At 73.8% G+C, this 55,455-nt stretch carries 52 protein-coding genes, 2 pseudogenes and 1 riboswitch (1 of these 55 only partly in view); of the genes and pseudogenes, 26 read left to right on the top strand and 28 right to left on the bottom strand.

The window, feature by feature from the left end:
• Positions 1-111, top strand: a pseudogene (locus tag D7318_RS21210) (IS5/IS1182 family transposase); the annotation flags it as partial.
• A 65-nt stretch (positions 112-176) separates the two neighbouring features.
• Complete coding sequence (locus D7318_RS21215; protein ID WP_120698722.1) at positions 177-386, top strand: DUF397 domain-containing protein; 210 nt, start codon at positions 177-179, stop codon at positions 384-386.
• 70 nt (positions 387-456) lie between these two features.
• Here D7318_RS21215 and D7318_RS21220 read toward each other — a convergent pair whose 3' ends face one another.
• Complete coding sequence (locus D7318_RS21220) at positions 457-762, bottom strand: NAD(P)-dependent oxidoreductase (RefSeq protein WP_220729730.1); 306 nt, start codon at positions 760-762, stop codon at positions 457-459.
• Between D7318_RS21220 and D7318_RS21225 the strand changes: the two are divergent.
• Positions 725-877 (top strand): annotated as a pseudogene (locus D7318_RS21225) (winged helix-turn-helix transcriptional regulator); the annotation flags it as partial. The gene D7318_RS21220 and the pseudogene D7318_RS21225 overlap by 38 nt on opposite strands.
• Positions 878-973: 96 nt before the next feature.
• On the opposite strand, the gene D7318_RS21230 reads toward D7318_RS21225, so the two are convergent.
• On the bottom strand, positions 974-1,270 hold the full coding sequence (locus tag D7318_RS21230) for a hypothetical protein (protein ID WP_120698723.1): 297 nt from the start codon (positions 1,268-1,270) through the stop codon (positions 974-976).
• Between the two features lie 501 nt (positions 1,271-1,771).
• Between D7318_RS21230 and D7318_RS21240 the strand changes: the two genes are divergently transcribed.
• Positions 1,772-3,439, top strand: a complete 1,668-nt coding sequence (locus tag D7318_RS21240) for a serine/threonine-protein kinase (protein WP_183091552.1) — start codon at positions 1,772-1,774, stop codon at positions 3,437-3,439.
• Positions 3,440-3,591: 152 nt separating this feature from the next.
• On the opposite strand, the gene D7318_RS21245 is transcribed toward D7318_RS21240, so the two are convergent.
• On the bottom strand, positions 3,592-4,044 hold the full coding sequence (locus D7318_RS21245; RefSeq protein WP_147437769.1) for a hypothetical protein: 453 nt from the start codon (positions 4,042-4,044) through the stop codon (positions 3,592-3,594).
• Positions 4,045-4,076: 32 nt separating this feature from the next.
• Positions 4,077-4,205 carry a substrate-binding domain-containing protein gene (locus D7318_RS34100; RefSeq protein ID WP_408055519.1) on the bottom strand — a complete coding sequence of 43 codons (129 nt, stop codon included), beginning with the start codon at positions 4,203-4,205 and terminating at the stop codon, positions 4,077-4,079.
• A gap of 348 nt (positions 4,206-4,553) precedes the next feature.
• Between D7318_RS34100 and D7318_RS21255 the strand changes: the two genes are divergently transcribed.
• From D7318_RS21255 to rocD, 3 genes are all read left to right on the top strand, one after another.
• The gene (locus D7318_RS21255) at positions 4,554-5,075 is read left to right on the top strand and encodes an Lrp/AsnC family transcriptional regulator (RefSeq protein WP_120698727.1); all 522 of its coding nucleotides are present in this window, start codon (positions 4,554-4,556) and stop codon (positions 5,073-5,075) included.
• Positions 5,076-5,159: 84 nt separating this feature from the next.
• Positions 5,160-5,990, top strand: coding sequence for a dimethylargininase (gene ddaH / locus D7318_RS21260; protein WP_120698728.1), 831 nt, complete (start codon positions 5,160-5,162; stop codon positions 5,988-5,990).
• Positions 5,987-7,237 carry an ornithine--oxo-acid transaminase gene (gene rocD / locus D7318_RS21265; protein WP_120698729.1) on the top strand — a complete coding sequence of 417 codons (1,251 nt, stop codon included), beginning with the start codon at positions 5,987-5,989 and terminating at the stop codon, positions 7,235-7,237. The genes ddaH and rocD overlap by 4 nt, the downstream gene beginning before the upstream one ends.
• Positions 7,238-7,320: 83 nt before the next feature.
• On the opposite strand, the gene D7318_RS21270 is transcribed toward rocD, so the two are convergent.
• Positions 7,321-8,277, bottom strand: coding sequence for a LysR family transcriptional regulator (locus D7318_RS21270; RefSeq protein ID WP_120698730.1), 957 nt, complete (start codon positions 8,275-8,277; stop codon positions 7,321-7,323).
• Between the two features lie 81 nt (positions 8,278-8,358).
• Between D7318_RS21270 and D7318_RS21275 the strand changes: the two genes are divergently transcribed.
• Positions 8,359-9,669 (top strand): aspartate aminotransferase family protein, encoded by a 1,311-nt coding sequence (locus D7318_RS21275; RefSeq protein ID WP_120698731.1) that lies wholly within the window; start codon positions 8,359-8,361, stop codon positions 9,667-9,669.
• 785 nt (positions 9,670-10,454) lie between these two features.
• Here D7318_RS21275 and D7318_RS21280 read toward each other — a convergent pair.
• Both D7318_RS21280 and D7318_RS21285 read right to left on the bottom strand, forming a co-directional pair.
• A complete protein-coding gene (locus D7318_RS21280) occupies positions 10,455-10,868 on the bottom strand; it encodes a MarR family winged helix-turn-helix transcriptional regulator (protein WP_120698828.1) in 414 nt (137 codons plus the stop codon).
• Positions 10,869-10,965: 97 nt separating this feature from the next.
• On the bottom strand, positions 10,966-12,258 hold the full coding sequence (locus D7318_RS21285) for an aminotransferase class V-fold PLP-dependent enzyme (RefSeq protein ID WP_120698732.1): 1,293 nt from the start codon (positions 12,256-12,258) through the stop codon (positions 10,966-10,968).
• A gap of 16 nt (positions 12,259-12,274) precedes the next feature.
• A riboswitch (SAM riboswitch) is annotated at positions 12,275-12,391 on the bottom strand.
• Between the two features lie 145 nt (positions 12,392-12,536).
• Here D7318_RS21285 and D7318_RS21290 point away from each other — a divergent pair.
• Complete coding sequence (locus tag D7318_RS21290) at positions 12,537-12,917, top strand: hypothetical protein (RefSeq protein ID WP_120698733.1); 381 nt, start codon at positions 12,537-12,539, stop codon at positions 12,915-12,917.
• Between the two features lie 60 nt (positions 12,918-12,977).
• Here the strand turns inward: D7318_RS21290 and D7318_RS21295 are convergent, their stop codons facing one another.
• The 3 genes from D7318_RS21295 to D7318_RS21305 form a co-directional block, all read right to left on the bottom strand.
• A complete protein-coding gene (locus D7318_RS21295) occupies positions 12,978-15,752 on the bottom strand; it encodes an AfsR/SARP family transcriptional regulator (protein ID WP_120698734.1) in 2,775 nt (924 codons plus the stop codon).
• Between the two features lie 293 nt (positions 15,753-16,045).
• A complete protein-coding gene (locus D7318_RS21300; RefSeq protein ID WP_120698830.1) occupies positions 16,046-17,218 on the bottom strand; it encodes a TerD family protein in 1,173 nt (390 codons plus the stop codon).
• Between the two features lie 49 nt (positions 17,219-17,267).
• Positions 17,268-18,071, bottom strand: coding sequence for an IclR family transcriptional regulator (locus tag D7318_RS21305; RefSeq protein ID WP_120698735.1), 804 nt, complete (start codon positions 18,069-18,071; stop codon positions 17,268-17,270).
• An 85-nt stretch (positions 18,072-18,156) separates the two neighbouring features.
• Between D7318_RS21305 and D7318_RS21310 the strand changes: the two genes are divergently transcribed.
• The 3 genes from D7318_RS21310 to D7318_RS21320 are packed head-to-tail and all read left to right on the top strand — an operon-like array spanning position 18,157 to position 20,764.
• Positions 18,157-19,305 carry a cupin domain-containing protein gene (locus D7318_RS21310; RefSeq protein ID WP_120698736.1) on the top strand — a complete coding sequence of 383 codons (1,149 nt, stop codon included), beginning with the start codon at positions 18,157-18,159 and terminating at the stop codon, positions 19,303-19,305.
• Positions 19,302-20,132, top strand: coding sequence for a fumarylacetoacetate hydrolase family protein (locus D7318_RS21315; RefSeq protein ID WP_120698737.1), 831 nt, complete (start codon positions 19,302-19,304; stop codon positions 20,130-20,132). The genes D7318_RS21310 and D7318_RS21315 overlap by 4 nt, the downstream gene beginning before the upstream one ends.
• A complete protein-coding gene (locus tag D7318_RS21320) occupies positions 20,129-20,764 on the top strand; it encodes a maleylpyruvate isomerase family mycothiol-dependent enzyme (RefSeq protein ID WP_120698738.1) in 636 nt (211 codons plus the stop codon). The genes D7318_RS21315 and D7318_RS21320 overlap by 4 nt, the downstream gene beginning before the upstream one ends.
• 75 nt (positions 20,765-20,839) lie before the next feature.
• Here the strand turns inward: D7318_RS21320 and D7318_RS21325 are convergent, their stop codons facing one another.
• The 10 genes from D7318_RS21325 to D7318_RS21370 all read right to left on the bottom strand — a co-directional run bounded on the left by D7318_RS21325 (position 20,840) and on the right by D7318_RS21370 (position 32,073).
• A complete protein-coding gene (locus D7318_RS21325; RefSeq protein ID WP_120698739.1) occupies positions 20,840-22,969 on the bottom strand; it encodes a PQQ-dependent sugar dehydrogenase in 2,130 nt (709 codons plus the stop codon).
• A 102-nt stretch (positions 22,970-23,071) separates the two neighbouring features.
• Positions 23,072-24,037: a sugar phosphate isomerase/epimerase family protein gene (locus D7318_RS21330; RefSeq protein WP_120698740.1), complete on the bottom strand. Its 966-nt coding sequence runs from the start codon at positions 24,035-24,037 to the stop codon at positions 23,072-23,074.
• Positions 24,038-24,371: 334 nt separating this feature from the next.
• A complete protein-coding gene (locus D7318_RS21335) occupies positions 24,372-24,959 on the bottom strand; it encodes a TMEM165/GDT1 family protein (RefSeq protein ID WP_120698741.1) in 588 nt (195 codons plus the stop codon).
• Positions 24,960-25,324: 365 nt separating this feature from the next.
• Positions 25,325-26,170 carry an MIP/aquaporin family protein gene (locus D7318_RS21340; protein ID WP_120698832.1) on the bottom strand — a complete coding sequence of 282 codons (846 nt, stop codon included), beginning with the start codon at positions 26,168-26,170 and terminating at the stop codon, positions 25,325-25,327.
• 316 nt (positions 26,171-26,486) lie between these two features.
• Positions 26,487-27,953 (bottom strand): FAD-dependent oxidoreductase, encoded by a 1,467-nt coding sequence (locus D7318_RS21345; protein ID WP_120698742.1) that lies wholly within the window; start codon positions 27,951-27,953, stop codon positions 26,487-26,489.
• On the bottom strand, positions 27,950-28,255 hold the full coding sequence (locus tag D7318_RS21350) for a (2Fe-2S)-binding protein (protein WP_120698743.1): 306 nt from the start codon (positions 28,253-28,255) through the stop codon (positions 27,950-27,952). The genes D7318_RS21345 and D7318_RS21350 overlap by 4 nt, the downstream gene beginning before the upstream one ends.
• On the bottom strand, positions 28,252-29,412 hold the full coding sequence (locus D7318_RS21355) for an NAD(P)/FAD-dependent oxidoreductase (protein ID WP_120698744.1): 1,161 nt from the start codon (positions 29,410-29,412) through the stop codon (positions 28,252-28,254). The genes D7318_RS21350 and D7318_RS21355 overlap by 4 nt, the downstream gene beginning before the upstream one ends.
• Positions 29,409-30,119 (bottom strand): GntR family transcriptional regulator, encoded by a 711-nt coding sequence (locus D7318_RS21360; RefSeq protein WP_120698745.1) that lies wholly within the window; start codon positions 30,117-30,119, stop codon positions 29,409-29,411. The genes D7318_RS21355 and D7318_RS21360 overlap by 4 nt, the downstream gene beginning before the upstream one ends.
• Positions 30,120-30,163: 44 nt before the next feature.
• Positions 30,164-31,165 (bottom strand): proline racemase family protein, encoded by a 1,002-nt coding sequence (locus D7318_RS21365; RefSeq protein WP_120698833.1) that lies wholly within the window; start codon positions 31,163-31,165, stop codon positions 30,164-30,166.
• Entirely contained in the window at positions 31,165-32,073 is a 909-nt protein-coding gene (locus tag D7318_RS21370) for a dihydrodipicolinate synthase family protein (protein ID WP_120698746.1), read from the bottom strand. Before D7318_RS21370 ends, D7318_RS21365 begins: the two co-directional genes overlap by 1 nt.
• 169 nt (positions 32,074-32,242) lie before the next feature.
• Here D7318_RS21370 and D7318_RS21375 point away from each other — a divergent pair, with 169 nt between their 5' ends.
• Genes D7318_RS21375 through D7318_RS21400 form a run of 6 tightly spaced genes read left to right on the top strand, consistent with a single transcriptional unit; the run spans position 32,243 to position 40,912 of the window.
• Positions 32,243-33,274 (top strand): sugar ABC transporter substrate-binding protein, encoded by a 1,032-nt coding sequence (locus D7318_RS21375; protein WP_183091553.1) that lies wholly within the window; start codon positions 32,243-32,245, stop codon positions 33,272-33,274.
• Positions 33,262-34,824: a sugar ABC transporter ATP-binding protein gene (locus tag D7318_RS21380; protein WP_120698748.1), complete on the top strand. Its 1,563-nt coding sequence runs from the start codon at positions 33,262-33,264 to the stop codon at positions 34,822-34,824. The genes D7318_RS21375 and D7318_RS21380 overlap by 13 nt, the downstream gene beginning before the upstream one ends.
• Positions 34,821-35,810, top strand: a complete 990-nt coding sequence (locus D7318_RS21385; RefSeq protein WP_220729733.1) for an ABC transporter permease — start codon at positions 34,821-34,823, stop codon at positions 35,808-35,810. Before D7318_RS21380 ends, D7318_RS21385 begins: the two co-directional genes overlap by 4 nt.
• A gap of 40 nt (positions 35,811-35,850) precedes the next feature.
• On the top strand, positions 35,851-37,953 hold the full coding sequence (locus D7318_RS21390; RefSeq protein WP_120698749.1) for a hydantoinase/oxoprolinase family protein: 2,103 nt from the start codon (positions 35,851-35,853) through the stop codon (positions 37,951-37,953).
• Complete coding sequence (locus D7318_RS21395; protein WP_120698750.1) at positions 37,950-39,683, top strand: hydantoinase B/oxoprolinase family protein; 1,734 nt, start codon at positions 37,950-37,952, stop codon at positions 39,681-39,683. Before D7318_RS21390 ends, D7318_RS21395 begins: the two co-directional genes overlap by 4 nt.
• Positions 39,680-40,912 (top strand): metal-dependent hydrolase family protein, encoded by a 1,233-nt coding sequence (locus D7318_RS21400; protein ID WP_120698751.1) that lies wholly within the window; start codon positions 39,680-39,682, stop codon positions 40,910-40,912. The genes D7318_RS21395 and D7318_RS21400 overlap by 4 nt, the downstream gene beginning before the upstream one ends.
• A 115-nt stretch (positions 40,913-41,027) precedes the next feature.
• On the opposite strand, the gene D7318_RS21405 is transcribed toward D7318_RS21400, so the two are convergent.
• Complete coding sequence (locus tag D7318_RS21405) at positions 41,028-42,221, bottom strand: macrolide family glycosyltransferase (RefSeq protein WP_230423944.1); 1,194 nt, start codon at positions 42,219-42,221, stop codon at positions 41,028-41,030.
• 200 nt (positions 42,222-42,421) lie between these two features.
• On the opposite strand from D7318_RS21405, the gene D7318_RS21410 reads away from it, so the two are divergent.
• From D7318_RS21410 to D7318_RS21420, 3 genes are all read left to right on the top strand, one after another.
• Complete coding sequence (locus tag D7318_RS21410; RefSeq protein WP_183091554.1) at positions 42,422-43,786, top strand: cytochrome P450; 1,365 nt, start codon at positions 42,422-42,424, stop codon at positions 43,784-43,786.
• A 194-nt stretch (positions 43,787-43,980) separates the two neighbouring features.
• Complete coding sequence (locus D7318_RS21415) at positions 43,981-44,898, top strand: aminoglycoside phosphotransferase family protein (protein ID WP_120698754.1); 918 nt, start codon at positions 43,981-43,983, stop codon at positions 44,896-44,898.
• Positions 44,899-45,110: 212 nt separating this feature from the next.
• A complete protein-coding gene (locus D7318_RS21420) occupies positions 45,111-46,103 on the top strand; it encodes a helix-turn-helix transcriptional regulator (protein WP_230423946.1) in 993 nt (330 codons plus the stop codon).
• A 37-nt stretch (positions 46,104-46,140) separates the two neighbouring features.
• Here the strand turns inward: D7318_RS21420 and D7318_RS21425 are convergent, their stop codons facing one another.
• On the bottom strand, positions 46,141-46,731 hold the full coding sequence (locus D7318_RS21425) for a hypothetical protein (RefSeq protein ID WP_120698756.1): 591 nt from the start codon (positions 46,729-46,731) through the stop codon (positions 46,141-46,143).
• Positions 46,732-46,759: 28 nt separating this feature from the next.
• The gene (locus D7318_RS21430; RefSeq protein WP_120698757.1) at positions 46,760-48,028 is read right to left on the bottom strand and encodes an amidohydrolase; all 1,269 of its coding nucleotides are present in this window, start codon (positions 48,026-48,028) and stop codon (positions 46,760-46,762) included.
• A gap of 166 nt (positions 48,029-48,194) precedes the next feature.
• Between D7318_RS21430 and D7318_RS21435 the strand changes: the two genes are divergently transcribed.
• From D7318_RS21435 to D7318_RS21445, 3 genes are all read left to right on the top strand, one after another.
• The gene (locus D7318_RS21435) at positions 48,195-48,371 is read left to right on the top strand and encodes a thiazolylpeptide-type bacteriocin (protein ID WP_113688119.1); all 177 of its coding nucleotides are present in this window, start codon (positions 48,195-48,197) and stop codon (positions 48,369-48,371) included.
• A gap of 137 nt (positions 48,372-48,508) precedes the next feature.
• On the top strand, positions 48,509-48,745 hold the full coding sequence (locus tag D7318_RS21440; RefSeq protein ID WP_120698758.1) for a type II toxin-antitoxin system VapB family antitoxin: 237 nt from the start codon (positions 48,509-48,511) through the stop codon (positions 48,743-48,745).
• Positions 48,742-49,158 (top strand): PIN domain nuclease, encoded by a 417-nt coding sequence (locus tag D7318_RS21445; RefSeq protein WP_120698759.1) that lies wholly within the window; start codon positions 48,742-48,744, stop codon positions 49,156-49,158. Before D7318_RS21440 ends, D7318_RS21445 begins: the two co-directional genes overlap by 4 nt.
• Positions 49,159-49,204: 46 nt before the next feature.
• Here D7318_RS21445 and D7318_RS21450 read toward each other — a convergent pair whose 3' ends face one another.
• Positions 49,205-50,200: an aldo/keto reductase gene (locus D7318_RS21450; protein WP_120698760.1), complete on the bottom strand. Its 996-nt coding sequence runs from the start codon at positions 50,198-50,200 to the stop codon at positions 49,205-49,207.
• A gap of 135 nt (positions 50,201-50,335) precedes the next feature.
• Between D7318_RS21450 and D7318_RS21455 the strand changes: the two genes are divergently transcribed.
• Positions 50,336-51,208: a helix-turn-helix transcriptional regulator gene (locus D7318_RS21455; protein ID WP_120698761.1), complete on the top strand. Its 873-nt coding sequence runs from the start codon at positions 50,336-50,338 to the stop codon at positions 51,206-51,208.
• A gap of 42 nt (positions 51,209-51,250) precedes the next feature.
• Positions 51,251-51,553 carry a hypothetical protein gene (locus tag D7318_RS21460; protein WP_120698762.1) on the top strand — a complete coding sequence of 101 codons (303 nt, stop codon included), beginning with the start codon at positions 51,251-51,253 and terminating at the stop codon, positions 51,551-51,553.
• Between the two features lie 78 nt (positions 51,554-51,631).
• Here the strand turns inward: D7318_RS21460 and D7318_RS21465 are convergent, their stop codons facing one another.
• The 4 genes from D7318_RS21465 to D7318_RS21480 all read right to left on the bottom strand — a co-directional run.
• The gene (locus D7318_RS21465) at positions 51,632-53,530 is read right to left on the bottom strand and encodes a TOMM precursor leader peptide-binding protein (RefSeq protein WP_120698763.1); all 1,899 of its coding nucleotides are present in this window, start codon (positions 53,528-53,530) and stop codon (positions 51,632-51,634) included.
• A complete protein-coding gene (locus D7318_RS21470; RefSeq protein ID WP_120698764.1) occupies positions 53,527-54,282 on the bottom strand; it encodes an ABC transporter permease in 756 nt (251 codons plus the stop codon). The genes D7318_RS21465 and D7318_RS21470 overlap by 4 nt, the downstream gene beginning before the upstream one ends.
• Complete coding sequence (locus D7318_RS21475) at positions 54,279-55,247, bottom strand: ABC transporter ATP-binding protein (RefSeq protein WP_120698765.1); 969 nt, start codon at positions 55,245-55,247, stop codon at positions 54,279-54,281. Before D7318_RS21475 ends, D7318_RS21470 begins: the two co-directional genes overlap by 4 nt.
• Before the next feature lie 63 nt (positions 55,248-55,310).
• On the bottom strand, positions 55,311-55,455 hold the 3' portion of the coding sequence (locus tag D7318_RS21480; RefSeq protein ID WP_230423951.1) for a metalloprotease. 980 nt of this gene lie beyond the right edge of the window; the window shows 145 of its 1,125 coding nt (coding positions 981-1,125); its start codon lies beyond the right edge, outside the window — the gene reads right to left on this strand; its stop codon occupies positions 55,311-55,313.

Consider the following 55,455-nt stretch of genomic DNA (forward strand, 5'->3'; position numbering starts at 1 on the left):
GTCGCAACCCTCAAGTCCTGGCGACTCCTGCGCAGGCTGCGATGCTCCACCACCCGCATCACCAACCTCGTTCAGGCCGTCCTCACCCTGCACCTGACCTGCTCAAACTGAGGTTGAAAAACGCTCACTGGATGAGAAGGCGTCCATGCGCCTCATCGCTGAACAGGCAGGGAACTATGAGCACAGTTGAGCTTCCGCACGACACCACCCAGTGGTTCAAGTCGAGCTACAGCAACGGGAACATCGACTGCGTCGAGGTCGCGGACCTCGGTGGCGCGGTCGGCACGCGGGACAGCAAGCGGCAGAACAGCCCGGTCCTCGCGAACTCGCGCGAGGGCTGGCGAGCGTTTGTCGCGGCCGTGGCCGACGGCGAGTTCGGCGCGTAGGCGAGCAACCCCCGCCCGCCGCCCTGGGGATGTGCGGGCGGGGCCCCTCGCGGGCCGCGCTTCAAGGGCGTCAGTGGCCGACGTTGACCTGTGCCCTGTGGTGGTCGCCCTTCTCGATCAGATCGACGAACCCGAGGGCGTAGTCCTCGGCGGAGATCGCGCCGCCGTCCTCGGGCTGAACCGCGACGTCGTCGCCGAGCCGATACCGGTCGAGTCGTTCGCCGGGCATGCCTGCGCCGAACCTGAGCGCCGGACTCACAAAGACCCAGTCGAGCGTCGCGGGCGTGGCCGGGAGGTCCTCGATGATGAGCGCCGTGGGTGCCCTCTGGGACGGCAGCGCCCGCTTCTCGGAGTTGCGCCGACGCGTCGAGGGCATCTCGCAGAAGATGCTCACCCAGACGCTTCGCGGGCTCGAACGGGACGGGATCGTGAGCCGCACCGTTTACCCCGAAGTCCCGGTCCGCGTCGAGTACACGCTCACCGAGGCGGGTGGGCGAACAATCCCCGCCCGCCGCCCTGGGGACGTGTGGACGGGAATTGTTTGCCGCAGGCGTCATTCTCCGCTTCAAGCTGAGAGACGTGAGCCCTTACCAGGTAATCAGGGCGTAGTGGCCCCCGCCGATCGGGACGCATTCGTAGCCGATCAGCTTCCCCTGCTGCGCCAGGGTGTTGCCCGCGGTCATACAGGCACGCAACGACGGATAGTTCCTCGGCCACGACGGCGCAGCCGCACGGGCGGTCGAGTCGCTGTTGAGGACCACCGACGTGGGACCGCCGTTCCCCGTGGTCGCCGCCGTGGCGGAGCCAGCCGTGGCGACCGAGACGCCGGTGAGCACGGCCAGGCCGACCACGGTCGCGGCGGCCCTCGACATGAACTTACTCATCTGCGTTCCTTTTCGTAGGCGTTCACTGAGATTCGACAATGGCGTAGCCGGAATTGCGCGTGATTCGGCACGACGCGAGTGAGACCGGAAACCCCGGTGAAGAACCCTTCCACTGCCTCTACGCACCGGGCGAGCGAAAGGTTCAGTGTTTTTTGGAACCCGATCTGATCTGACCGGCCCACGACCACGTTCGCGGGCGCTTTCCGGTATTTCCTCGGCGTTTCTGCGTTATTCGGGCGGAACGCGCATCGGATGCGATGTCGCGCCAGGGCTCAGCCCTCCGCGTCGGAGAACTTCCGCGCGAAGTCGCGATGCCGGTCCGCGGCGAGCTTGCCCTGGGCGGGCGTGACGGTGGATCCGGGCATGCGGCTCAGGCGTTCGACCTGCTCGGCGAAGCGCGGGTGCTCGCGCCGCGGTTGTCGACGTGGCGGAACCACCGGCCGGACGTCGGCGTGATCCGTGATGCCGAGCCTCGGCATGGACGGATCACGGAGGTGGCGGGTGGAACGGGGCGCGCTGATCGCGGGCAGGTACGAGCTGACCGAACCGCTCGGCCGGGGAGGCATGGGCGAGGTCTGGGCCGCCCGGGACCGCCGCCTCCACCGCGACGTCGCTGTCAAGCTCCTGCTCCGCGGCGACGACGCCGCACCCGAGCTGATCCAGCGTTTCGAACGCGAGGCGGTGGCCGCGGCCCAGGTCAATCACCCCAACATCGTCGCCCTGTACGACAGCGGCACCCACGGGCACCTGCGATTCCTGGTCATGGAGCACGTCGAGGGCATCAGCCTCGCCCGGTACCTCCAACGCCAGGGCCCCCCGAGCCTGGACCGGGCCCTGGAGATCGCCCAGGGGATCTGCGCCGCCCTCGTCGCCGCGCACGAGGCGCACGTCATCCACTACGACATCAAGCCCTCCAACGTCATGCTCACCGCCGACGGCTCCGTCAAGGTCGTGGACTTCGGCATCGCGGGCTTCACCCACACGCACACGTTCACCGTCGCGCCGACCACCGCGCTCTCTCCCGGCGGAACCGCCCAGTTCGGGGCGCCTGAACAGTTCCTGGACCAACGCGGCGACGAACGCTCCGACCTCTATGCCCTGGGCAGTGTCCTCTTCGCCCTGCTCACCGGTGAACCCCCCTTCGGGGACGGCAGCCCTTTGGCGGTGATCCGCCGCAAACTCGACGAAGAGCCCCCGCGGGTGACCGGACTCCGTCCCGAAGTCCCCGCGCCCGTGGCCCGGTTGCTGGCGGACCTCCTGCGGCGCGACCCCGAGGACCGCCCCGGAACGGCGACAGTGGTTCAACGGCGCCTCGGCCAGCTGCTCATCGACACGGTGGCCAGGGACATCCGCGACGATGCGACCGAGCCCCTCCCGCCTTCCGCCGCGACGCGTGCTCTCACCACCGACCGCCCGGAAACCGTGGGCGCGGCGGGCGGCGCGGACGGCGCGGACGCCGGGTCGGGCGAGGCTCCGGCGTCCGCGCGTCGACGTCCCGCGAGCCGACTCGTCGGGCTTCTGGCGGCTCTGTCGATTCCCCTTGTCCTGGTGCCCGCCATCGCCTACTACGTCGCGACGGAACGCCGTGATGGAGCGGACCACAGCGCGAGCGAGAGCGCCACCTCGGCGCCCCGGTACCAGAGGATGCCGGACTTCTGCGGGCACCTACAGCGCAATGAGCTGCGGGGGAGGCAGGAACTCGCGGCCTATGAGCTGTCGGAGACCGCCAATGACAGCACGCATGCGAACTGCGGGTGGGAAGGTTCGGGCAATCCACGGTTCGAGCTGATCATCAGCGCGGAACTGCATGCCAGCGAGGAGCTCGCGGTCGAGGAGATCGCCGCGCTCACGCCTGGCCGCGGTTCCTTGGGCGACGCCACTCTGAGTGAGGTGGAGGACACCGCCGCGCCCGGGGATGAGGCGATGCAGTCGGTCCGAGACGAGTCGCGCGGAGAGACGGCCGACGGGGAGCCCTACATATCCAACTCCACCACGGTCTATTTCCGCCAGGACAACCTCTTCGTCACGGTGCGGTACCGCGAGTTCATGGTCACGTCGGACGAGTCGGGAGACCCGGACAGAATCACGGAGTTGGCACGCCAGACCGCCAGGTCCCTCGACCGCTTCCTGGATGAGCCGGAGAACCAGGAGGCACCGATCCGGGGCTGAGCCGCCTCGTCCGGGCCGGTCTCGGCACGTGACCGGGGCGACCGGGCCGATGTGCCAGAACGGCGTGACCCGGCCGACGCCGCGCGCCCCGTCGCCGCGGGCCTCCGGTGCGCCGCCGCGGGAGAACGTGAGTGGGCCAGCCTTGGGCAGCCTCATGATTCCCACGGCTCCAGGGCACTCCACCCGCCGTCGGTCGCGGCGAAGACCAGGTCGGATCCCTCGAAGACCTCCCGCGCGTTCCCCGGGCGAAGCCCGCCGAACCGCTCCGCGCACAGGTCCACCTGCAACAGCCCGTCGAAGCGGGTGAACCGCGGGGGAACGTCGAGCACCCACGCGAAGCCGCGGCTCTCGTCGACGCGGAATCGCTCGACCCCGTACAGGTCGAGACACACCGGCTCCCACCGAAGACCCTCGTTCACCACCCGGGCGTCGATCACCAGCCTGACGACACGCCCCCGCGTCCGCGGCCCGAACTCCTGGTCGAGCAGGACCCGGCGGACGCAGGCGTCCCCGAACTCGTAGCGGGCCAGCAACGCCGCGATCCCGTCGTCGGTCAACGCGTACGGTCCGAGCTTCCGCGCCGGTACCCGCGGTCTCTGATCCACTCCAGCTCCTCCCCGTCGGCCCGGCCGGAAGACTACGTCGACGCCCGCACGATGAGGGACGTCGGCAGGACCACATGGTGGCGGGCCGTGCCCCGGTGGGCGATCTCCTGGAGCAGCAACTCCGTGATCGTGCGGCCGATCTCCTCCACCGGCTGGCGCACGCTGGCACGCCGGCGAGCCCGGGCCGCCGTGGCCGATCGGTGGCGCGCCAGCGCCGTCGGCCGGGCCGCGGGCAGCCGTCGGCGGCCCCCGGTCGCCCGCTGACGCGGACGGGGGCCGGTGCGGGTGCGCCTTGGCGGGGCGTCGCCCCGCGCGGGCGGGCACCGTGGGAGGCGCACCGCCGCTCGCGCCCCGGAGGTGGCGGCCGGGACCGCCGCCGCGGCTCGTCGATCCGACGCCCGGCGCGGCCGTGGCCGGGGCCCGCTCCCGGTGGCGGGCCCGTGGCGGCATCATCGGTGGTGGGCAGACCAGCCGATCGGGCCAGCCGATCACAGTGCGAAGGGCTCACCATGACCAGTCATCCGCCGGCGCTCGACGAGCTGGATCGGAAGATCATCGCCGCGTTGATCGCCAACGCGCGGACCAGCTTCGCCGAGATCGGGGCCGAGATCGGGCTCTCCGCGCCCGCCGTGAAGCGGCGCGTGGACCGCCTGAAGGAGGCGGAGGTGATCACCGGCTTCACGACGATGGTCAGCCCCGGCGCCCTCGGCTGGGGCACCGAGGCGTATGTCGAGGTCTACTGCGACGGCGCCGCCCCGCCCCGGCGCCTGGCCGACGTCGTGCGGGACTACCCCGAGATCACCGCCGCCATGACCGTCACCGGCGGCGCCGATGCGTTGCTCCACATCAGGGCGACCGGAATCCAGCATTTCGAGGAGGTTCTCGAACGGATCCGGGCCGAACCGTTCATCCGGAAGACCATCAGCGTGATCGTTCTGTCACACCTCCTCGCGGGCAGCCCCGAGGCCGCCGCCAGCCCCACCTCGCCCACCGCCCCGAGCCGCCCGTATGGCGAAACGAATCGCCGCTGAGGGCCCTCACGACGCAACATCGCTGCGCGTTCACGCAAGCCAGATTTCTTGTCTGCCGGTCGGGTGGCTTTCTACCGTTGAGGTATGCCTGCCACGCGCGCGAGGCGCCTTAGGCGCTACCTCACCTGTGAGCCTCGGTATTTCGACGTTCGCTACTCCATCAACCCCTGGATGGACGAGCACGCCCCCGTCGATCCCGAGCTGGCCCGCGACCAGTGGGCCACCCTCGTGCGGACCTACCGTGACCACGGCCACACCGTGGAGACGATCACCCCGGTGCCGGGCCTGCCCGACATGGTCTTCGCCGCCAACTCCGCCCTCGTCCTCGGCGGCCGCGTCTTCGGCTCCCGCTTCCGCGCCCCGCAGCGCCAGCCGGAGTCGGCGGCCTACGAGCTGTGGTTCAAGGACGCGGGCTTCGACGTCCACGAGCCCGAGGGCGTGTGCGAGGGCGAGGGCGACCTCGTCCCCGTCGGCCCCCACCTGCTCGCGGGCACCGGATTCCGCACCCAGGTGGGCGCCCACCACGAGGTGCAGGAGTTCTTCGGCGTCCCCACGGTCACCCTGCGCCTGACCGACCCGCTGTTCTACCACCTCGACACCGCGCTGTTCGCGCTCGACGACGGCCTCGACGGGGGCCCGGCCAACGTCGCCTACTACCCCGACGCGTTCTCGCCGGGCAGCCGCGCGGTGCTTGAACAGCTGTTCCCCGACGCGGTCCTCGCGACCAGGGCCGACGCGCTGGCGTTCGGCCTCAACTCGGTGTCCGACGGCCGCCATGTCTTCATCGCCGCCCAGGCCGACGACCTGGCGGGCCAGCTCGCCCGCCGCGGCTACGTCCCCGTGCCCGTCGACCTGTCCGAGCTGCGCAAGGCGGGCGGCGGCATCAAGTGCTGCACCCAGGAGATCCGGCCATGACCTCTTCGACCACCCACGCCGAGACCCGTTCGTCGGCCGAGACCCGTTCGTCCGCCGAGCTGATCAAGGCCGAGTCCGGCGTCCTCGCGCACAACTACCACCCGCTTCCCGTCGTCGTCGCGGGCGCGCGGGGCGTGTGGATGGAGGACGTCGAGGGCCGCCGTTACCTGGACATGCTCGCGGGCTACTCCGCGCTCAACTTCGGTCACCGCCACCCGGCGCTCGTCGAGGCCGCGCACCGGCAGCTCGACGAGCTGACGCTCACCAGCCGCGCGTTCCACAACGCCCGCCTCGCGAGCTTCGCCGAGGGCCTGGCCGAGCTGACCGGGCTCGACATGACCCTGCCGATGAACACCGGCGCCGAGGCGGTCGAGAGCGGCATCAAGGTGGCGAGGAAGTGGGCCTACGACGTCAAGGGCGTGGCGCCCGACCAGGCGACGATCGTGGTCGCCGCCGACAACTTCCACGGCCGCACCACCACCGTCGTCGGCTTCTCCACCGACCCCGTGGCCCGCGAGGGCTTCGGCCCCTACGCGCCGGGGTTCCGCGTCGTGCCGTTCAACGATCTGGCCGCCATCGAGGCCGCGGTCGACGAGACGACGGCGGCCGTGCTGATCGAGCCCATCCAGGGCGAGGCGGGCGTCATCATCCCCGACGACGGCTACCTCACCGGCGTCCGCGAGCTGACCCGGCGGGCGAACGCGCTGTTCATCGCCGACGAGATCCAGTCAGGCCTCGGCCGCACCGGAACGACCCTGGCCGTCGACCACGAGGGCGTGCGGCCCGACGTCCTGCTGCTCGGCAAGGCGCTGGGCGGCGGCATCGTCCCCGTCTCCGCCGTGGTCGCGAGGCGCGACGTGCTCGGCGTGCTGCACCCGGGCCAGCACGGCTCGACGTTCGGCGGCAACCCCCTTGCCGCGGCGGTCGGTTCGGCCGTGATCGACCTGCTGCGCACCGGTGAGTTCCAGCGCAGGGCCACCGAGCTCGGGGTGGTCCTCAGGGAGGGCCTCGCGGCGCTGACCGGGCGCGGCGTGGTGTCGTTCCGCAGCCGTGGCCTGTGGGCGGGCGTCGACGTGGACCCGGCGATCGGCACGGGGCGCGAGATCAGCGAGCGGCTGATGGAGGAGGGCGTCCTGGTGAAGGACACCCATGGCTCCACCCTCCGCCTCGCCCCGCCGCTGACGATCACGCGCGAGGAGCTCGAGTGGGCGCTCTCCCGCCTCGGGGCGGTGCTCGGCGCGGGCTGAGAGGGGGACACGGGGGCGCGGGGGCCGGGAGCGGGGGGCAACGGGGGCGTCGAGGGCGACGGGAGAACGCTCCCCCGTCGCCCTCACGTCACCTCGGCGCCACGTTCCGCCCCAGGCGGCGCTCCGTCCAACGTTCCGCCGCCGCGCCAACGTTCCGCCGCCGCGCCCACGAGCTCGGCGGCGGCCGTGATCAGGGCGTCGCGGTGCGGGTGGCGGCGCGCGTGCAGGACGACGCGCCTCCTGACCGTGGGGTGGATCAGCGGCCTGGCGACGACGGCGCCGGGGAGGTCGGCCGCCGCGAGGCGCGGCAGTACGGTGATGCCGATGCCCGCGCCCACCAGGGCGAGCGCCGCGCGGTGGTCGTCGAGCCTGGCGACATGGCGCGGGGCGAACCCGGCGGCGGCGCAGGCGCCCCTGATGATCTGCCCGATCGGGCTGTCGTAGAGGTCGTGGTCGATCCACGGCTGGGTCCGCAGCTCCCCGAGGGCGATCTCGCGCGCGCCCGCGAGGGGATGCGCCGCCGGAACGACCGCGAGCAGCTCCTCGGTGAGCAGCGCGTGGCGCCGGTAGCCGTCCAGGCGGATCTCCGCGCCGTCCACGGGCTCGGTGCGGATGTCGAGGTCGGGCTGCCGACGGCCCCGCCCGTCGACCGGCTCGTTGAGGCTGACCTCCACCGTGATGTTCGGCCGGATCTCGCGCACGCCACGGACCACCTCGGGGATCAACTCCTCGGCCGCGGACGCGAAGCACGCGATCGCGAGCCGCTCGGCCTGGCCCGCGCGCAGATCCGCGACCGTGCGCTCGAGGCGCGCGAAGTCGGCGAGCAGCGGGCGCGCCTGCTCGGCGAGGTGGAGCGCCGCGTCGGTCGGCGCGATCCCGCGCCCGTCCCTCTCGAACAGCACAAGCCCCGTCTCCTTCGCCAGGGCAGCCATGTGCTGGCTGATCGTCGCGGGGGAGTAGGTGAGATTGCGGGCGGCGGCGTTGATCGAGCCCGCCGCGAGCACGGCCTGGAGGATCGCGAGACGGTGTGAGTTCAGCATGTTCCGCTCAGGCTACAACCATCAGCCGACACCGAACGTTCCAACGCTTTCTTCCGCTTGTCCCTGACGATCGGGGGCGCGATGGTGGTGCGTGTGGACACGAGCTTCTGGGAAGACGCCGACCGCCTGCTGGTCCGCTACGGCGCGCCGTTCAGCCCGCGCGTCATCGAGCGCGCCGCCGGGTCGTATGTGTACGACGAGGCGGGCGAGCCGATCCTCGACTTCACGTCGGGGCAGATGAGCGCGGTCCTCGGGCATGCGCACCCGGATGTCGTCGCGGCGGTCTCGACGGCGGTCGGAACGCTGGACCACCTGTACAGCGGCATGCTCAGCCGCCCCGTCGTCGACCTGGCCGCCGCGCTCGCCGAGACCCTGCCTCCCGAGCTCGGCAAGATGCTGCTGCTGAGCACCGGCGCCGAGTCGAACGAGGCGGCGATCAAGCTCGCCAAGCTCTACACAGGGCGCTACGAGATCGTGTCGTTCGACCGGTCCTGGCACGGCATGAGCCAGGGCGCGGCCTCGGCGACGTTCTCGGCGGGGCGCCGGGGCTACGGACCGCCCACCCCGGGGAACTTCACGCTGCCGACGCCCAACGCCTACCGCTCGCCGTTCCGCGCGCCCGACGGCTCGCACGACTGGGAGGCGGAGCTGCGGTACGGCTTCGAGCTGATCGACCGGCAGTCGACGGGGAGCCTCGCCGCGTGCCTCGTGGAGCCCATCCTGTCATCGGGCGGCATCATCGAGCTGCCGCACGGCTATCTGGCCCGGCTGCGCGAACTGTGCGACGAGCGCGGCATGTTGCTCATCCTCGACGAGGCGCAGACCGGCCTTGGCCGCACCGGGACGATGTACGCCTTCGAGCGCGACGGCGTCGTCCCCGACCTGCTGACGCTCTCCAAGACGCTCGGCGCGGGGCTGCCCGTGGCGGCGGTGCTCACCGGCGAGCGCATCGAGCGGGTGTGCCACGAGCGGGGCTTCCTGTTCTTCACGACCCATGTGTCCGACCCGCTCGCGGCGACGGTCGGATCGACGGTGCTGCGGGTGATCCGGCGCGACGGGCTCGTCGCCCGCGCGGCGTCGCTCGGGCGACAGCTGGGCGCGAGGCTCGCAGAGCTGCGCGACCGCTACGACATCGTCGGCGACGTGCGGGGGCGCGGCCTGCTCCAGGGGCTCGAGCTGGTCACCGACCGGCGGAGCAAGGCACCGGCCGACGAGATCGGCCAGGCCGTCACCCGCGCCTGCCTCGAACGCGGCCTGCACGTCAACATCGTCCAACTCCCCGGCATGGGCGGCATCTTCCGCATCGCGCCACCACTCACGGTGAGCGAGGACGAGCTGCACACGGGGATCGACATCCTGGCCACGGCGATCGAATCGGCGACGACCGGCTAAGGGCGGCCAAGGGCGGCTACTGGCTGGACGTCCTCCCGTTCGCCGTCTGCCGGGTGTCGGGTGTGGGGCGGTGCGGGTCAGAGCTTGGCACCTACGGGGGAGGGGGCGTCGGGTGACCGGCCGTCCCGGTAAACGGTCGGTCTCGTCGCTGGCCGGGACCGTTCGCCAGCCGGGCGCGGCGGATACCGCTTTGCGAGTGGCCGACTTCTGGGCGGGTGGCTGGGGTGGCGCGCACCCTTCGGGCCTGCCCTGGCCGCCGCTCTCGTCGTTCACCGCGCGCACGTTGAGCTCAGGTAGCGGGCCGGTGCTCATCCGCCGCTTACACGAGGTCGGGGTCTCTTCTGAAACGCGGCACGTTCTGTTCAACACAAAGTGTGCGCCGTTGTGAAAGAGCACCCGCCCCGGCATAAGCGCTACATAAACGCCGCACCGCCGAGACGGCGCGCTACATAAGCTCGTCGGACATCAAGAATGAAAACGCTTCGGGCGGCCAGGGCAGGCCCGAAGGGTGCGCGCCACCGTAAGCGACCACCGGGAAAACGGCCGCCAACTACCGTCGCGGCCGCGCCCGTTCGGCGAACGGTCCCCGCCGACAACGAGACCGACCGTGTACCGGGACGGCCGGTCACCCGACGCCCCCTCCCCCGTAGGTGCCATCAGTAACCCGCACCCACCGCGAAAGAAGAAGTCGGCCGACGGCGAACGGGAGGACGTCCAGCCATGAGCCGCCCATGGCCGGAGCCGCGGCCCCGTAGCCGAGGTGGCCACCCGGCAGGGGCACCCCCTCAACCGCCGGAGGCCCCCTCGTAGCGCCGCATCGTCGCCACGAACATGGCCCGCTCCGCGGCGGAAAGCGTCGCGAACGCCGTGCGCCACGCCTCCGCGCCGTTGGCCAGCCAGCCCTCGATCGCGGCCCTCGTCTCCGGGTCGCCGCTGAGCGTCACGATCGTGCGGCGCCCGTCCTGGGGGTCGGGGTGCCGTTCGAGCACCCCCTGCTTGCTGAGGTCGCTCACCATCAGGCTCACCGTGGTCGGCGCGACCTCGAGCCGCGCGGCGAGCTGGCTGACCTGCTGGGGGCCGTCGAAGAGGAGGTAGGCGAGCAGCGACAGATGGCGCGGCGCGAGGTGGAACGACTTCAGCCGCTCGGGCAGCGCCACCCGCTTGAGCCGCGCCGCGACCCTCGGCATCAGCAGCAGCATGGCCCGCACCGCGTCGTCGCTGCTCAGCTCGTCCGGCTCACCGCCCAACGCGACCACCCTCCGCACACCCGGGACGGGCCCACGCTACCTCACGCGCTCACGCGGCCAGCTCGCGCACGGCCAGGACCAGGCGCTCCGCGTGCGCGAGCGGCGTTCCGGCGCCGAAGCTCACCCGCACCGCCGCCTCGGGGCCCTCGCAGCCCGCGTCCGCCTCGGCGTCCAGCAGCTCCCGCACCAGCGGCTGCGCGCAGAACATCCCCGCCCGCACCCCGATGCCGTACCGCTCGGACAACTCCCGTGCCGCGTCGGCCGCTTCGCGCCCGGCCACGGTGAACGACACCACCGCGACCCGGTCCGCGCCGGACCCGAACAGCGACAGCTCCCGCACCCCCGGCACCGACGCGAGACCCTCGCGCACCACGCCGAGCAGCCGCCGCTCGTGCGCCTCGATCGCCTCGAAGCCCACCGCCGCGAGCGCCCGGCACGCCGCCGCGACGGCCAGCGCGCCGATGACGTTGGGGGAGCCCGCCTCGTGCCGCGCCTCGTCCCGCGCCCACTCGACCGCGAGGCGCCCGTCGGACCCCCGCGTCACCACGCGGGTCGCGCCGCCGCCCGCCAGATACGGCTCGGCCTCGCTCAGCCAGTCGCCGCGCCCCGCGAGCACGCCCGAGCCGAACGGCGCGTACAGCTTGTGGCCCGAGAACGCCACCCAGTCCACGTCCAACTCGCCCAGATCCACGGCCCGATGGGGCGCGAGCTGCGCCGCGTCGAGCACCACGCGGGCGCCGTGCCGCCGCGCGACGGCGACCAGCTCGCGCACCGGCCACAGCTCGCCCGTCACGTTCGAGGCGCCCGTCACGCACAGCAGCGCGGGCGTCCCCGCGGGGCGCGCGGCCAGCGCCTCGTCCACGGCCCGCACCGCCTCGGCGGCGGAGCGGGGCACGGGCAGGCACGTCAACGGGTGGCGGCGCCACGGCAGCAGCAGCGCGTGGTGCTCGCTGGCGAACGCGAACACCCGCGTCCCCTCGGGCAGCGCGCCCGCGAGCAGGTTGAGCGAGTCGGTCGTCGAGCGCGTGAACACCACCTGGTCGCCGGGGCGGCAGCCGAGGAACGCCGCGACCTCGGCCCGGCTGCGTTCGAACAACTCCGTGGCGCGCAGCGACAGCTGGCCCGCCCCCCGGTGCACGCCCGCGTAGTGCGGGGCGAACGCGGCGACCTCGTCCCACACCGCCCGCGCCGCCGGGGCGCTGGCGGCACAGTCGAGCGCCGCGTAGTCGATCTGCCCGCCGCTCGCGAGCGGCACCAGGACATCCGCGCCGAGCACCGGCAACGGGACGTCGAGGGACGCCGAAAGGGGGGTGGACACAGTGATACAAGGGGCCTGGGTCATGGCGGGGCTACTCCCTGATCCGCGCTTGCCACGGACCCTGCGCCCGCGGCCCGGTCATCACCCGGGGCACCCCACCGCGGAGGAGGGTTGCCGGACAGCGGGCCGGGGCCCTCAACTGCTGTCACTCGTGACCTTGGCAGCCATTCTGTCACATCCTGTCCGCCGCGCCACCCCCCGGGAGGAAGACGGTCACGCGATGGAAGTACGTTGTGTGTTCGGATGGTTGCGGTGGGTAGTGGGGCTGGCGATCATCAACGCCTCGACCGAGAGGACAACCCATGCGCGTGCGACACCTCGCGGGGGCGGTGGCAGCCGCCACCCTCGTGGCCATCGCGGGACCGGCCGCCACCGCCCAGGCGGAGACCGGCATCTTCCGCTACAGCCTCCCCGGGGGCAACGAGGGGTCCATCGAGGACCCCATGACCTACCAGTGCTACGAGCTGGAGAGCCCCGACAAGCCCGTGAGCCTGGGCTTCAACAACACCGTGTTCGTCGCCGAGTTGTACGCCGACGGCGGCTGCCAGCACCCCGTCGGCACCGAGGTGCGGCCCAACTCCGGCTTCCGCAGCGACCCTTCGCTCGGCGTGCAGTTCCGCCCCGCGGGCACCGCGGCCGAGCCCGCCGCCACGCCCCAGGCGTCCACCACCACCCTTCTGTAGCCCCGCCGAGGGACCGCCCTTCCGCGCCCACCACCCCCGGGCGCGGGAGGGCCCCGCGGCTCACCCGGGCCCGAGCAGCGCCCGCACCCGCTCCGCCTCGCGCGGCCTCCGCTGGACCGAGAACAGCTCCAACGCCCGCCGCCTCGCCTCCCCGGCCCGCGCGGCCTGGCCCAACTCCTCGTAGGCGTCGGCGAGATCGACCAGCGTGTCGGCGGCGAGCCGCGGACGGCCGAGCGGGCCGAGGTTCAGCTCCACCGACTCCCGGTAGTGCTCGACGGCCCCCACGGGGTCGCCCATGCGCTGGGCCACCTGGCCGAGACCGCTCAACACCGCGGCCAGGCCCGCGACATCGCCCTCGGGCCGCAGCAGCGCCGCCGCCTCGCCGCAGTGCGCCCTGGCCCGCTCGGGCAGCCCGAGCCGCGCCTCGTACCAGCCGACCGCGTTGAGCGCGTAGGCGAGTCGCCGCGGCTCCGCGCCCTCCTCACGGGCGAGTTCGAGGGCGCGCGACGCGTGGGCCAGCGCCTCGCGGTCGTCCCCGCGCAGCTCGTGCGCGTACGAGATCGCCCGGTGCGCGTCGCCCCTGTGCCGCGGGTCGCCGATGCCGTCGAAGATCGCCAGCGCCCTGTGCTGGAGCCGCAGCGCCTCCTCCACCTCGCCCGCGATCAGCCGCGCCCCGCCGAGCCGCCCGTACGCCTGGCCCCGCGCGACCGGGTCGCCGAGGCGTTCGCCGCCCGTGAGCCCCGCCGTCCAGGCGGCGATGTGCTCGCGCGTGCTGGCCCGCCGCAGGTGGTAGGTGTCGAGCACCCACGCGAGCCGCCACGCCGCCTCGTGCCAGCCCCGCCGCAGCGCCTCGGCCTGCACGGCGAGCAGCGCCTCGTGCTCCGCGTCGAACCACGCGAGCGCCGCCCCCGCGTTCTCGGGCAGCGACGGCACCGCCACGCCGTCGGGCGGGTCGACGGCGAACGGCACCCGCGAGGGGAACAGCACCTGATCCACCCGGTACGCCGCGTGCAGATACGCTGCCACCAGCCGTCGCACCGCCGACTCCCGTACGCCCGGCGGGAGTTGGGCGGCGCGCTCGGCCGCGTAACGCCTTGTCAGGTCGTGCATGCGGTAACGGCCGCCCGCCTGCGGGGAGATGAGGTGCGCGGCCCCCAGGCGCCGCAGCGCCGCCCGCGCCGCCGCGGGCTCCTCGCCGAGCAGCGCCACCGCCGCGGTCGGCCCCACATCGGGCCCGGGGGCCAGGCCGAGCAGCGCGAACGCCCGTGCGAGGCCCGGGGCGAGGGCCCGGTGGGATGTGGCCAGAACCGACCGCAGATCGGCGTTCAACTCCCCGCCGTCCAGCGCGTCGAGATCCGCCCCCGCCTCCCTCAGCTGCTCCGCGAGCGCCGAGAGCGGCGCGTCCGGCTGGCCCGCCGCGCGGGCGGCCAGCAGCCCGATCGCCAACGGCAGCCCCGCGCACCGCTCGAGCAGCTCGGCCGCCGTCTCGGGCTCGGCGGCGACGCGGCCCGCGCCCAGGTGGCGCCCGAGCAACTGCCGTGCCTCGGGCGGCGGAAGCACGTCCAGGGTCACCAACCTGGCGCCGTGCGCGGTGGCCAGGCCCGTCAGCCGGTGGCGGCCCGTGACCAGGGCGGCGCAGCCGGGTCCGCCGGGCAGCAGCGGCGCGACCTGCTCGCTGTCGCGCACGTTGTCCAGCACGACGAGCATCCGCCGCCCCGCGGTGAGGCTGCGGAACAGCCCGATGCGCGCCTCCCGTTCGGGTGGCACGGCCGACGCGTCGACGCCGAGCGCGGCGAGGAATCCCCGCACCGCCGTCTCCGGGTCGACGGGCTCGCTCGTGGGGTGGAAGCCGCGCAGGTCGGCGTAGAGCTGGCCGTCGGGGAAACGGGCCTGGCGCGTATGGGCCCACCGCAGCGCGAGCCATGTCTTGCCGACGCCGCCCGCCCCGCCGATCGCCGCCACCCCGCCCTGCGCGAGCGCGTCGTCGAGCTGGTCGAGCTCGCGCTCGCGCCCGGTGAACAGGGCGGTGGACGCCGGGAGTTGGCGGGGCACCAGCGGGCGGAGCGGAATGCCGCGCATCCGGAAGGTCGGCGTGGCCAGGCCCGGGTCGTCGGCCAGGATCCGCCGGTGCAGCCGCCGCAGCGCGTCGCCGGGGTCGGCGCCCAGCTCATCGGCCAGGCGCCGCCGCAGCCGCTCGTAGCGCTCCAGCGCCTCGGCGCCACGCCCGACGCGGTGCAGGGCCAGCATCAGCTGCCCGGCCAGCCGCTCGTCCAGCGGGTGCCGCTCGCCGTGCGGGACCAGCCGGGCCAGCGTCTCCTCGTCCCGGCCAAGGCCCAACAGGGCGTCCCCCAGGTCGAGCTCGGCGGCGAGCCGCTCCCGTTCCAGTGTGCCGCGCAGCGCGCCGAACCACGGCGTGTCAGGTAACGCCTGCGCCTCGCCCCGCCACAGGCCCAGCGCCTCCTGGAGCGGCGCGGCCCGCTCCGCCACGCCATCGGCCGCCCGGGCCCGCCCGGTCAGCGCCCTGAAGCGGTGCAGATCCACCGCCGTCGGCTCCGCGTCGAGCACATAGCCGCCGGGGCCCCGGCCGATCGCGACGTCGCCGCCAGGCGCCAACACCCGCCGCAGCCGCGACAGATAGCTGTACAGCGTGCCCTCGGCGCGCTGCGGCGCACGGCCGCCCCACAGCCGTGCGACCAGCTCGTCCAGGGGGACGGGCCGCCCCACGTCCACGAGCAGCGCCGCCAGCGTCCAGCGCTGCCTGGCGTGCCCGAGATCCACGGGCCGCCCGTCGACGGTCGCCTCGACGGCTCCCAGCAGGGCGAACTCGGTCCTCATGGTGCCCCCTCGCGAACACGACCCGGACCCGACGCCCCTTGATAGCCCTCCCACGCCCCCACGGACAAGCACTGACCAGCGGATTCAAGACTCTCCCAAGGTTCGCCCACGAGTCGGGGCGCACCGTGGTGGTCGAGCGGCGAAGACGCCGGGAAGTGGGGGGTTCGAGATGGTGATCCGCAGTACCGCATGGGAGTTCGCGCCACCGGTCTCGCCGGGGCACTGAGAGGGGGGCCGGACGGCGCCCAGCCGTCCGGCGCACCCGCGCGCCCGCCCGTCCGCGCCCCTGAGGATCAGAGGATCGCCGCCGACGGCTTGGCCATCGCCCGCACCGTCTTGCCGTCCGCGAACTCGCCGACGGCCGTCATGTGCCACTCGCCGGAGAACTGGCGGACCAGCTTGCACAGGATGACGCCCGTGCGCGGCTCGGAGTGGGTCAGGTCGTAGCGCACCAGCTCGTTCTCGCCCGAACGGCCTTCGAGCAGGCGGCAGTACGCCTTGGCCACCTCGTTGAACTTCTGGCCCGTGAACGAGTTCACCACGAAGACCAGACCCGTCACCTCGGCGGGCAGGCGGCCGAGGTCCACATTGATCACCTCGTCGTCGCCCGCGCCCTGGCCCGTGAGGTTGTCGCCCGAGTGCTCGATCGCGCCGCCGAAGATGCTCTTCTTCATGAACCAGCACGTCGCGAGCTTGCCCCGGCGCGCGTCGAACGCGATCACCGAGGCGTCGAGGTCGATGCTGCGGCCCCGGTACGCGGGCTCCCAGCCCAGGCCCATCCGCACCGAGGTCAACGGCGGGCGGCCCGACTTGACCAGGGACACCGACTGGTTCTTGGCGAGGGTGACACGCCCCTTGTCCAGGTTGATCACCCCGCCGCCCTGCGGTGCCGCGGGAGGTGCCACGGGGGGAGCGACGGGGGGCGCGGGCGGCGCGAGGGGAGCCGCCACCGGAGGCGCCGCGGGCGTGGGCTCCTCGTCCACCGCCACGCCGAAGTCGGTGGCGATGCCCGCGAGCCCTTCGGCGTAGCCCTGCCCCACCGCGCGCACCTTCCACGCGCCCTGCCGCCGGTAGACCTCGACGACCACGAGCGCCGTCTCGACGCTCAACGACGGCGGGGTGAACGTCGCGAGCACCGCGCCGCTGTCCGCGTCCCGCACCACGGCGGTCGGCTCGGTCCCGGCGAACGTGGCGCCAGGCTCGCCCAGGCTCGCGGTCACCACGACCTTGTCGATGTCGGGCGGGACCGCCGCGGTCTGCACCGTGATGCTGTCGGGCGTGGTGGGGGAGGCGGGCCTGTGGGCGACGCCGGGGGCCTGGGGCTGGTTGTAGAAGACGAAGTCGTCGTCCGAGCGCACCTTTCCCGCCGCCGTCACCAGCAGCCCCGACACGTCGAGCGGCTTGGCGGCGGACACCTCGACGGCGACCCGGGCGGCGGGCAGGGGCAGATTGGAGCCTGGCGTCATGGTCGTCATGGGCACCACCGTACGTCGGCTCCGGCGTTCCGCCACGGGCTCAGCCGGGCGGCTCGGCCGTCACCTCGGCCGTGACCTCGGCTGTCACCTGAGCTGTCATCTCGGCCGACAGGGCCCGTTCGACGCCGGTGGTCGCCGCCTTCAGGGCCTCCACCCACGCGGGCAGGCGCGAGCGGCGCCTGAAGCGGACGGTCGGGATCGCCAGCGCGACGGCCGCCGCCGCGGCCCCGTCGGGGCCGCGCACCGCGCGCCCGAGCGCGCTCACCCCGGTCTCGGTGGCCTGGTCGTTGAGCGCGTACCCCTGCCTGCGGACCTGGCGCAGCGTCCGCAGCAGCCTGGCCCCGTCCACCTCGGGGGCGTCGGGCTCGGCGTACCGCGCGGCCACCTCGTCGTCGGGGCGCAGCGCCAGCATCGCGAGCCCGCCCGAGGCCAGGTGCGTGGGCAGCATCCGGCCCTCGCGGTCCCCGATCCGCAGCACCTGGTCGCACTCCACGGTGAGCACGAAACGCACCTGGTCGCCCGAGAGCACCTGGAGGCTGGCCGTCTCGTCCACCCGCCGCACCAGCGCCCGCAGATGGGGCAGCGCGAGCGACCGCAGCCTGGCCACCGGCTCCACCGCCGGGGGCCGCCGCAGCACGGGGCCCGCGACATAGCGGCGCTCGCCGTCCCGCTCGGCGAAGTCCCGGTACACCAGCATCGCCAGCAGCCGGTGCGCCGTCGAACGCGCCACCCCGAGGCGTTCGGCGGCGTCCGTCACGCGCAGCGGGCCCTCCTGCTGGAGCAGCAGCGCAAGGCGCAGGGCGTGGTCGACTGAGTCGATGCCATAGGCCGGTCTGTTCTTCACAGCAGAATCCTACGTCCCTCGGTGCGGAACGGGCATAGCGTCGTCGCCGTCACCACCGAGGAGCGACCGCACCGAGGAGGCCCCCATGACCACCGTCTCGCCCGTGACCCTGCGCGCCCTTGACGCGCCGGGCCAGCCGACGCCGAGCGCCGACCTCGACGCGCTCTACCGCGGCTTCGAACGCGAGCTGCTCGTGCCGCTGTGGACCGAGATCGGCGACCTGATGCCCACCACGCCGACGCCCAGGGCCACCGCCCACCGCTGGCGCTGGTCCGAGCTGCTGCGCCTGGCGCGCCGCTCGGGCGACCTGGTGCCGGTCGGCCGCGGCGGCGAGCGCCGCGCCATCGCGCTGGCCAACCCGGGGCTCGGCGGGCGGCCCTTCGCGACGCCGACGCTGTGGGCCGCGATCCAGTACCTCAACCCCCGCGAGGACGCGCCGGTCCACCGGCACACACAGCACGCGTTCCGCTTCGTCGTCGAGGGCGAGGGCGTGTGGACCGTCGTGGACGGCGACCCGGTGGCGATGCGCCGCGGCGACTTCCTGCTGACGCCCGGGTGGCGCTTCCACGGCCACCACAACAGGAGCGACGCCCCCATGGCGTGGCTCGACGGCCTGGACATCCCGTTCGCGCACGCCATGGACGCGACGTTCTTCGAGTTCGGCCCTGACGAGGTCGACGACCGGTCCACGCCCGCCAGGTCGCGCTCCGAACAGCTGTGGGCGCACCCGGGGTTGCGGCCCGTCTCCTCGCCGGGCCCCAGCGTCTCCTCGCCCATCGCCGCCTACCGCTGGGAGCACACCGACGCCGCGCTCGCCGACCAGCTCGCGCTGGAGAGCGCGGGCCACCCCGGCGTGGTCGAGCCGGGCCACGCGGCCGTCCGCTTCACCAACCCCACCGACGGCGGCGACGTCCTGCCCACCCTCCGCGCCGAGATGCACCGGCTGCGCCCCGGCGCGGTGACCGCGGCCCGCCGCGAGGTGGGCTCGTCCGTGTGGCAGGTCTTCGATGGCGAGGGCCGGGTCACCGTCGGCGACCGCGCGTGGGACGTCACCGCGGGCGACCTGGTCGCGGTGCCGTCGTGGGCAGCGTCGACGCTGGCCGCGGGCGACCGCGCGCTCGACCTGTTCCGGTTCAGCGACACCCCCATCTACGAGCGCCTGCACGCCCACCGCGTCGCGGTGGCGGGCCAGGGCCAAGGAAAGGCCCCAGGACAGGAAGGAACGGCCACGTGAGGCTCACCACCCTGCGGACCCCCGACGGCACGCGGGCGGCCCGCGTCGAGGGCGGCACCGCCGTCGAGTTGAACGCCCCCGACGTGGGCGCGCTGCTCGCCCACCCCGGCTGGCGCGTCCTGGCCGCGGCGCGGGGCGGCGCCGAACACGACCTGGCCACCGCAGCGTCGGCGCCCGTCGTGCCCCGGCCAGGGAAGATCGTGTGCGTCGGGCTCAACTACCGCAACCACATCGCCGAGATGGGCCGCGAGCTGCCCGAACACCCCACGCTGTTCGCCAAGTTCCCCGAGGCGCTGATCGGCCCCGCCGACCCCATCGCCCTCGACCCGGCATCGCACGCGGTGGACTGGGAGGCCGAGTTGGCCGTGGTCATCGGCGCACGCGTCAGGCGCGCGGGGGAGTCGGAGGCGGCCGCGGCCATCGCCGGGTTCGCCGCGCTCAACGACGTCACCATGCGCGACTGGCAGTACCGCACCCCGCAGTGGCTCCAGGGCAAGACGTTCGAGGGCACCACACCGTTCGGGCCCGCCCTGGTCACCCCCGACGAACTCCCGGGCGGCGTCCGCCCCTCGCTCACCCTGAGCGCCACGGTCGACGGTGAGAAGGTGCAGGAGTCCACCACGGCCGACCTCGTCTTCGACCCGGTCACCCTGGTCCGCTACCTGTCGACGATCCTCACCCTGAACCCCGGCGACGTCATCGCCACCGGCACCCCGGGCGGCGTCGGGCACGCCCGCACCCCGAGGCGCTATCTGACCGAGGGATCCGTGCTGGTCACCGAGGTCGAGGGCATCGGCCGCCTCACCAACACGGCCCGCGCCGCATGAGCGCGAACGCCAGGGCCGCGGCGTGGTCGGCCGAGGGCACCGCTCTCCTCCTCGCGACGGTGGAGGGCCTCACCGACGACGAGCTGAGCGGGCCGAGCGCGCTCCCCGGCTGGACCCGCCGCCATGTGCTGGCCCATGTGGCCTCCAACGCCGAGGCGTTGGGCCGTCTGCTGCACTGGGCGCGCACCGGGGAGCGCACCCCCATGTATGCCTCGCCCGAGCGGCGCGCCGCCGACATCGAGGAGGGCGCCCGCCGCCCCGCGCCCCAACTCAGGTCCTGGGCACGGGAGTCGGCCGAGGCGCTGGCCGCCGCCTCCGCGGAGCTGCCCCAACGCGCCTGGTCCGCCGAGGTGGTCACCGCCCAGGGCCGCACCGTCACGGCTGCCGAGGTGCCCTGGATGCGGGCGCGCGAGGTGTGCGTGCACGCCGTCGATCTGGCCGCGGGCGTCACGTTCGCCGACCTGCCCGAGGGGTTCTGCGCCGCGCTCGCCGCCGAGGTGACCGCCCGCCGCGCGGCCAGGGACGAGCTGCCAGCCGCGGGCCTCGCCGGGCTGACGCCCCCCGACCTGGCCGCCTACCTCACGGGGCGCGCGGTGCCCGAGGGCCTGCCGAAGCTGCCGCCCTGGCTCTGACCCGTCGCCACGCGCCGGAGCCCCGGCCTCGCGGGTGCGGGGCCGGGGCGGCGGGGTGGTGCCGGGTGTCGCCGGTCAGTGCGTCGGGGTCAGGATCACCTCGGCGCTGCCGGTCAGCGGGGGCAGGCCGTCCACGCCGGGGTCGGTGTAGGACGCGTTGAACACGCCCCGCAGATTGTCCTCACCGGGGTCGTGCCCGCCGGGCACGGTGGTCCTGATCGTGCCCGTGCAGCCCGCGGCCGAGGTCTGCGGGTGGCCATGGGTGTCATGGCCCACGATGTAGGTCACGGTCACCCGCGAGCAGTCGACCTCCTGGTCGTCGGTCACCGTCACCTCGAACGGGATCGTGTCGCCGAACGCGAACTCGTCGCCGTCCGACGGGGTCACGAACTCCACCACGGGCACCTCGTTGCCGACCACGATCTTGACCTCCGCCGAGGCCGAGCGGCCCCGGTCGCGGCCGCCGACATCGGTCACCCGCAGGCTGGCGGTGTAGGCGCCGTTCTCCTCGTAGGTGAACGTGGGGTTGGGCTCGGTGGAGTCCACCCGGCCGTCGGAGTCGAAGTCCCAGGCGTAGCGCAGCCGGTCACCCTCGGGGTCGGCCGTGCCCTCGCTGGAGAACGCCACCTGGAGCGGGGCCTGGCCGCCCAGGACGTCGGCCGAGGCCACGGGCACCGGCGACTTGTTGCCCCCGGGGCCCACGTAGTCGATGCGGGCGAGCATCGCGTCGGGGTTCTCCGCGAAGTACCCGGCGCCGTAGTCCAGGACATAGAGGGCGCCGTTGGGGCCGAACTCCATGTCGATGGTCCCGGAGAACTCCATCGAGGGCAGCACGTCCCTGATGCCCTCGAGGTTGCCGTGCCGGTCCAGCTCAACTCCCTTGATCCAGTTGCGGGTCCACTCGTAGAACAGCGGGATGCCGTCGTACTCGCGGGGCCAGGCCACCGGGCGGGGGCCGCTCGCCGCGCGCCGGTCGTAGTCGTACGCGGGACCGGCCATCGGGCCCACGCCGCCCGTGCCCAGCTCGGGGAACTCGGCCGACTCGTCGCCCGGGTACCAGATCTGCGGCTGCTCCACCGGGGGCAGCTCGGTGCGCCCCGTGTTGTGCCGCGACTCGTTGACGGGCGCGGCGCAGTCGAACTCCTCGCCGGACTCCTCCGTGCCGAAGTCGTAGTCGCGGTAGGGGAGATCGGCCGTGGCGCAGTAGGGCCAGCCGTAGTTCCCCGGCTCCTCGGCGCTCAGCCACTTGCCCTGCCCGTTGGGCCCGCGCTCGGGGTCGGGGTCACCGGCGTCGGGGGAGTAGTCGGCGACGTAGAGCTGCTCGGCCTCCCGGTTGTACTCGATGCGGAACGGGTTGCGCAGCCCCATCAGATAGATCTCGGGCCGCGCGTCCGGGGTGCCAGGGCGGAACAGGTTGCCGCGCGGGATCGTGTACGAGCCGTCGCGCTCGACGCTGATCCGCAGCACCTTGCCGCGCAGGTCGTTGGTGTTGGCCGAGGTCCGCTGCGCGTCGAACGCGGGGTTGCTGTCGGCCCGTTCGTCGATGGGCGTGTAGCCGTCCGACTCGAACGGGTTGGTGTCGTCGCCCGTCGCCAGGTAGAGGTCGCCGTCGTCGTCGAACGCGATGTCGCCGCCCACGTGGCAGCAGATGCCGCGGTCGGCCTCCACGTCGAGGATCTGCTGCTCGGTCGACAGGTCGATCTCGTCGCCCCGCAGCTTGAAGCGGGACAGTCGCGTGACCCCCTCGAACGGCTCGAAGTCCTCGGGGTCGCCCGTGAACGGCGCGTCACCCTCGTTGACGTCGGGTGTGGACGGGTCGTCCACCGGGGTGTCGAGGGTGGGCGCGTAGTAGAGGTAGATCCAGCTGTTGGAACGGCCGTTGAAGCCCGGGTCGACCGCGATGCTCTGGAGGCCCTCCTCGTCGTGCTGGTAGACGTCCAGCTCGGCGGCGAGCGAATTGAGGCCGGTCTCGGGGTCGTTGAGCCAGACCTGGCCGTTCCGTGTGGTGTGCAGCACGCGCTCGTCCGGCAGGACGACGAAGTCGATGGGCTCGCCGGGCGTGTCGTTGAGGATGACCTTCTGGAAGTCCGACTCGGCCGGGGCGTGGTGCTCCGGCCCTTCTTCGTGCGCGACCGCTGGCACGGACGCGGCCAACAGCGCCGTCGCCGCGAGCGCGACGATGGCGAAGGTGGAGGTGGTGCGCATGGCGACTCTTTCCTGGTGGTGCGATGAGGACGCGGGGCAGCCGCCGCGGGCGGCGGCACAGGGAGCGGAACGCCGGGGTCTTGAGGAAGGCCGTCGGCCGCGTCAGTACCTCAGGCCGCGCAGATACCCGATGCCGACCTCCGCGGACCGGATCGGCGTCACGTCGGGGGTGTCGTTCTCGACGATGTACTCGCGCACCTTGTGCGCCTTGAAGATGCGCGGGAAGTCGATCATTCCGGTGCCGCAGTCGGCCATGTCACCGGTGACGGGGTCCCGGTCCTTGACGTGGTACTGGAGCACCTCGAGCGGGGAGGAGCGGATCACGTCGATCGTGAACTGCTCGGGGTCGTCCACGCCGTCGCCCGACTCGATGCCACCCGTGACGGCCCAGTAGAGGTCGATCTCCAGGTGCACCAGCCGCGGGTCGAGCTCGGCCATGAACACATCCCACGGGGTGACGCCGTTCCCGAGGTCGGTCGTGAACTCGTGGGCGTGGTTGTGGTAGCCGTAGCGCAGGCCGAACCGGCGCGCGGCCTCCGCCTCGCGGTTCATCTGCTCGGCCCAGATCTTCCACTGGTCCTTGTCGGGCGAGCTGAGGTAGGGGACGTTGACAAAGGACTGCCGCAGCGTCCTGGCGTTGCGCAGCTTGGTCTCGAGAGCCGCCTCGTCCGCGCTGATCCCGTCGTGGCTCGAGGTGCAGCTGATGTCCAGGTCGTCGTAGAAGTCCTTGAGCTCGGCGGCGCTGCGCCCGAAGTAGCCGAGCGCCTGCTCGACCCTGGGGTAGCCCAGGTCGGACAACTCCCGCAGCGTGGCGTCGAATCCGATCTCGCCGTTCAGGTCGGCGCGCAGGGTGTAGAGCTGGACGCTTATGCGCCCCGGCGGCACGAGCACGCGGCCCCAGCCACCGCGGCCACGCGGCGTGGCCTGGGCGGAGGCCGCCCCGCCCGCGCCGAGCGCCGCGGCGCCGAACGCCCCGACGACGGCGCCGCGCAGCAGCGACCGTCTTCCGGGGCCGTGATGGGCGCGTGCCTCGGCCAGGGCCCTGTCATTCGAGATGCCGTAACACATAGGGCGGCTCCAGTCAGTTGTGCGGTCGTGAGTGGCACGCCCGCGCCGCGCCGCGGCATCGCGCGACACGGAGGGCTCAGGGCGTGGAAGACGGGAGAGAGAGGGGAGAGGAGGGGGATCTGTGTCGACTCCGGGGACAGGCTTCCAAGACCGCGCCTGTCATGGCGCACAACGTAGAAAGGACTTTGACCGCCGTCAAGAGAAAGTGCGCCACCTTCCGGCGAAACCATGGCCCGGACGACACAAAGGCACGTGGAGACACCGGAAGGTGACGCTCCGTTTGCGTGGCGCGACCGCCGGGCTCAGCCCGCGAACACCTCAGCCCACGAAGACCTCAGCCCACGAAGACCTCAAGGAGCGACCAGATCGCCAGGCCGAGCATGCAGAGCCCGCCGATGCGCTGCACGGTCCTCAACGGCACGCGCGAGGCGATGAAGCGGCCGACGAGCAGGGCGAGCGCCGAGACGCTCATCAACGCGGCGGCCGAGCCGATCGCGGTGGACAGCGCGCCGTTGGTGGCCGCGAGGTTGGCCGTGGTGATCTGGGTGAGGTCGCCCCACTCGCTGATGAACACGGCCGTGAACGCCGTCGCGAAGACGGGCGCGAAGCCCGTGACCGTCTTCCGCGCGCCCGCCTCCTCGTCCTCGTCGTCGTCCCCGCCGCGCAGCAGCAGGAACGCCCCGAGGCCGAAGAGCGCGGCCGAGACCAGCCGCACGCTCCAGTCGGGCAGCAGCCCGATGAGGCTGCCCGCGCCCACCGCGATCGCGACATGGACGACGAACGCGGTCGACGTTCCGAACCACACGTAGAGCGGCCGCATCCGCGTGCCCATGGCGAGCGACGCGAACATCGTCTTGTCGGGCAGCTCGGCGAGGAAGATCAGTCCGAAGGCGGTGAGCACCGCAAGCAGGTCGATGGACATGTCCGGGTGGCTTTCTGCGAGGGCCGGACCGCGCCGCCCGCTCACCCGCCATGCGCGGAGGGAGGACCACTCGGCCCGGCACGACGGTGCGCCCGCACATGGGCGCGGGCGCGTCATACCTGGCCGAAGGTCTCGTCCACCGCGGCCCGCACGGGCCACGGCCCGGCGGCCGGGTCCCCCGCCGAGGGCGGGGCACCAGCGTGTCGACCAGCCGGTATCGCGGGACTACTCCCCTTCGCGCCACCGAGCATACCCGTCATACCGGACGACGACGAACCCGGGCGACGACGAAGCCGGGCCCTCCGCCCACCCCGGGAGCGGGGCGGGCGGAGGGCCCGGCGGAAGGAGAAGGGAGAGGGGGAAGGTCAGCGGTTGGCCGTGGGGGGCTCCCCTGGACCCTCCTCGGCGGTCCCCGCGGTCCGCGCCCTGATGATCGGGCTGATCAGCAGGTCGTACACCGCGACCCCCACCAGGCCGCCGATCAGCGGCCCGACGATGGGGATCCACCAGTAGAAGTCGAACCACTCGAACTTGCCGGGGAACGCGAGATCACCCCAGCCGGCGAAGAACGTGAACAGCCGGGGCCCGAAGTCGCGGGCGGGGTTGATCGCGTAGCCCGCGTTGGTCCCGTAGGAGAGCGCGATGACGACGACGACCAGGCCGATCAGATACGGCGCGAGATTGGACAGCGGCGCGGTGTTGCGGTTGTCGAGCAGCGCGCAGATCAGCAGCAGGAGGATCGCGGTGCCCACGATCTGGTCGAAGAGCGGGCCCCACTTGGAGTCGCCCATGTACTCGGCGGGGAAGGTGGCGAAGATCGAGAACGTCGGCAGCGACACCTGCTTGCCGGTGTGTTCCTTGTCGTTGAAGTCGTTGATCGCCCAGCGGTACGACGCGTAGATGAGGGCCGCGGCGGTGAACGCCCCGATGATCTGGGCGAGCCAGTAGGCCGGGATCTTCTGCCAGGGGAACTGGCGCCTGGCCGCGAGGGCCAGGGTCACCGCGGGGTTGAGGTGCGCGCCGCTGATGCCACCGGCCACATAGATGCCGAAGACCACGCCGAGACCCCAACCCCAGGCGATGATCAGCCAGTTCGCGGCCGTGAAGTCGCCCGGCTGCCGACCCGAGCCCGGCAGGCCGACGACGGCGACCGCCACCGACCCGATGCCGAGCAGCACCAGGACGAACGTTCCCAGGAATTCGGCGACCATCTCGCCGGAGAGCCCCATCGGGTAGCCGCGTCGGCGTGACGCGGGCGGTGCACTGCGGTCGGCCATCGGCCCCTCCTTGCTCGGGTTCCTGCGCAAGGTAAGCAAGGGGCCGCCCGCCGTACGGTGCGTGACGCCGCGTCACGCCGTTTTCCCACCCGATGGCGCAACCCGGGTGCGGGACGCCGCCGGTCGGCCGGGGACGCGCCCGTCCACGGGCGGCGTCGGCACCGTCACCCCGACCGTCCCGGGGTACTTGAGGCCGCTTCCGGTGTCGAGCACCACGACGTTCGAGGGGAACGCGCCGGATCGGCCGCCGTCAAGCGGTGTCCGGATCCGGAAAGTCCGGCGGATCCGGCGGCTCGGGCAGCGCGGCCAGCTCGCCCAGGGTGACCGGGGCGGCCAACGGGCGCTTCCCCAGCGCCCGCAGGTCCTCCGCCGTGACCGCCCGACCGGCGCCCGCGGCCAGCAGCGCCGCGGTCGCGAACCCGCACACCCGCCCCTGGCACCAGCCCATCCCCGGCCTGGCCAGCAGCTTCGCGGTCCGGGGGTCCCCCGCGCCCAGGTCCTCGCGCGCCCGCTCGACCGCGCCCACGGTGACCTCTTCGCAGCGGCACAGCACCGTCGCCTCGGTCAGCCACTCCGTCCACCGCTCCGGCACGGGATGGGCCGCGTGCATCGCTTCCGCGAACCGTTCCGCCCGCGCGATCCTGGCCGCGAGCCGCCTGCCGCGCTTCGTGGGCGCGGGGCGGCCCGCGTCCACCGCGGCGGTGAGACCGGCCAGCTCGCCCTCGGCCACGGCCTTGGCCGCGCCGCCCACGCCCGTCGCCTCGCCCGCCACATAGACGCCGGGCACCGTGGCCCGCCGCGCCCGGTCGACCGTCGCGACGAGCGAGCCGTCGGCGCCGCGTTCGGTCCCCGCGCCCAGCGCGACGACCAGCTCGAGCGAGGGCGTGAAACCCCAGCCGAACGCCACCAGGTCCACCGCGAGGCGCCGCGTGCGGCCCGGCACCACGCGGCCCGAGCCGTCCACGCGCTCGACGGTGACGGCGGTGACCTCGTCGCCGCCGTGCACGCGCGTGACCGCGCTGCGCGTGAGGTAGGGGACGCGGTGCCGCAGCAGCGCCGCGGCGTAGCCCGCGCCCTCGACGGCCTTGCCCGGGACGGCCGCCGCGCCCAGCGGGCGGCGCAGCCAGTCCGCCGGACGGGCCGCCTCGACCACGGCCGCCACCTCGGCGCCCGCCGCGGCGAGGCCCGTGGCGACCGGCAGCAGGAACGGGCCCGTCCCGGCCACCACGGCGCGGCGGCCCGCCACCGTGCCCGAGCCCTTGAGCAGCGCCTGAACGCCGCCCGCCGCCATCACCCCGGGCAACGTCCAGCCTGGCACCGGAAGTTGGCGGTCGTAGCCGCCCGTGCACAGCGCGATGGCGCGGGCCCGCACGGCGGGTGTCACCTCGTCCGTCGCGCCGTCGAACGCCGGGGTGAGACGCAGCGTGAACGGCGCGTCACCGGCCCGGTCCACGGCCCACACCTGGTGCAGCGGCAGGTGCCGCACCCGGGTCCCCGCCGTCAGGCGGCGCAGCCGCGAGCGCAGGGAGGCGAATGTCTCCCAGTCGTGGTGGCCCGCGCCGTCGGCGCCCTCGGCGTGCCGCCAGAACTGCCCGCCCGGCCTGGGCCCGGCGTCCACGAGCGCCACCCTGAGCCCGGACTCGCCCGCGGCGACGGCCGCGGCGAGCCCGGCGGGCCCCGCCCCGACGACGGCCAGGTCGAACGGCCGCTCGTTCATGAGGCGTTCCCCTCATCCGCGCCGGAGGGCCGGGGCAGCGGGGGAGGGGCGCCGGTGAGCGCCATGCCTTCGGCGGCGGGGACCAGACAGGCGCGCTGCGCGGGACGCCCGTCCACGGTGATCAGGCAGTCGTAGCAGACGCCGATGCCGCAGAAGAGGCCGCGGGGCGCGCCCTCGCCGCGCGTGGCGCGCCACGCCCTGATGCCCGCGTCGGTGAGCGCGGCGGCGACGCTCTGGCCGGGGCGCGCGGTGAGCGGGCGGCCTTCGAACGTCAGGGTGAACGTGGGCAGTTCGGCGGTCATGGCGCGGGGTCTCCCTCGTCGAAGCGCTCGGGGGCGAAGGGCGCGAGGCCGAGCGCGGGTGTGGCGCCGGTGAGCGCCTGGGCGAGCAGCAGGCCCGTTCCCGCGGCGAGCCCGATGCCCGCGCCCTCGTGGCCGCCGGCGTGCCACAGCCCGGGGGCGCGGGGGTCGGGCCCGATGACCGGCAGGTGGTCGGGGCAGTACGGGCGGAACCCGTGGTAGGCGCGCAGAGCCCTGACGCCCGCGAGCGCGGGGAACAGCGCGACGGCGTTCGCCGCGAGCCGCTTCAGCGCGGGCAGCGAAAGGGAGCCGTCGAAGCCCACGCGCTCCCGGCTCGACCCGATGAGGACCGTGCCCGACTCGGTGCTCTCCACCACGGGCGAGGTCTGCAACGCCGCGTCCGCGCTCGCCACGTCCCCGACATACTCGGCGGCGTACACCTTGTGGCGCACGGTCGGCGGCAGCGGCTCGGTGACCAGCACGAAGCCGCGCCTGGGCAGCACGGGAAGGCGCACCCCGGCCAGCTCGGCGACCGAACCGGCCCATGGGCCCGCGGCGTTGACGACGTTCCCCGCGGGGATGTCGCCCCGGTCGGTGCGCACGCCGGTGACCCGGTCGCCGTCGCGCAGCAGCCCGGTGACCTCGACGCCCGTGCGGACCTCGGCGCCGCCATCGCGCGCGAGCCGCAGCAGGTGCGCGACCGCGAGCATGGGCTGGACCTGGGCGTCGCCGGGGTAGAACGCGCCGCCGCGCAGCCCTGGCGCCAGCTGCGGCTCGTACGCGGGCAGCTCGTCGGCGCCCACGTCCACCGCGTCGACGCCCGCGGCCCGCTGCCGCCGCGTCAGCTCGGCCAGCCCCGCCGCGCTCGCGTCGGTGGCGGCCACGACGAGCCCGCCCTTCTCGTCGAACTCCCACAGACCGGCGTGCTCGCCCAGGTCCTCGCGCCACACGCGTCGCGACAGCAGCGCCAGGTCGAGCTCGGGCCCAGGCTCCTTGTCGGAGACCAGGAGGTTGCCCTCGCCCCGGCCCGAGGTGCCGCCCGCGAGCGGCCCTCGGTCGAGCACGGTGACCCGCAGCCCGGCCCGCGTGGCGAACCAGGCGCCCGCCGCCCCGATGATCCCGGCGCCGATCACCACGACATCGGGGCCGCGGCCGCTCATGGCGCCCCTGCCCCCTCGGCGCCGCCCCCGGCGAGCGCCTCCTCGTGGGCGCCCGCCCACTTGCCGCGGACATGGCCGATGTGGCGGTTCATCAGCGCGAACGCGCCCCGCTCGTCGCCGTCCCTGATCAGGTCCATCAGCACCAGGTGCTCCTCGGCCGACTCCCGCAGCTCGCCCGTCTCGGCCAGCGCGGCCAGGCCCAGCAGCCTGGTGCCCGAGCGCAGCCGCGAAATGGTCTCCACCAGGCGGGGGTTGCCGCTGTAGCCGAGCAGCTCCAGGTGGAAGAGCCGGTCGGCCTCGGTGTAGCGGACCAGGTCCTTGCGTTCGGCGAAGTCCACGATCTCGTCGGCCATGCGCCGCAGCCTGGGCAGGTCGCCGCGCGGCACGAGGGGCACCACGCGGCGGATGGTGGGCGGCTCGATCAGCAGCCGCAGCTCGGTGATGTGGTCCAGGTCCGCCTCGGAGACCTCGGTGACCCGGAAGCCCTTGTTGGGCACGGACGTGACCATGCCCTCCCGCACCAGGTCGAGCATGGCCTCGCGGACCGGCGTCGCCGAGACGCCGAAGCGCGCGCTGAGCGCGGGCGCGGAGTACACCACGCCGGGCTCCATCTCCCCCGAGATGATGGCCGCCCGCAGCGCGTGCGCCACGGTCTCGCGCAGGCTCTCCCGCTTGGTCAGCAGCGTGAAGTTGGATGAAGAGGTCATAACGTCCTTCTGGCGTCCCCGAAGGGCGGCGCGGCGTGCGCCGCCTACAGCAGGAATCCTCCCGGGAACGGGTCGGTGGGGTCGAGGTGGTACTGCGCCGTGCCGGTGATCCAGGCCCGCCCCGTGATGGTGGGCACCACCGCGGGCAGCCCCGCCACGGTCGTCTCCTCGATCAGCCGCCCCGTGAAACGGCTGCCGATGAACGACTCGTTGACGAAGTCCTGGCCGAGTCCGAGCCGTCCACGCGCGTGCAGCTGTGCCATCCGGGCGCTCGTGCCGGTGCCGCAGGGTGAGCGGTCGAACCAGCCGGGGTGGATCGCCATCGCGTGCCGTGAGTGGGCGGCGGTCGAGCCCGGCGCCTCCAGGTAGACATGGTGGCACCCGGTGATGTCGGGGCGCTCCGGATGGACGGGCGGGTCCTGGGCGTTGATGGCGTCCATCAGGGACAGACCGGCGTCGAGCAGCGCGTTCTTCGCCGCGCGGTCGAAGGGGAGGCCGAGCCGCTCCAGGCTGGTGATCGCGTAGAAGTTCCCGCCGAACGCCAGGTCGTAGGTCACCTCGCCGAACCCCGGGACCGTCACGCGCCGGTCGAGGCCGAAGGAGAACGACGGCACGTTGCGGATCGTCACCGAGCGCGCCGCGCCGTCCTCCACGGCCACCTCGGCGACCACGAGCCCCGCGGGCACGTCGAGCCTGATGGTGGTCACCGGCTCGGTCACCTCGACCATGCCGGTCTCCACCAGCACCGTGGCCACGCCGATCGCGCCATGGCCGCACATCGGCAGCAGCCCGGAGACCTCGATGAACAGCACGCCCACGTCGGCGTCGGGGCGGGTGGGCGGCTGGAGGATCGCCCCGCTCATGGCGGCGTGCCCGCGCGGCTCGTACATCAACAGGGTGCGCAGCGCGTCGTTGTCGTCGATGAACCGCTGCCGCCGCTCGGCCATGGTGGCGCCGGGGAGCGTGCCCACGCCGCCGGTCACCACGCGGGTGGGCATGCCCTCCGTGTGGCTCTCGACGGTGTGCAGGACGCGGCGCGAGCGCATCAGCGGTGTCCGGCGGCCAGCGCGGCCTCGGTCGCGGCCCGCACCGCGGCGGCGGACTCGGGCGGCAGCGGCGAGCGCGGCGGGCGGCACACCCCGCCCTTGCGGCCCGCCAGCTCCATCGAGAGCTTGATGGCCTGGACGAACTCCGGCTTGGAGTCCCAGCGCAGCAGCGGGTGCAGGGCGCGGTAGAGGGGCAGGGCGGCGGCGATGTCGGCCGGGTCGTCCGACGTGGCCAGCCGGTACAGCTCGACGGTGGCCTCGGGCAGGGCGTTGGGGTAGCCCGCGATCCAGCCGACGGCCCCGGCGAGCGCCAGCTCGAGCAGCACGTCGTCGGCGCCGATCAACAGGTCGAGCCCGGGCGCCAGTTCGTGGATCTGATAGGGCCTGCGGACGTCGCCGCTGAACTCCTTGACCGCCACCACGAGGCCCTCGGCGTGGAGTTCGGCGAGCAGCTCGGGGGTGAGGTCGACGCGGGTGTCGTAGGGGTTGTTGTAGGCGACCACGGGGATGCCGACCTTGGCGGCCTCGCGGTAGTGGGCGATCACCGTGCGGTCGTCCGCGCGGTAGGAGTTGGGCGGGAGCAGCAGGACCGACGACGCTCCCGCCTCCGCCGCCTGCTCGATCCAGCGGCGGGACTGGAGCGCGCCGTAGGCCGCGACGCCCGGCATCACGCCGAAGCCCTCGGGCGCGGCGGCGACGGCGGTCTCGACCACGCGGGAGCGCTCCTCGTCGCTGAGGCTCTGGTACTCGCCGAGCGAGCCGTTGGGGCAGACGCCGTCGCACCCTTGTGCGGCAAGCCAGGAAACGTGCTCGGCGAAGCCGTCCCAGTCGACGGCGTATCCCTCGTCCGAGAAGGGCAGCGCGGTGGCCACATGGACGCCGTGCCAGGGCTGCTTAGCAGCGGTCATGAGAGAACTCCTCGTAGCTCGTGCGATTCTGTTCCTATCAGTAAAATGTCACATTGCATAGTCGGTGGCCGACTGTTTCGGGCCGGAAAAATCCTGCCAGGATTCATTGCTCCGGCATGCGACATGTGACATGTTACTGCCTCAACACCTAGCCGCCGGGAGGGCGACGATGGCTCACAAATCGATGAAAGCCCTGGTGGCGGCCGCAGCGGTGGCTCTCCTCGCCACCAGTTGCGCCGCCGAGGACAGCAGCGGCGACGGCTCCGCCGAGGGCGGCGCCTACAAGGTCGCGGTCCTCGCGGCCTCGGCCCAGAATGGCTACAACCAAGCGGTGTACGAGGGCGTCGTGGCGGGCGCCGAGGACCTCGGCCTCGAGGTCGACGCCAAGATCCTGGACGGCGGCTTCGACGCCACCACCCAGCTGTCCCAGCTTCAGAACGCCGCGACCAGCGGCGAGTACGACGGCGTGATCGTCGTTCCGCACGACGGGCCGAGCCTCACCGCCGCGTTCCCGATGACCGGAGACCTGCCCGTGGTCTCCGTCCTCAACCCCATAGGCCCCGACATCGACGAGCTGGAGCCGCAGGTCGAGGGCGTGGTCTCCACCGTCGCCGTCTCGCCCACCGCCGCCGCCGAGCGGCAGGCCGAGGACGTCGTCACCTACTGCGCCGACCTCGACCCCTGCTCGGTGATGCTGGTCGTGGGCAACCTCTCCTCGCCCCTCGACGTCGCCCGCCGCGACGCCTACCAGTCGGTGCTCGAGGCCAACGACAACATCGAGATCGTCTCCACCCTCGAGGGCAACTACGACCGTGACCAGTCGCTCTCCGGCGTCGCCAACGCCCTCCAGTCGAACCGCGACGTCAACGTCATCCTCAGCAACGCCGACCAGATGACCCTCGGCGCCGAGGTCGCCCTCACCAACGCGGGCATCGACCCCTCGACCGTCTACCTCACCGGGGGCGGCGGCACCACCGAGGCGCTCCAGGCCGTCCGCGAGGGCCGCTGGGCCGCCGACTACGTCAACTTCCCCGTCTCCATGGGCGCCGCCGCGATGGAGCAGCTGGCCAACGCCATCGCGGGCGACCCCGTCGAGACCGTCGTGGACGCCGACGCGGTCGGGCCCGAGGGCGTCGAGCCCTACGCCGACGCCGATTCGCTGGCGACCGTCGAGGACTTCACCGGCGAGTGGAACGGCTGATGGCGGCCCCGGCGGGGACCGGCGCCCCGAACCGCCGGGCCGTGGTCGAACTGCGCGGCGTCTCCAAGTGGTTCGGCGGCACCCACGCCCTCGACGGGGTCGACCTCGACCTGCTCCCCGGCGAGGTGCACGCCCTGGTCGGCGAGAACGGCGCGGGCAAGTCGACCCTCGGCAAGATCATCGCGGGCGTCTACCAGCGCGACGGGGGCGCGCTGGCCGTCGACGGCGCCGAGGTGGGCCGTTGGGACCCGGTCAGGGCGGGCCGCCACGGCATCGCGATGATCGCCCAGGAGCTCGCCCTGGTGCCCGAGCTGACCGTGGCGCAGAACGTGTTCCTCGGCCGCGAGCGCTCCCTCGCCGGGGTCCTGCGCCGAGGCCACGGCAACGACGCGGCGTTCGACGCCGTGTGCGCGCTCGCGGGGTTCAGGCTCCCGCCGCGCCGCAGGGTCGCCGAACTCGGCATCGCCGACCAGCAGAAGGTCGAGATCATGCGCTCCCTCGCCAGGGACGCCCGGGTCATCGTCATGGACGAGCCCACCTCGTCCCTGACCGCCCACGAGACCGAGCAGCTCCACCGGCTCATCGCCGCCCTGCGCGACCAGGGCCGCACCGTCGTCTATGTCTCCCACTTCCTCGACGCCGTCCTCGACGTGGCCGACCGCGTCTCCGTGATGCGCGACGGCGCCCTGGTCCGCACCGCGAACGCCGCCGACGAGACCAAACCCAGCCTCATCGAGGGCATGCTCGGCCGCCCCCTCGCCGTCACCTTCCCCGAACGCCCGCCGCCCGTCGACCCGTCGGTGCCCCCGATCCTCGAGGTCGCCCACCTGGCCACCGCCGACGGCGTGGTGGACGTGTCCCTGAGCGTGCGCCCCGGCGAGATCGTCGGGCTGCTCGGCCTGGTCGGCAGCGGCCGCTCCGAGATCGCCCGCGCCATCTACGGCGCCGACCGGATCACCGGCGGCACCGTCACGTTCGACGGAACGCCACACGCCAGGCCCCGCCCGCACCGCTCCATCGCGGCGGGCCTCGCCATGGTCCCCGAGGACCGGCACGGCCAGGGCCTCGTCCTGGAGCGGCCCATCCGCGAGAACATCGCCCTCGCGCACGCCACCCTCTTCGCCACCGCGGGCGTCATCAGCCGCCGCCGCGAGCGCGCCGCGGTCAACGCCCTGGCCGAGCGCCTCGCGCTGCGCCCCGCCAGGACCGAGCTCACCACAAGCGGCTTCTCGGGCGGCAACCAGCAGAAGGCCCTGATCGGCAAGGCGCTCCTCGGCGACCCGGCGTTCGTCATCCTCGACGAGCCCACCCGCGGCGTCGACGTCGGGGCGAAGTACGCCATCCACGAACTCGTCGTCGCGCTCGCCCGGCAAGGCGTGGGCATCCTGCTGATCTCCTCCGAGCACGAGGAGGTCATGGGCCTGGCCCACCGCGCCCATCTGGTCCGCGACGGCCGCACATTCGCCGAGGTGGTGCCCGAACGCACCACCGTCGACCGGATCCTCACCGCCCTGTTCGGCGCGGACCAGCACGAGGGAGCAGCACCGTGACCAGCACCGCGACCGCGACGTCCACCGAGATCCCGGGGCGGCGCGCCGCCTTCCCGCGGCCGCTGCTGCTGGCCAAGGACTACGCCGTCCTCATCCTGCTCGTGGTCGTCACCGTCTATCTGTCGTTCGCCAGCTCGGCGTTCTTCACGAGCGACAACCTGCTCAACATCCTCAACCAGAACGCCCCGCTCGCGATCATCGCCGCGGCGGGCACGTTCGTCATCGTCTCGGGCAACTTCGACCTCTCCACCGCCAGCGTCTTCGCGGTGGCCAGCGTCTCCGCCGCCTGGCTCGCGAGCGAGACCGGCGACGTCGCCCTCGCCCTGGCCGCCGCGCCCGTGATCGGCCTCGCGCTCGGCGCGGTCAACGGCCTGGTGGTCACCGCGCTGCGCATCCACTCCTTCCTCGCCACCCTCGCCTCGTCCCTGGTCTACTCGGCGCTCGCCGTGCTCATCACCGGGGGCGCGCTGATCACCGTGACCGCCGAGGGGTTCACCGAGCTGGGCCGCGGCGAGTTTCTCGGCGTCTTCATCCCCGTGTGGGTGCTCGCCGGGGTGGTCGCGCTGCTGTGGTTCCTGCTCTCCGGCACGGTCTTCGGCCGCCATGTCTTCGCGACCGGCGGCAACGCCGAGGCCGCCGAGCTCTCCGGCGTCCGCGTGAACCGCGTCAAGATCCTGGTGTTCACCCTCAGCGGCCTGGCCGCGGGCGTCGCCGCCGCCATCGCCGTCTCCCGCATCGCCTCGGGACAGCCGCAGGCGGGCGCGGGCATGGAGCTCCAGGCCATCGCGGCGATCATCCTGGGCGGCACCTCGATCCACGGCGGCGTCGGGGCCGTCTGGCGGTCGGTCGCCGGCGTGTTCCTCATCGCGCTCATCGGGAACGGGTTCGACATCCTGGACTTCAACCCCCAGCTCAAGGACCTGGTCACCGGCGTGATCATCCTCGCCGCCGTCGCCCTCGCGGCCGTCGGCAGGACCCGGCGCTAGCTGCTCAGCCCTCTGCACGACCGACCTCGAAAGGCCCGCCATGCCCCAGGACATCCGCGTCGCGATCGACGTCGGAGGAACGTTCACCGATGTCGTCATGCTCGACCCGGCCTCGGGCGAGCTGCGCTTCGAGAAGGTGGCCACCACCCCGCACGCGCCGACCGAGGGCGTGCTCGACGCGTTCGCCCGCATCGGCGTGGACCTGGCCGAGGTCGCCATGTTCCACCACGGCACCACGCTCGGCCTCAACTCCCTGCTGACCCGCTCGGGCGCCCGCACCGCCGTCGTCGCCACGCGCGGCTTCCGCGACGTCTACCTGCTCGGCCGCACCGACCGGCGCGCCATGTACGACATCCGCCACCGCAAGGCGCCCGCGCTGCTCGAGCGTTACGACACGTTCGAGGTCACCGAGCGCAGCTGGTTCGACGGCACCGCCGCCACCCCGCTCGACGAGGACGACGCCCGCGCCGTCGCCGACGAGATCGCCCGGCGCGGCTACCAGGCCGTCGCGGTCGCCTTCCTCCACTCCTACGCCAACCCCGCCCATGAGCGCCGGATGCGCGACATCCTGCGGGAGGCGTGCCCGGGCGTCGAGGTCACCGTCTCGCACGAGCTGTCCCGCGAGTACCGGGAGTACGAGCGCACCTCGACCGCCGTGCTCGACGCCTACATCAAGCCCGTCGTCCGCCGCTACCTCGAGCTCCTGGAGACCGAGCTGGCCGAACGCGGCTTCACGGGCCGCTTCCTCATCTCCCGCTCGGGCGGCGGCGGCATGACCGCGCCGGCCGCCAGGGAACAGCCCGTCAACCTGATCCTGTCGGGGCCCGCGGGCGGCGTCGTCGGGGCGGCCGCGTTCGCCAGGCTCACCGGGCGCCCCCACCTCATCACCATCGACATGGGCGGCACCAGCCTCGACGCCTCCCTCGTGCTCGACTCCCGCCCTGTGCTGCGCCAGGGCGCCGAGTTCGAGGGGCTGCCCATCACCACCCCGTCCCTCTACATCCACACCATCGGCTCGGGCGGCGGCTCGCTCGCGTTCCTCGACGACGCGGGCGCCCTCCAGGTCGGCCCGCGCAGCGCGGGCGCCGTGCCAGGGCCCGTCGCCTACGGCCGCGGCGGAACGCAGCCCACGTTCACCGACGCCGCCCTGGCCGTCGGCTACCTCGGTAAGGACACCCCGCTCGGCGGCACCCTCGCCCTCGACGCGGACGCCGCGCTCGCTTCGCTCGCCCCCATCGCCGACCGGCTCGACCTCACCCCGACCGAGCTGGCCCAGGGCGTGCTGCGGATCTCGCACACCAAGATCGTCGGGGCGGTGCGCGCCATCACCGTCGAACTCGGCCACGACCCCAAGGACTTCGCGCTGCTGTCGTTCGGCGGCGCGGGCGGCCTGGTCGCCGTGGATGTGGCCCGCCAGCTGGGCATCCCCACCGTCATCATCCCGCCGGGCCAGGGCGCGTTCTCCGCGCTCGGCATGCTGATGGCCGACGTCCAGCACGACTTCTCCCGCACCTCCGTCACCGCGCTCGCCGACCTCGACCGCTCGGCCGTGGACGCCGCCTACGCCGCCATGGAGGACGAGGCCGCAGCCCTGCTCGCCGACGAGGGCTTCGGCCCCGAACGCCGCGCTCTCACCCGCACCGTGGACGTGCGGTACGCCGGGCAGGAGCACTCCGTCAGCGTCGCCTACCCGGACGGCGCCGACGACCCGGTGGCCGCGATCGCCGCCGTCTTCGCCGAGCTGCACGAGCGCCAGTACGGCCATGTCATGGACGACCCGGTCGAGATCACCACCCTGAGGCTGCACGCCGTCGGCCGCGTCGACCAGCCCGAGCTGCCCCCGCTGCCCGCCCGCGACGACGGCGGCCCCGTCCCCGGCGGAACGCGCCACGTGCACGGCCCCGACGGCGCCGTCACCGTCTACGGGCTCCATGTCCGCGAGGACCTGCGCCGCGGCGACACCGTCGAAGGGCCAGCCGTCGTCACCGAGCACACCGCCACCACCGTGATCCACGCGGGCGACCGGCTCACCGTGGGCCCCCTCGGCGAGCTGGTCATCGCCGTGGCCCGCGAAGGCACCGCGGCCGCCGAAGCCGCCGAGGCCGCCGCAGGCGCCGAAGAGGAGAGGGACGAGACACGATGACCGACGCGATCACCATCGAGATCATCCGGCACGCCCTGCTGTCGGCCGCCGAGGAGGTGGCCCGCAACCTGTGCCGCACCGCGTACAACACCGTCGTCTACGAGATCCACGACTACGGCATCGGCATCCACGACGCGGCGGGCGACGTCGTCGCCGACGCCCCCGGCATCGCCATCTTCACGCGCGGCAACGACTACGGCATCAAGAAGTCCCTGGAGTTCCTCGGCGCCGACGCGATGCGGCCCGGCGACGTCTTCATCCTCAACTACCCCTACTGGGCGTCCGCCCACACCCTCGACCCGCTGGTCTTCGCGCCCATCCACGACGAGGACGAGCTGATCGGCTTCGCCTCCTGCCGCATCCACATCCTCGACCTCAACCAGAAGGACCCCGGCTACGTCCTGGACTCCACCGACGTCTCCCAGGAGGGCCTGATCCTGCCCGCCGTCAGGCTCTACCGGCGCGGCGAGCGCAACGACGACGTGTTCCACGTCATCCGCTTCAACTCCCGCATGCCCGAACGCACCATCGGCGACATCCAGGCCCAGGTCTCCGCGTGCGTCACCGGCGTGCGCCGCACGCGCGAGATCGCCCGCAAGTACGGCCGCGACGCGCTGCTCGGCGCGATGCGTTCGATCAACGAGCACGGCGAGCGGCTCGCCAGGATCGGCCTCGCCAAGCTGCCCAAGGGGACCTGGACGGCCACCGACTTCGTGGACAGCGACGGCGTCGACCGCGAGACGCTGGTCAGGCTCACCGCCACCGTGACCGTCACCGACGACGAGATGATCGTCGACTGGACAGGAAGCGCCAAGGACGTTCGCGGCCCGATCAATCTCCCGCCCGGCCAGACCGAGGCCCTCTCCAGCCTGGTCTTCAAGGCGTTGACCACACCCGATTCACCCGTGGTCGCGGGGAACTTCGCGCCGCTGCGCGTCGTCACCGAGCCGGGATCCGTGATGCACGCCGTCCCGCCCATGCCCACGTTCACCCTGTGGACCGGGCTGCTCGCGGGCGAGGTGGTGCTCAAGGCGTTGGCCCAGGGCATGCCGGAGCTGGTCCCGGCCTGTTCCGGAGGCGACGTGTGTTCGATGATGGGCCTCGGCGTCAACCCGCGCACCGGGGAGCCCTGGCTGGAGGCCACCAACGAGGCCGTCGGCTTCGGCGCCACCCTGGACGCGGACGGCGAGGACGGCATCATGCACCTGTCCGAGCCTGGGTGCCGGAACAACCCGGTCGAGGTGCTGGAGACCAAGTCGCCGATGATCATCGAGTCCTATGGCTACCGACCCGACACCGGGGGCCCCGGACGGTTCCGCGGCGGCGTGGGGGTGAGCCGCGTCTACCGGTTCACCGCCCCGGCGACCGGCATCTGCCTGGTCTACAAGACCCGCACGCGCCCCTGGTCCATCGCGGGCGGCGACGAGGGCGAGCCCAACCGCGTCGTCCTCAACGGCGGCACCGAGCGCGAGGTCGTCCAGGGCGGCAGCTACAACCGCCTCGACGCGGGGGAGACCCTCGCCAACGAGACCGGGGGCGGCGGGGGTTACGGGGACCCGTTCACCCGGGACCCCGCCGCGGTCGCCCACGACGTGCGCAACGGCTTCGTCTCCACCGCCGCCGCGCGCGAGCGCTACGGCGTGGCCGTGCACCCCGACGCCTTCACCGTCGACGAGGAGGCGACGGCGGCCCTGCGCGCCGCGGCCCCCGCCCACGAAGGAGCACGATGACCAGCACCACCCCCCGCGCCGGCGACCTGACCATCGAGAACGCCCTGGTCTTCGACGGCTGGTCCGCCGAGCTGCGCGAGGCATCCGTCCGCGTCGCCGACGGCACCGTCGCCGAGCTCGACACCGCGGTCAGCCGCGCCGAACGCGTCATCGACGCCCGCGGCCGGGTCCTGCTGCCGGGACTGATCGACGCCCATTTCCACGCCTACGGCATATCCCTGCACGGCCTCGAGTACCAGACCAGCCCGCTCAGCTACCTCGCCCTCGCCGGGGCCCGCAGGCTCCGCCGCGCGCTGGCCCGCGGCTTCACCACCGTCCGCGACGTCGCGGGCGGCGACCTCGGCCTGGCCCGCGCGATCGACAACGGGCTGATCCCCGCGCCCCGTTACCTCTACACGGGACCCGCGCTCAGCCAGACGGGCGGCCACGGCGACGCGCGCCCAGCCGACCGCGACATCTGCCTGCACGGCGGCCACATGGGCGAGGTCGTGGACGGCGCCGACAACCTGCGGGTCGCCGTCCGCGAGCGCTTCAGGAAGGGCGCCCACGCGATCAAGATCATGACGTCGGGCGGCGTGGTCTCGCCCACCGACCCCATCAGGCCCGCCCAGTACTCCGCCGACGAGGTCGCCGCCGTCACCGACGAGGCCACCCGCCGCGGCAGCTACGTCGCCGCGCACGCCTACTCGCCCGAGGCCATCCGCCACTCCGTGGTGGGCGGAGTCCGCTCCATCGAGCACGGCAACCTCCTCGACGCCCCCACCGCCGCGCTGATGACCGAGCACGGCGCGTTCCTGGTGCCCACGCTCGCCGCCTATGACGCCATGGACCGCCGCGGCCCCGAGATCGGCCTGCCCGACTTCGCCCGCGCCAAGAACCGCGAGGTCCTCGACGCGGGCGCGCTCGCCGTCGAACTCGCCCACGCCGCGGGCGTTCCCGTGGGCTTCGGCACCGACCTGATGGGCGACCTCGAGGACGACCAGCTCGTCGGCCTCCGCCTCCAGGCCGAGGCCGCGGGGATGCTCGAGTGCCTCCGCTCGGCCACCGCCGTCAACGCCCGCCTGCTCAAGCGGCCCGACCTCGGCCGGATCGGCGTCGGCGCCCGCGCCGACCTGCTCCTGCTGTCCGCGAGCCCCTTCGACGACCCCGCAGCCCTGTGGGACCCGACCCGCCCCCGCACGGTGATCACCGGCGGTACGCCCGTGGCGGGCCCCGACGCGAAGGCCTGAGACCGCGCCCTCCCGGCGGGTCACGGCGGAGCCGGGAGCGGACGGCCGCTCGCCGCCGACGTGATCGGCCTTGGCCGAACCGATCACCCGGGCCGAGTGATCCGCCGGACAGGCCCTAGCGCAGCCGGGCCTCGATCAGGTCCGCCGCCCGTGTCGTGCCGCCCTCGGCCAGCGTCTCGGCGCGCAACGCGGCGCAGCGCGCCGCCACTTCGGGATCGCCGACCAGCCGCTCCACCGCCTCGCGCAGCGCCTTCGGGGTCGCCTCCTCCCTCGGCAGCTGGACGGCGACCCCGAGCGCCTCGAGCGTGTCCGCGTTGCCGAACTGGTCCACCGCCTGCGGCACGGCCACCATCGGCGTCGCGGTGGCCAGGCCCTCCTGCGCCCCGCCCGCCCCGGCGTGCGTGACGAACGCGTCCGCCCGCCGCAGGATCGCCAGCTGCGGCACCCACGGGTGCACCTCGGCGTTCCCCGGCAACGGCCCCAGCTCCTCGGGCCGCACATGCCGCCCGATCTGGAGCACCACGTGCCAGCCCGGCACGTCGCCGAACGCGTCGAGGCACGCCCGGTAGAACGCGGGCTGCTTGGTGAACGTCGACCCCAGCGACACCAGCAGCACCCTGCGCCCCTCCGCCCCCGCGGGAGGCGCCCAGTCCCCCTGGTGCGAGCGGTCGCCCTGGCAGGCGCCCACAAAGGTGTAACGCGCCGGGTCCACGCGGTCGGCGTGCGGCTGGAGCGCCCGGGGGATCAGCACAAGGCCGTGGTCGGGGCGGCCCATGAAGTGGTCGGGGGCCATGTCGGGCAGGCCGTTCTCGTCGAGCCACGCCCGCCACCGCGCGTAGTACGCCCGGCCGCGCTCCGACGCCTTCAGCTCCGCCACCAGCGGCGCGGCCACCTCCTTCTCGTACCCCTCCCACGCCACATAGGTGGGTGAGAGCTGCACGATCGGCACGCCCCACCGGTGCGCCAGCACGCGCGCCGGATACGCGGCGATGTCCTGGAGCACCAGGTCGGGCTCGTCGCCCTCGTACAACGCCGCCTGCTCGCCCAGCGATCGCACCGCGTCGTTCAGGAACGGCTCGACGTTGTCGATGACCTCGGTGCCCCACGCCTCGGGCTCCTCGTCGGTCGGCAGCACCGAGCGGTACACCCGCGGCTCGGCGCCCACGCCGCGGACGGTCGCCACGAAGTCGCCCCGGTCGGGGATGGCGTAGGTCACCCGGTGCCCGCGGGCCACCAGCTCCCTGATGATCTCCAGGCTCGGATGGACATGGCCGTGGGCGGCGATCGAGAACATGGCGATGTGACTCATGACGTCCCGCTCTGATCGATGATGCGACGCGTCGATCCTAAGTTCCGCGCGTGGCCGGTCGGTCGGGGCGGCCGTTTCTCACTCCATGTGGTGATGTGCGGCGTTTCGGGGCTAGCGGGGCGCCGGGCGCGGAAAGGGGGGAGCTGTCGGGTCCTGATCCCGAGGGAACCCCGAGGAGACCCCGAGGAGACACGGTCACTGTGCCGCACCACGCTCATCGGACGATTCCCCACGCGCCGGGCCTGATCCCGGTCCTGGGGCACGCCCCCGCGCTGCTGCGCGACCCCCTCGGCTTCATCGGGGCGCTCGGCCGCGTGGGCGGCGTGGTCCGCGTCCGTCTCGGCCCCCGCACCGTGTGCGTGGTCACCGATCCCGCCCTTGTCCACACGCTGCTCGTGGGCCTGGCCCACGACTGCCCGCCGCAGGGCGTCCGCGACACCCTGCGGGCGGCGTTCACCGCCGAGCGCGTCGCCTCCTGTGTGCCGGTCGTCGAGGAGGTCACGCGCGAACGGGTCGGCCGCTGGCGGCACGGCCATGTCATCGACGTGGCCAGGGAGATGAACCACCTCGCGCTCGAGATCGTCACCCGCGCGCTGTTCGGCGCCCGGCTGCGCGCCGACTCCGCGCTCGCCTTCCACCGGGCGCTGCCCGACCTGGTCAGGGGCCAGCTCGTGCGGTCCCTCTACCCCCACCGCGCGCTGGCCAGGCTGCCCCTGCCGGTCAACCGCGGATACGACGCCGCCCTCGCCGTGCTCGACCGCGTCGTCGACCAGACCCTGGCCCGCGGCGGCCAGTCGAACGGCGACGGCGGCGGCGACGGCGACGGGGAACGCACGCTGCTCGCCCTGCTGCGCGCCACGCCCGACCCCGCCACCGGCTCCCCGCTCGACGAGGCGGCCGTGCGGTCGGAGGCCATCACGATGTTCGGCGCGGGCACCGAGCCCGTCGCCACGACCCTCACCTGGCTCTTCCACGAGCTGCTGCGCCACCCCCGCGTGTGCGCCCGGCTGATGGCCGAGCTCGACGGCCTCCCACGCGCCGCGCCCGACGGCTCAGGGGACGGCCTCACGCTCGACGCCCTCGGCCGACTCCCCTACACCGCACGGGTGTTGCGCGAGGTCACCCGGCTGCACGCGCCCCACGCGTTCCTCCTGCGCACCGCCGCCCGTGACGTCGACCTCGGCCCGTACCGCGTCCCCGCGGGCACCGGGCTGCTCTACAGCCTCACCGCCCCGCACCGCGACCCCGCCCACCACCGCGACCCGCTGCGCTTCGACCCCGACCGCTGGCTCGCCGACCGGCCCGGCGGGGCGGCGGCAGGGCCCCACGCGTTCCTGCCGTTCGGCGTGGGCGAGCACCGGTGCGTCGGCGAGACGTTCGCCTGGGCCGAGCTCGCCGTGGTCGCCGCGACCGTGCTGCGCGCCTGGCAGCCGCTGCCCGTGGCGGGCTCGCACGCCAGGGAGGTCGTCTCGGGCACGGTCCAGGCGCAGGGCCTTTCGATGGCACTCGCCGCCCGCACCCCCGGCGGCCCCGCCGCCACCGAGGCGGCGGAGGCGACGCCATGACCGGGAACGTGACCCGCCGAACGTGACCGGGAAAGTCGATTGCCCGTGTCGGGCCCCTCTGTTGTACTGACGCCGCCCTCCGCGCCCGGCGGGGCGCCGCGCCCACGACACGACCGAGGGGACCACCCGATGCGAGCTCCGCGCATGTCCACCCAGGAAGGAATCGCCCCCCACCCCCTCCGGATGAGGTATCCATGCGCACGCCCAAGATGCACGACGACGAACTCGACGTGGACGTCCCGCTCGTACGGCGGCTGCTCGCACGGCAGTTCCCCCACTGGGCCGACCTGCCGCTCGAACGGGTCGCCTCGACCGGCACGGTCAACGCGCTGTTCCGCCTCGGCCCCACCATGGCAGTCCGGCTGCCGCTGACCCCCAGGTTCGCCGACGACGTGGCGCGCGAGCGCCGTATGCTGCGGCTGCTCACCGGGCGGCTCCCCGTGCCCGTCCCCACGGTGCTCGGCCGGGGCGAGCCCGCCGGCGCCTACCCGCTGCCCTGGTCGGTGACCGACTGGCTGCCTGGCGAGCCCCCGAGGGAGGGGCGGCTCGCGGACCCCGAGGGGCTGGCCGACCAACTGGCCGCACTCGTCAGGGCGTTCAGGTCGCTCACCCTCCCCGACGCCACCCCCGCCTACCGGGGCGGGCCGTTGGCCGTCGACGACGCGGCCATCCGCGCGTCGCTCGGCCGGATCGACGCGCTCGGCCTCCCGGTCGACACCCGCGCCGCGACCGAGGCGTGGGAGGCGTCGCTCGCCGCGCCCCCGCCCGAGGGGCCGCCCGTGTGGGCGCACGCCGACCTGATGCCGAGCAACCTCCTGGTCGCCGGGGGACGGCTCGCCGCCGTCCTCGACGTCGCCACCGCCGGTCTTGCCGACCCGGCGTGCGACCTGGTCCCCGCCTGGAACCTCCTGCCGCCCGGCGCCCGCGACCGCTTCCGCGCCGCCGTCGGCGTGGACGACGCCACCTGGCTCAGGGGCCGCGGCAAGGCCCTGGCCATGGCCCTTCCCCAACTCCCCTACTACCACGAGACCAACCCGGGCATCGCGGCCAACGCCCGCCACGTCATCGCCCAGGTGCTGGCCGACCACGCCCGCGGCGGCCCGTTCCCCTGAGGAGGCGGGCGCGGGCCCCGGGGGCCCGGCATAGGGGCGTTCCCGCGTGCGACTGGGGTTCGCACGGCGTTCATCCGGCGACACGACGGGGCAGTAAACCATCGGTTCTCGGCCACCGGCGGGTCATGGCCAGCCCTTACCCTGTGCCTGCCGTCACCCCCACCGTAGGAAGGTCGGCTGTTGTGCAGGCGAACGAGATGGCTGTCCTCGGCATGTCCCGGTCGGAGGAGCGGATCTACCGGCACTTCCTGCGCCATCCCAACAGCGCCGCCGCCGACCTGCACCTGGCCCTCGACATCGAGCAGGAGGCGGCCGGGCGCGCGCTCGACCGCCTCCTGCGGCTGCGCCTCCTCAGACCCGGAGATCCGCCGGAGCGCCTGACACCGGCGGATCCCGAGACGGCCGTGGCGCGCCTGACCGAGCTGCGCCTGCGCCACCTCTACGAGGAGGTGCAGCGCATCACCCGCTCCCACCACATCGTCGCCGCGCTGCGCGCCGAGACCCGCGGCGATTCCCCCGCCCCCGGCGCGTCCGATGGCGACCCCGCGACCCCCACCGTCGAACAGCTGCGTGGCTGGAGCGAGATCAGCGGGCGCATGGATGACCTGACGTTCTTCGCCCGCGAGGAGGTCGCCTCCGTCGAGCCCCGCCCCGACCTGGCCTCCCCGCAGGCCGCCCAGTTGCGCGCCCTCGACCTGCGCGTGCTGCGCCGGGGCCTGCGCCGGCGCGTGGTCGTGCCCGACTCCGCCCTCGACCACCCGCACGCCCGCGCGCACTACGCCGAGCTGGCCTCGCGCGGCGCCCGGATCCGGGTGGCCACGCAGCTCACGGAGCATGTCGTCCTCTACGACCGGCGCGCCGCCCTGATGCCCCAGGACCCGCACGACGCGGGCCGTGGCGCGCTGCTCGTGCGCGGCGGGGTGCTGCTGGCGAGCGTGGCCGGGCTGTTCGAACGGATCTGGGACCAGGGCGAGGACATCCCCGTGGAGCTTCGCCGCCCCGTCGACGCCGAAGCCCCGCTGTCCGCGGGCGAGATGAGGGTGCTCAGCCTGATGTGCACGGCGGGCAAGGACGAGGCGGGCGCCCGCGACCTCGGCGTCTCGGTGCGCACCTACCGCCGTTACATCGCCGACGTGATGCGCCGCCTCGGCGCCTCGACCCGCGCCCAGGCCGCGCTGCTGGCCCGCGAGCGCGGCTGGCTGTGACGCCGCGTGCCCCGGGTCGCCACGGGCCGCCCCGCGCCTACCAGGCGGGCTCGCCGTCCGGGGGCTCGACGCGCCGTGGCGTGGACGGCAGGCCGCACCGGGCGGCCAGGTCGGCCAGATCCCGCCGGTCCGGGTCGGTGCGGCCGACCAGGCGCGCGAACTCCCCGTCGGACAGCGGGACATGGAGGGCGACCAGGGTGGCGGAGCTCGGCTCGTGCGGGGCCTTCCACTCGACGTGGTCCAGCCACCGGTGGCCATAGGGCACGGGCCAGGCCGCCGACGCGGTCCGCTCGAGCACCAGGCCGTCCCTGAAGAGGTGGACCAGGGCGGGCCCGCGCCGCCGCCGGGCGACGGCCTCGGCGGCGAAGAGGACACCGTGGCCGACCAGGAACGCGCACAGCGCCAGCGTCACCAGCCAGAGTGGCGCCGGGACTTCGGCCCGCGCCATGCCCCAGGCGCCGACGCCGAGCCCGACGGCGACGACGAGCCCGATGATCGCGTTCACCAGGGGGTCGAGGTCGGCGTTCCTGTTGACGCGCACGGTGCGCTCCCACGGGCCGAGACCGGCCTCGTCGGCCAGCCGCGCTGCGCGATCGGTCGGCCCCGACGCGCCCGGGGATGCGGCCATGCGCGGTCCTTCCTCCTCCGGGGGCTCCTCATCGTAGGAGGGCGTCGCCCGACGCGCAGTGGAGCAGGGCCCGTTCAACGGCGACGGCGAGCGCGGTGATCCCCGTGGGCAGCGCGGTCCGCACATGGGGGGCGAACGCGGGGGAGTGGTTCCCCGGCACCGCGCCCCGGGCGGCGCCGACCGTGCCGGGAGCGGGCCCTGCCGTGCCGAGCATCCAGTAGGCCAGCCGTATCCCGCGCCGCCCGTGCAGCTCCTCGCCCGCCGGGCCGAACCAGCCGAAGTCCTCCGCCGCGGTCGCCGGGGGCCAGCGGCCCACCCGGCCCTCGCCCAACTCCTCGGCGTGGCCCCGCCTGACCGCATCGGCGAGACCGGCGTCCTGGACCAACGGCGGCGAGGAGGAGACGCGTTGGAACGACGGGGGCGCGGGACAGCGTGACGCGTCGCTCTCCGCGGTGACCACGCGCCGGGTCGCCTCCTCGAGGCGGTCGAGCGCCGCCTCGCTGAACGCCCGCAGGCTGACGCCGAGTTCGGCGCGGTCGGGCACCACGTTGGCCGCCTCGCCCGCCCGCAGCCTGCCCACCGTGAGCACCGCCTGCTCGGCCGGTGACGTCTCGCGCGACACGACCGCCTGGAGCCGCAGCACGGCCGCCGCCGCGGCCACCACGGGGTCCACCGTCAGCTGGGGCGCCCCCGCGTGCCCGCCCGTGCCGTGCAGCACGACGTCGAGCGCCCTGCTGCCCGCGAGCACCGGGCCCGCGCCGTGCGCGACCGTTCCCGCGGGGAGCGGCGCGCTGTGCTGGGCGAGCACCGCGTCGGGCGTTCCGCACCGCGCGAACAGGCCGTCCGCCAGCATCGCCCGCGCGCCGGTCAGGGTCTCCTCGGCGGGCTGCCCGACCACGATGAGCGTGCCCCCGCCCTCGCCCCCGCCCGTGCGCGCCCCGCGTGCGAGGAGGCGCGCGGCGCCCGCGAGCGCCGCCACGTGCAGATCGTGCCCACAGGCGTGCGCCACCCCGGGCACGCGGCTGGCATAGCGCAGGCCGGTCTCCTCGTGCACGGGCAACGCGTCGAGCTCCGCGCGCACCAGCACCGTGGGCCCGGGCCCGCGCCGCAGCACCCCGGCGACGCCATGGCCTCCGAGGCCGCGTGTGACGGCGTAGCCGTCCTCGGCCAGCCAGTCGGCGAGCAGCCCCGCGCCGCGCTCCTCGTCGCCCGAGGGCTCGGGGTGCATGTGCAGGTCCAGATACAGCTCGAGCGCCGCCTTCAGCACCCCGGGATCCGCTCGCGTCACGCCGTCCATGCTGCCGGGCGACGCGGCCCTTGCGCTGTCAGGGGGTGACGGCGGACTGACGGCGAACTGACAGCGGTCCACGGCCCGTTCTGGCGGCGGCGGGCGCTGGAATGGCCGCGTGCCACCGGCACGGCCGGTCACCCCGGCGTTCGACCCCCTACCGAGGGAGCCCCCCATGAGCGGCAAGCCCGAGCTGTCCACCCTGGCCGACGAGATCCTCGAGCTCGAGTCCGAGACCTTCGAGATCTCCGACTACTCGGACGAGGCCGAGGTCGTCCTCGCCGGGTCCACGTCCTGCTCCTCCACCTCGACGTGTTCGAGCACCACGAGCACGACCTCCTGCTCCGCCTGACCACGGGCCGCAGACCCCCGCCCCCGCCACGGCCCGTGGCGGGGGCGGCAGCTCATTCGCTCCGCGCACCGGCATTCGATATCGCATAGGCCGCAGGGGCGATATCATTTCCCGGAGTGAGATCGGGAGGAGTGGTCATGTCTCGCACAATCATCGACCTCGACGACGAGATCGTCGCGGAGGCCATGCGACTGTATGGCACCAGAACCAAGGCGGCTGCCGTGCGCGCGGCCATGGAGGACGCGGTGAAGCGGCGCCTGCGTCGGGAATTCGCCGACGCGGTGAAGTCGGGTGAGCTGGACTTCAGCGAGATCATCGAGAACACCGGCCCGGCCGGGACCCGCTCAAGGGACGGTGAGAGCGGCGCGGCGTGAGTGTCTTCCTGGTCGACAAATCGGCTCTGGCGCGGTGGGGGAAGCCCGAAGTGGCGGCGGTGCTCGACGGTCTCCACGACCGCGGTCTGCTGAGTACATGCGCGGTGGTGGAATACGAGATGGTCTTCAGCGCCCGCACCAAGAAGGAGGCAACCCGCATTCGCGCCAGCCTCCGCGGCTTCGACCACGCCCCCTGCAATGACGAGGAGCACGAGCGCGCTCTGTGGCTCCAGCGTGACGCGCTGCGCCGCGGCTTCCACCGGGCCCTCTCGCTCTCCGACCTGCTGATCGCCGCTGTCGCGCAGCGGCACGGGCTCACGGTCCTCCACTATGACGGCGACTTCGACATGATCCGGGGGATCACGGGACAGCCCATGCGGTGGGTCGTCCGACCAGGCACCGCCGACCGGTAGCCGGAGGACAGCGCCGCCCCGGCCCTGACCCCTCGTGGCGGCGACCTCAGTTGCCCACGCCCAGGTCGGCCATGAACGCCGACGGGTAGCGGTCGCCGCGTGCCGCGCCCCGGGGTACCGCCTTCTCGATCTCGGCGAGGTCGTCCGCGGTGAGATCGACGTCGAGCGCGGGCAGCGCCTCGGCCAGCCGCTCACGGGTGCGGGCGCCGACGAGCGGCACGACGTTCTCGCCCCGCGCGGCCACCCACGCGATGGCCAGCTGCGCGACCGTGCACCCTTTCGCCCCGGCGACCCGCCGCAGCGCGTCCACGAGGGCGAGGTTGTGCTCGACGTTCCCGCTCGAGAACCGCGGGCTGAAGCCGCGGCTGTCGCCAGGGCCCGCGCTGCGGCCCGGCGACCAGTGCCCGGAGATCAGGCCGCGGCCGAGGACGCCGTACGCGGTCAGGCCGACGCCGAGCTCCCGCAGCGTGGGCAGGACCTCCGCCTCCACCGCGCGGGAGATCAGCGAGTACTCGATCTGGAGATCGGCGACCGGGTGCACGGCGTGCGCGCGGCGGACCGTTGCCGCGTCGACCTCCGAGAGGCCCAGGTGCCGCACATACCCGGCGTCGATCATCTCCTTGATCGCGCCCACCGTCTCCTCGATCGGCACCGCGGGGTCGAGCCTGGCCGGGCGGTAGATGTCGATGTGGTCGGTGCCGAGCCGGGTCAGCGAGTAGGCCAGGAAGTTCTTCACGGCCTCGGGACGGGCGTCATGCCCCCCGAACGCGGGGCCAGGGCCTCGCAGCATGCCGAACTTGACGCTCAGCAGGTAGCTGTCCCGGTCCCGCCCGCGCAGCGCCTCGGCGAGCAGCAGCTCGTTGTGCCCCATCGCGTAGAAGTCGCCCGTGTCGATCAGGGTGACACCGGCGTCGAGCGCGGCGTGCACGGTGGCGACGCTCTCCGCCCGGTCGGCCGCGCCGTACGCGCCCGACATGCCCATCGCGCCCAGGCCGAGCGCGGAAACGGCCGGACCCGTGCTGCCCAGGGTTCGTGTCCGCATCGTCGTTCTCCTTCGTCGTCCGTCGTCGTTCCGGCACCCAGCCTGCGTCGGCGCCGCGTCGCGCGGGAGCGGAGCGTTCATCGTGGGAGCGCCGCTCCCTGGAACGCCTCGCCCGCCGCGAGGGACCATGGCGCCATGGAACGTGACCAGCTCGCCGACTTCCTGCGCCGCCGACGCGCGGCGATCCGCCCGGCCGAGGTGGGCCTCGCCGACGGGCCCCGCCGCCGCACGGCTGGCCTGCGCCGTGAGGAGGTGGCGATGCTCGCGGGCATGTCCGTCGACTACGTCGTGCGCCTCGAACAGGGCCGCAGCAGCCAGCCCTCCACGCAGCTGCTCGGCGCGTTGGCCCGGGCGCTGCGGCTCTCCGACGACGAGCGCGACCACCTGTTCCACCTGGCCGGGCACCGGCCCTCGCCCGCCGAGGCGGTGGCCCGCGTGGCGCGCGCCGGTCTGATCCGCATGCTCGACCTGCTCGGGGACACCCCGGCCCTGGTGCTGTCGGACCTGGGCGAGATCCTCGCCAAGAACCGCCCGGCCGTCCTGCTGACGGGCGACCACACCCGCTTCTCGGGCGACCGGCGCTACACGGCGTTCCGCTGGTTCACCGACCCGGCCGCCCGCGCCATCGGCCCGCCCGATGAGCACGAACGCCACGCGCGCCAGCTCGTGGCCGACCTGCGCGCGGTCGCGGGGCGCCGCTCGGGCGACCCCACGGTCACCGGACTCGTCGAACGCCTGCGGGCCGCGAGCGCCGACTTCCGCCGCCTCTGGGCCGAACACGAGGTGGAGGTCCGCCGCGCCGACCGCAAGACGTTCCTGCACCCACGGGTGGGCCGCGTGCTGGTGGACTGCGAGACCCTGGTCACCCCGGACCAGCGCCAGTACCTGCTGGTCCTCACCCCGGCGAACGCGGAGGCCCGCGAACGCCTCGAGCTGCTCCGGGTGCTCGGCACGGAGGAGTTCCCGGCGGGAACGCCGGGCCCGCCGAACGCGCCCGGGACGGGGTAGCGGCGGGCGCCGCCCAACTCCGCCGCGGCGGGCGCCGAGGGTGTGCCGTCGGTCGCCTGGGCGCGCCTCGACTGTGACGACGCGGACCGGCGTGCGCGCCTCGCCGCCCGCGGCTGGGGCCCCGATCAGGTCGAGGACGCGATCGAGGACGCCCACGCGCTCCGCCGCCTCGTCGACCGGGAGTTCACCACGAGCGGCCGCGGCGCGGCGGATGTCGCCGCCGACCTGGCCACGTGGGTGGCCACGGCCGAGGAGCCCCGGTCCCGGCACTTCGGGCTGGCGCGCCGATGGGGCGCGATCGAGGACGCCGAGGCGCTGCACGAACAGGAGAAGCGCCACCGATGAGGTGGTCACCCGACACGTCGGGCCCGGTCCGGCTGCTCAACGAGCCCGAGCAGCGGTCGACTTCGTGCATCCCACGCCTCACGGGAACGGGTGGGGGGCGGGGGTGAACTCCCCTCGTTCCGCCGCCAGTCGGCCAAGGCGGGGCATCCGCAGCGCCCGTTGGCGGCGCCAGCCGAAGTCGAGGGGGAGGAGCCCAGGGGACAGGGTGGTGACCGTGTGGAGGCCGATCCCCCGTTGCTCGGGCGTCGTCTGGTCCACCACGATCGTGTCGTGGCCCGCCGCCGCCAACGCGTCGACCACGCACCGCAGATCGTCCCGCAGGTCGAGCGTGGCGGGCCGGGCGCGGGACCAGTCGGCGAACGCCTCGGCGATCGGCACCGCGGGGCCCGCGTCGAGGAAGGGCGCCGCGTAACGGGCCATGCGGGGCAGTCCGTACAGCTGGGCGTGGTCGGTCAGTTGGCGGACCAGGCCGAAGTCATCGGCCATCGCGTCGAGTTCGGCGCGCCGCGCGGCCACCTGGAACGGCAGGTGCGGGATGTAGGTGAGCACCTCGCTCAGCGCGTCGGCCACCGCGCGCGCCGGGTCGAAGCCCGCGGCCGCGCCGAACGACAGCAGCCCGGGCCCGCCGTCCCGCCGCACCGCGAGCCCCGTGACCACCGGGACGGGCAGGTCGCTCCTGGTGTCGAACGCGTGCACGTCGTAGCCGAGCAGCGCGGCGCGGTCGAGCATGCCGCGCACGCCCGGGTCGGTCGTGGACGCCAGGTCGAGGCGGGTCGGCGGGCGGCGCCCGTACCAGGTGAGCAGGAACGCGTCCCGCTCGATCAGCTCCAGGAGCCCGAACAGCGCGGCCTCCACCGGACTCCCGCCCGTGGCACAGCCGTTGGAGCACTCGAAGACGAAGTTGTCCGCGGCGACGCCCGCGCTGTAGTGCACCAGCCTGGCCGGGACCAGGACGGGCCGCCGGTCGCGCAGCGAGCGCCCCCAGAACCACGGGATCGCCCGGTCCGGGTCGAACGGGCCGACCATCGGGTCGTCGCGGTAGGTCTCGGGGGCGTAGAAGCCGCACGCGGCCGGGTCGAGCACCGCGTCACGCCCCTCGCGCTCGACCAGCTCGTGGAACGAGCCGGTCACCGGGAGCAGCCCGCGCCTGGCGTGGGTGCCCGCGTAGCGCTCAAGGCCCTCGAGGAACGCCAGGGTGCGGCTGGCCGCGTACCGGTCGGCCTGCCCGCTCCAGGTCACATCGGTCAACCCGGCATAGCCGCGTACGAAGTTGCTGCCGGAGACCGGGGCGGTGGTCGTGGCGGCGGGGTTGAGGTGGGTGCGGGCGCCGAGGGCGCCGCACACCGGGTTGGCCAGCGCCGCCTCGGGCAGCGGATAGGAGGCGGCGGGCCGTGAACGGTAGCGGCCCGCCGCCGACTTGGGCACCGCGACCGTGGGCCACGAGGCGCGCTCCCGGGTGTCGGGGCGCGGGGTCACACAGTGCGGGCAGAGTGGTTCGGGCAGCACGGGGAAGGTCACCAGCGCGAGCGTGCCCAGGTCCACCCGGGTCACCCGGGCCAACTCGCCGTCGCCGAGCGCCCGTTGCCCGACGGCGCGGCAGGCCGCCCACACCGCGTCCACGGCGAACGCGGTCAGCACCGGCCACGCCCCCGCCGCCTCGGGGGTGAACCCGCCCTCGATGGCCTCGCGTTCGGACCGGGTGCGCAGCCGCTGCCAGCGCATGGCCAGGCAACGCCCGCACGCGGAGCGGCCGTTCGGGGGAGCGCCCCAGGGTCCGATCAGGGCGGCGCGGGCGGTGAGGTGCACGGTGGCGTGCGGGTCGCCGTCGCCGCCGAGCGCGTCGGTGACGCCGAGCGCCGCCACGCGCGGCGCGGGGCCAGGGCGCCCCGCCGCCCGCCAGCGCCGTTCCAGCTCCTCGCCCAGCGCGGCCGCCACCCCGCCCGCCACCCCGCCCGCCGGTGCCGCGGCCACCGTCATACGCGGTCGCTCCAGCGGAAGCAGCGCACCGCCACGACCCCGAACACCACGGCGAACACGGCGAGTCCGCCCGCCGCCACGCCCAGGTCCCCGAGGTCGCCCGAGCCGGTCAACGCGCCGGAGACCCCGTCGTTGAGGTGCCGCAGCGGCAGGATCCACGACAGCGTCCGCATCCACTCGGGCATGGCGTCGAGCGGGTAGAACGACCCCGAGAGGAACGCCATGGGCACCATCAGGCAGTTGGCGACCGCGGCCACCGCCTCGGGCGTCGAGGTGAACGAGCCGACGATCGCGCCCAGCGCCAGGAACGCCGTGATGCCGAGCACGAGCAGCGGCACCGCGAGCGGCCAACGCCCCGACAGGGCAAGGCCGAACGCGGGCAGCAGCGCCACGGCCACGAACAGCGCGGCCTGCACGAGCCCGATGCCGAGCGCCAGGACGAACCGCGAGCCCAGAACGGCCGAGAGCGGCGTCGGCGTCATCCGGATGAGCCGCAGGATGTCGTCGCGGCGCCACTGCATGAGCGTGAACGCCACGCCGAACACCGCCGCGTTGGCGACGCCCCACGACAGCACGCCGGGCGCGATGTAGCTGATGTAGGGGCGGCCGCTCTCCTCCACGTCCTGGCCGCTGAAGATCAGCCCGAAGACCACGAGGAACAGCAGCGGGAAGGCGAAGGTGAAGAACAGCGTGGTCCGGTCGCGGGTGTAGGCGCGGTAACCCGCCCCGCGCAGCGCGGCGTAGGCGCTCATGAGGTGGTGCTCCGTTCGCTCGTGCTCCGTGCTTCGGTGATCGTGAGGTAGACGTCCTCGAGCGTCGCGGTCCGCGTCTGCACGCCGTGCAGGCCCGCGGTCCTCTCGACGGCCGCGAGCAGCGGCCCCGGGTCCTCGGTCTCGAGCACCACCACGTCCCCTTCGAGGCTCGCCCGCGACACGCCGGGCAGGTCCGACGCCTGGGCCAGCGTGAGGCGTTCGGCCGGGACGAGGAGCCGGGTGGCCGAAGTGGCGCCCGCGATCAGGCGGTTGGGGGAGTCGAGCGCGGAGACCCGCCCTTCGGCCATGATGGCGACGCGGTCGCACAGCGCCTCGGCCTCGTCCAGGTGGTGGGTGGTGTAGACGATGGTGCGGCCCGCGCCCTTGAGGTCGCGCAGCACCCGCCACAGCGCGCGGCGGGCCTGCGGGTCGAGGGCGGCCGTGGGCTCGTCGAGGAACAGCAGCTCGGGGTCGTGCACCAGGGCCGACGCGATGGCGAGCCGCTGGCGCTGCCCGCCCGACAGGTCCTCGACCCGCGTCCCGGCCTGCTCGGCGAGGCCGACCAGCGCCAACGTCCGGTCGACGGCGGCGGGTTCGGCGCGGTAGAGCGCGGCGACCGTCGCCAGGTGCTCGCGCGCGGTGAGCCGGACGAAGAACGCCGACGACTGGGTCTGCACCCCGAGGCGCGGCAGCAGCGCCCGGTCGCGCGGCCATGGGCTGGTGCCGAGGACCGCGACGGTGCCCGCGTCGGCCTCGCGCAGGCCCTCCATGATCTCGATGAGCGTGGTCTTGCCCGCGCCGTTGGGGCCGAGCAGCCCGAAGAACTCCCCGCGGGCGATGGTGAACGACACCCCGTCAACCGCCCGCGTGGCGCCGTAGTGCTTGCGCACCCCGGTGAGGACGACCGCGGGCTGAGCGTCGTCGCCGGGGCCTGGAGTGGGGGACACGGTCGGTTCCTTCGTCATGGTTTCACCTGGTCTTACGGGAGGAGCGGCCTACGGGATCAGCGGCTTGACGGGGGCGGCGGCTCACGGGGTCAGCAGGGCGGTGGCGAGCAGGACGAGGGCCGTGAGCAGCAGCCCGGCGATGAGCGCAGCGCACGCGCCGTACGCGGTGTATGTCACCCGCGCCCGGCGCGGATAGGCCGCGGCGGCCGGGTCGCGGCGCAGCGCG

The sequence above is a fragment of the Streptomyces radicis genome, assembly GCF_003626575.1.
GTDB classification, from domain to species: Bacteria; Actinomycetota; Actinomycetes; order Streptomycetales; family Streptomycetaceae; genus Streptomyces; species Streptomyces radicis.

What these genes read in the sequence shown, in the direction of transcription:
- D7318_RS21355 (WP_120698744.1), bottom strand. Translation starts at nt 29,412, where the DNA reads ATGAGCGGCCGCGGCCCCGATGTCGTGGTGATCGGCGCCGGGATCATC.
- D7318_RS21220 (WP_220729730.1), bottom strand. Translation starts at nt 762, where the DNA reads ATGCCCTCGACGCGTCGGCGCAACTCCGAGAAGCGGGCGCTGCCGTCC.
- D7318_RS21335 (WP_120698741.1), bottom strand. Translation starts at nt 24,959, where the DNA reads ATGTCCATCGACCTGCTTGCGGTGCTCACCGCCTTCGGACTGATCTTC.
- D7318_RS21440 (WP_120698758.1), top strand. Translation starts at nt 48,509, where the DNA reads ATGTCTCGCACAATCATCGACCTCGACGACGAGATCGTCGCGGAGGCC.
- D7318_RS21285 (WP_120698732.1), bottom strand. Translation starts at nt 12,258, where the DNA reads ATGACCCAGGCCCCTTGTATCACTGTGTCCACCCCCCTTTCGGCGTCC.
- D7318_RS21215 (WP_120698722.1), top strand. Translation starts at nt 177, where the DNA reads ATGAGCACAGTTGAGCTTCCGCACGACACCACCCAGTGGTTCAAGTCG.
- D7318_RS21450 (WP_120698760.1), bottom strand. Translation starts at nt 50,200, where the DNA reads ATGCGGACACGAACCCTGGGCAGCACGGGTCCGGCCGTTTCCGCGCTC.
- D7318_RS21295 (WP_120698734.1), bottom strand. Translation starts at nt 15,752, where the DNA reads ATGAGGACCGAGTTCGCCCTGCTGGGAGCCGTCGAGGCGACCGTCGAC.
- rocD (WP_120698729.1), top strand. Translation starts at nt 5,987, where the DNA reads ATGACCTCTTCGACCACCCACGCCGAGACCCGTTCGTCGGCCGAGACC.
- D7318_RS21320 (WP_120698738.1), top strand. Translation starts at nt 20,129, where the DNA reads ATGAGCGCGAACGCCAGGGCCGCGGCGTGGTCGGCCGAGGGCACCGCT.
- D7318_RS21270 (WP_120698730.1), bottom strand. Translation starts at nt 8,277, where the DNA reads ATGCTGAACTCACACCGTCTCGCGATCCTCCAGGCCGTGCTCGCGGCG.
- D7318_RS21405 (WP_230423944.1), bottom strand. Translation starts at nt 42,221, where the DNA reads ATGAGTCACATCGCCATGTTCTCGATCGCCGCCCACGGCCATGTCCAT.
- D7318_RS21255 (WP_120698727.1), top strand. Translation starts at nt 4,554, where the DNA reads ATGACCAGTCATCCGCCGGCGCTCGACGAGCTGGATCGGAAGATCATC.
- D7318_RS21330 (WP_120698740.1), bottom strand. Translation starts at nt 24,037, where the DNA reads ATGTGTTACGGCATCTCGAATGACAGGGCCCTGGCCGAGGCACGCGCC.
- D7318_RS21350 (WP_120698743.1), bottom strand. Translation starts at nt 28,255, where the DNA reads ATGACCGCCGAACTGCCCACGTTCACCCTGACGTTCGAAGGCCGCCCG.
- D7318_RS21370 (WP_120698746.1), bottom strand. Translation starts at nt 32,073, where the DNA reads ATGACCGCTGCTAAGCAGCCCTGGCACGGCGTCCATGTGGCCACCGCG.
- D7318_RS21400 (WP_120698751.1), top strand. Translation starts at nt 39,680, where the DNA reads ATGACCAGCACCACCCCCCGCGCCGGCGACCTGACCATCGAGAACGCC.
- D7318_RS21290 (WP_120698733.1), top strand. Translation starts at nt 12,537, where the DNA reads ATGCGCGTGCGACACCTCGCGGGGGCGGTGGCAGCCGCCACCCTCGTG.
- D7318_RS21275 (WP_120698731.1), top strand. Translation starts at nt 8,359, where the DNA reads ATGGTGGTGCGTGTGGACACGAGCTTCTGGGAAGACGCCGACCGCCTG.
- D7318_RS21325 (WP_120698739.1), bottom strand. Translation starts at nt 22,969, where the DNA reads ATGCGCACCACCTCCACCTTCGCCATCGTCGCGCTCGCGGCGACGGCG.
- ddaH (WP_120698728.1), top strand. Translation starts at nt 5,160, where the DNA reads ATGCCTGCCACGCGCGCGAGGCGCCTTAGGCGCTACCTCACCTGTGAG.
- D7318_RS21280 (WP_120698828.1), bottom strand. Translation starts at nt 10,868, where the DNA reads ATGCTGCTGCTGATGCCGAGGGTCGCGGCGCGGCTCAAGCGGGTGGCG.
- D7318_RS21345 (WP_120698742.1), bottom strand. Translation starts at nt 27,953, where the DNA reads ATGAACGAGCGGCCGTTCGACCTGGCCGTCGTCGGGGCGGGGCCCGCC.
- D7318_RS21360 (WP_120698745.1), bottom strand. Translation starts at nt 30,119, where the DNA reads ATGACCTCTTCATCCAACTTCACGCTGCTGACCAAGCGGGAGAGCCTG.
- D7318_RS21475 (WP_120698765.1), bottom strand. Translation starts at nt 55,247, where the DNA reads ATGACGAAGGAACCGACCGTGTCCCCCACTCCAGGCCCCGGCGACGAC.
- D7318_RS21465 (WP_120698763.1), bottom strand. Translation starts at nt 53,530, where the DNA reads ATGACGGTGGCCGCGGCACCGGCGGGCGGGGTGGCGGGCGGGGTGGCG.
- D7318_RS21415 (WP_120698754.1), top strand. Translation starts at nt 43,981, where the DNA reads ATGCGCACGCCCAAGATGCACGACGACGAACTCGACGTGGACGTCCCG.
- D7318_RS21470 (WP_120698764.1), bottom strand. Translation starts at nt 54,282, where the DNA reads ATGAGCGCCTACGCCGCGCTGCGCGGGGCGGGTTACCGCGCCTACACC.
- D7318_RS21425 (WP_120698756.1), bottom strand. Translation starts at nt 46,731, where the DNA reads ATGGCCGCATCCCCGGGCGCGTCGGGGCCGACCGATCGCGCAGCGCGG.
- D7318_RS21300 (WP_120698830.1), bottom strand. Translation starts at nt 17,218, where the DNA reads ATGACGCCAGGCTCCAATCTGCCCCTGCCCGCCGCCCGGGTCGCCGTC.
- D7318_RS21310 (WP_120698736.1), top strand. Translation starts at nt 18,157, where the DNA reads ATGACCACCGTCTCGCCCGTGACCCTGCGCGCCCTTGACGCGCCGGGC.
- D7318_RS21390 (WP_120698749.1), top strand. Translation starts at nt 35,851, where the DNA reads ATGCCCCAGGACATCCGCGTCGCGATCGACGTCGGAGGAACGTTCACC.
- D7318_RS21230 (WP_120698723.1), bottom strand. Translation starts at nt 1,270, where the DNA reads ATGAGTAAGTTCATGTCGAGGGCCGCCGCGACCGTGGTCGGCCTGGCC.
- D7318_RS21365 (WP_120698833.1), bottom strand. Translation starts at nt 31,165, where the DNA reads ATGCGCTCGCGCCGCGTCCTGCACACCGTCGAGAGCCACACGGAGGGC.
- D7318_RS21435 (WP_113688119.1), top strand. Translation starts at nt 48,195, where the DNA reads ATGAGCGGCAAGCCCGAGCTGTCCACCCTGGCCGACGAGATCCTCGAG.
- D7318_RS21420 (WP_230423946.1), top strand. Translation starts at nt 45,111, where the DNA reads ATGTCCCGGTCGGAGGAGCGGATCTACCGGCACTTCCTGCGCCATCCC.
- D7318_RS21430 (WP_120698757.1), bottom strand. Translation starts at nt 48,028, where the DNA reads ATGGACGGCGTGACGCGAGCGGATCCCGGGGTGCTGAAGGCGGCGCTC.
- D7318_RS21375 (WP_183091553.1), top strand. Translation starts at nt 32,243, where the DNA reads ATGGCTCACAAATCGATGAAAGCCCTGGTGGCGGCCGCAGCGGTGGCT.
- D7318_RS21340 (WP_120698832.1), bottom strand. Translation starts at nt 26,170, where the DNA reads ATGGTCGCCGAATTCCTGGGAACGTTCGTCCTGGTGCTGCTCGGCATC.
- D7318_RS21455 (WP_120698761.1), top strand. Translation starts at nt 50,336, where the DNA reads ATGGAACGTGACCAGCTCGCCGACTTCCTGCGCCGCCGACGCGCGGCG.
- D7318_RS21395 (WP_120698750.1), top strand. Translation starts at nt 37,950, where the DNA reads ATGACCGACGCGATCACCATCGAGATCATCCGGCACGCCCTGCTGTCG.